The sequence below is a fragment of the Herbidospora galbida genome (assembly GCF_005233835.1).
GTDB classification, from domain to species: domain Bacteria; phylum Actinomycetota; class Actinomycetes; order Streptosporangiales; family Streptosporangiaceae; genus Herbidospora; species Herbidospora galbida.
Map to the genome: position 1 here is coordinate 56,370 of NZ_SZQA01000029.1, position 56,773 is coordinate 113,142.

54 protein-coding genes and 3 tRNA genes (1 of these 57 running past the window's edge) are annotated in these 56,773 nt (G+C 71.0%); 40 read left to right on the plus strand and 17 right to left on the minus strand.

Annotation, left to right across the window (positions count from 1 at the left end; all coding sequences use genetic code 11):
* Nucleotides 1-104: 104 nt before the first annotated feature.
* Both FDA94_RS26465 and FDA94_RS26470 read right to left on the minus strand, forming a co-directional pair.
* Nucleotides 105-176: transfer RNA gene (locus FDA94_RS26465), tRNA-Val, on the minus strand.
* A gap of 13 nt (nt 177-189) precedes the next feature.
* A tRNA-Gly gene (locus tag FDA94_RS26470) sits at nt 190-261 on the minus strand.
* Nucleotides 262-384: 123 nt separating this feature from the next.
* Here FDA94_RS26470 and hutH point away from each other — a divergent pair.
* Entirely contained in the window at nt 385-1,920 is a 1,536-nt protein-coding gene (gene hutH / locus FDA94_RS26475; protein ID WP_137249785.1) for a histidine ammonia-lyase, read from the plus strand.
* 32 nt (nt 1,921-1,952) lie between these two features.
* Here hutH and FDA94_RS40670 read toward each other — a convergent pair whose 3' ends face one another.
* Together FDA94_RS40670 and FDA94_RS26485 are read right to left on the minus strand one after the other, a co-directional pair.
* Entirely contained in the window at nt 1,953-2,342 is a 390-nt protein-coding gene (locus tag FDA94_RS40670) for a RidA family protein (RefSeq protein WP_137249786.1), read from the minus strand.
* Nucleotides 2,339-3,133, minus strand: coding sequence for an NAD(P)-dependent oxidoreductase (locus FDA94_RS26485; RefSeq protein WP_137249787.1), 795 nt, complete (start codon nt 3,131-3,133; stop codon nt 2,339-2,341). The genes FDA94_RS40670 and FDA94_RS26485 overlap by 4 nt, the downstream gene beginning before the upstream one ends.
* A 116-nt stretch (nt 3,134-3,249) precedes the next feature.
* Here FDA94_RS26485 and FDA94_RS26490 point away from each other — a divergent pair, with 116 nt between their 5' ends.
* The 4 genes from FDA94_RS26490 to FDA94_RS26505 are packed head-to-tail and all read left to right on the plus strand — an operon-like array spanning nt 3,250 to nt 6,607.
* On the plus strand, nt 3,250-4,191 hold the full coding sequence (locus tag FDA94_RS26490; protein ID WP_137249788.1) for a LysR family transcriptional regulator: 942 nt from the start codon (nt 3,250-3,252) through the stop codon (nt 4,189-4,191).
* Nucleotides 4,143-5,141, plus strand: a complete 999-nt coding sequence (locus FDA94_RS26495; protein WP_137249789.1) for a chorismate-binding protein — start codon at nt 4,143-4,145, stop codon at nt 5,139-5,141. The genes FDA94_RS26490 and FDA94_RS26495 overlap by 49 nt, the downstream gene beginning before the upstream one ends.
* Before the next feature lie 9 nt (nt 5,142-5,150).
* A complete protein-coding gene (locus FDA94_RS26500) occupies nt 5,151-5,984 on the plus strand; it encodes an aminotransferase class IV (protein WP_137249790.1) in 834 nt (277 codons plus the stop codon).
* Complete coding sequence (locus tag FDA94_RS26505; protein WP_137249791.1) at nt 5,981-6,607, plus strand: DUF305 domain-containing protein; 627 nt, start codon at nt 5,981-5,983, stop codon at nt 6,605-6,607. Before FDA94_RS26500 ends, FDA94_RS26505 begins: the two co-directional genes overlap by 4 nt.
* Here FDA94_RS26505 and FDA94_RS26510 read toward each other — a convergent pair.
* On the minus strand, nt 6,604-7,311 hold the full coding sequence (locus FDA94_RS26510) for an NUDIX hydrolase (protein ID WP_137249792.1): 708 nt from the start codon (nt 7,309-7,311) through the stop codon (nt 6,604-6,606). The two genes, FDA94_RS26505 and FDA94_RS26510, sit on opposite strands and share 4 nt — an antisense overlap.
* 81 nt (nt 7,312-7,392) lie before the next feature.
* Here FDA94_RS26510 and FDA94_RS26515 point away from each other — a divergent pair, with 81 nt between their 5' ends.
* A complete protein-coding gene (locus FDA94_RS26515; RefSeq protein WP_137249793.1) occupies nt 7,393-9,090 on the plus strand; it encodes a hypothetical protein in 1,698 nt (565 codons plus the stop codon).
* Nucleotides 9,087-9,917: a 5'-methylthioadenosine/S-adenosylhomocysteine nucleosidase family protein gene (locus FDA94_RS26520; RefSeq protein ID WP_137249794.1), complete on the plus strand. Its 831-nt coding sequence runs from the start codon at nt 9,087-9,089 to the stop codon at nt 9,915-9,917. The genes FDA94_RS26515 and FDA94_RS26520 overlap by 4 nt, the downstream gene beginning before the upstream one ends.
* 11 nt (nt 9,918-9,928) lie before the next feature.
* Here FDA94_RS26520 and FDA94_RS26525 read toward each other — a convergent pair whose 3' ends face one another.
* Complete coding sequence (locus FDA94_RS26525; RefSeq protein ID WP_246060169.1) at nt 9,929-10,618, minus strand: sulfotransferase family protein; 690 nt, start codon at nt 10,616-10,618, stop codon at nt 9,929-9,931.
* 91 nt (nt 10,619-10,709) lie between these two features.
* On the opposite strand from FDA94_RS26525, the gene FDA94_RS26530 reads away from it, so the two are divergent.
* The 7 genes from FDA94_RS26530 (at nt 10,710) to FDA94_RS26560 (ending at nt 19,054) form a co-directional block, all read left to right on the plus strand.
* Nucleotides 10,710-12,059: a class I adenylate-forming enzyme family protein gene (locus tag FDA94_RS26530; RefSeq protein ID WP_137249796.1), complete on the plus strand. Its 1,350-nt coding sequence runs from the start codon at nt 10,710-10,712 to the stop codon at nt 12,057-12,059.
* A 24-nt stretch (nt 12,060-12,083) separates the two neighbouring features.
* On the plus strand, nt 12,084-13,589 hold the full coding sequence (locus FDA94_RS26535) for an NAD(P)-binding domain-containing protein (RefSeq protein WP_137249797.1): 1,506 nt from the start codon (nt 12,084-12,086) through the stop codon (nt 13,587-13,589).
* Nucleotides 13,589-14,593: an alpha-hydroxy acid oxidase gene (locus FDA94_RS26540; protein ID WP_137249798.1), complete on the plus strand. Its 1,005-nt coding sequence runs from the start codon at nt 13,589-13,591 to the stop codon at nt 14,591-14,593. Before FDA94_RS26535 ends, FDA94_RS26540 begins: the two co-directional genes overlap by 1 nt.
* Nucleotides 14,587-15,846, plus strand: coding sequence for a cytochrome P450 (locus tag FDA94_RS26545; RefSeq protein ID WP_137249799.1), 1,260 nt, complete (start codon nt 14,587-14,589; stop codon nt 15,844-15,846). The genes FDA94_RS26540 and FDA94_RS26545 overlap by 7 nt, the downstream gene beginning before the upstream one ends.
* A 4-nt stretch (nt 15,847-15,850) precedes the next feature.
* Nucleotides 15,851-17,122 carry a cation:proton antiporter gene (locus FDA94_RS26550; RefSeq protein ID WP_137249800.1) on the plus strand — a complete coding sequence of 424 codons (1,272 nt, stop codon included), beginning with the start codon at nt 15,851-15,853 and terminating at the stop codon, nt 17,120-17,122.
* Between the two features lie 82 nt (nt 17,123-17,204).
* Nucleotides 17,205-17,864 (plus strand): response regulator transcription factor, encoded by a 660-nt coding sequence (locus FDA94_RS26555; RefSeq protein ID WP_212735528.1) that lies wholly within the window; start codon nt 17,205-17,207, stop codon nt 17,862-17,864.
* The gene (locus FDA94_RS26560) at nt 17,861-19,054 is read left to right on the plus strand and encodes a sensor histidine kinase (protein WP_137249801.1); all 1,194 of its coding nucleotides are present in this window, start codon (nt 17,861-17,863) and stop codon (nt 19,052-19,054) included. Before FDA94_RS26555 ends, FDA94_RS26560 begins: the two co-directional genes overlap by 4 nt.
* Here FDA94_RS26560 and FDA94_RS26565 read toward each other — a convergent pair.
* A complete protein-coding gene (locus tag FDA94_RS26565; RefSeq protein ID WP_137249802.1) occupies nt 18,990-19,691 on the minus strand; it encodes a sulfotransferase family protein in 702 nt (233 codons plus the stop codon). The two genes, FDA94_RS26560 and FDA94_RS26565, sit on opposite strands and share 65 nt — an antisense overlap.
* Nucleotides 19,692-20,315: 624 nt before the next feature.
* Here FDA94_RS26565 and FDA94_RS26570 point away from each other — a divergent pair.
* From FDA94_RS26570 to FDA94_RS26645, 16 genes are all read left to right on the plus strand, one after another.
* Complete coding sequence (locus tag FDA94_RS26570) at nt 20,316-22,640, plus strand: vWA domain-containing protein (RefSeq protein ID WP_170991134.1); 2,325 nt, start codon at nt 20,316-20,318, stop codon at nt 22,638-22,640.
* Between the two features lie 22 nt (nt 22,641-22,662).
* Nucleotides 22,663-25,794: a tubulin-like doman-containing protein gene (locus FDA94_RS26575; RefSeq protein WP_137249804.1), complete on the plus strand. Its 3,132-nt coding sequence runs from the start codon at nt 22,663-22,665 to the stop codon at nt 25,792-25,794.
* Nucleotides 25,791-27,935 (plus strand): hypothetical protein, encoded by a 2,145-nt coding sequence (locus FDA94_RS26580; protein WP_137249805.1) that lies wholly within the window; start codon nt 25,791-25,793, stop codon nt 27,933-27,935. Before FDA94_RS26575 ends, FDA94_RS26580 begins: the two co-directional genes overlap by 4 nt.
* Nucleotides 27,932-28,909, plus strand: coding sequence for a protein kinase domain-containing protein (locus FDA94_RS26585; protein WP_137249806.1), 978 nt, complete (start codon nt 27,932-27,934; stop codon nt 28,907-28,909). The genes FDA94_RS26580 and FDA94_RS26585 overlap by 4 nt, the downstream gene beginning before the upstream one ends.
* Nucleotides 28,906-30,018 (plus strand): hypothetical protein, encoded by a 1,113-nt coding sequence (locus tag FDA94_RS26590; RefSeq protein WP_137249807.1) that lies wholly within the window; start codon nt 28,906-28,908, stop codon nt 30,016-30,018. Before FDA94_RS26585 ends, FDA94_RS26590 begins: the two co-directional genes overlap by 4 nt.
* Nucleotides 30,019-30,095: 77 nt before the next feature.
* Nucleotides 30,096-31,658 carry a hypothetical protein gene (locus FDA94_RS26595; RefSeq protein WP_137249808.1) on the plus strand — a complete coding sequence of 521 codons (1,563 nt, stop codon included), beginning with the start codon at nt 30,096-30,098 and terminating at the stop codon, nt 31,656-31,658.
* Between the two features lie 5 nt (nt 31,659-31,663).
* Nucleotides 31,664-32,386 carry a hypothetical protein gene (locus FDA94_RS26600; protein WP_137249809.1) on the plus strand — a complete coding sequence of 241 codons (723 nt, stop codon included), beginning with the start codon at nt 31,664-31,666 and terminating at the stop codon, nt 32,384-32,386.
* On the plus strand, nt 32,383-34,491 hold the full coding sequence (locus FDA94_RS26605; protein WP_137249810.1) for a hypothetical protein: 2,109 nt from the start codon (nt 32,383-32,385) through the stop codon (nt 34,489-34,491). Before FDA94_RS26600 ends, FDA94_RS26605 begins: the two co-directional genes overlap by 4 nt.
* 17 nt (nt 34,492-34,508) lie before the next feature.
* A complete protein-coding gene (locus FDA94_RS26610; RefSeq protein WP_137249811.1) occupies nt 34,509-35,663 on the plus strand; it encodes a hypothetical protein in 1,155 nt (384 codons plus the stop codon).
* Nucleotides 35,663-36,517: a protein phosphatase 2C domain-containing protein gene (locus FDA94_RS26615; protein WP_137249812.1), complete on the plus strand. Its 855-nt coding sequence runs from the start codon at nt 35,663-35,665 to the stop codon at nt 36,515-36,517. The genes FDA94_RS26610 and FDA94_RS26615 overlap by 1 nt, the downstream gene beginning before the upstream one ends.
* Complete coding sequence (locus FDA94_RS26620) at nt 36,514-37,632, plus strand: hypothetical protein (protein WP_137249813.1); 1,119 nt, start codon at nt 36,514-36,516, stop codon at nt 37,630-37,632. Before FDA94_RS26615 ends, FDA94_RS26620 begins: the two co-directional genes overlap by 4 nt.
* A 10-nt stretch (nt 37,633-37,642) precedes the next feature.
* Nucleotides 37,643-38,332, plus strand: a complete 690-nt coding sequence (locus tag FDA94_RS26625) for a vWA domain-containing protein (protein WP_137249814.1) — start codon at nt 37,643-37,645, stop codon at nt 38,330-38,332.
* Nucleotides 38,332-39,588, plus strand: a complete 1,257-nt coding sequence (locus FDA94_RS26630; protein ID WP_137249815.1) for a tetratricopeptide repeat protein — start codon at nt 38,332-38,334, stop codon at nt 39,586-39,588. The genes FDA94_RS26625 and FDA94_RS26630 overlap by 1 nt, the downstream gene beginning before the upstream one ends.
* A gap of 14 nt (nt 39,589-39,602) precedes the next feature.
* The gene (locus FDA94_RS26635; protein WP_137249816.1) at nt 39,603-40,295 is read left to right on the plus strand and encodes a Crp/Fnr family transcriptional regulator; all 693 of its coding nucleotides are present in this window, start codon (nt 39,603-39,605) and stop codon (nt 40,293-40,295) included.
* A 52-nt stretch (nt 40,296-40,347) separates the two neighbouring features.
* Nucleotides 40,348-40,734: a hypothetical protein gene (locus tag FDA94_RS26640; protein ID WP_137249817.1), complete on the plus strand. Its 387-nt coding sequence runs from the start codon at nt 40,348-40,350 to the stop codon at nt 40,732-40,734.
* Between the two features lie 135 nt (nt 40,735-40,869).
* Complete coding sequence (locus FDA94_RS26645) at nt 40,870-41,961, plus strand: tetratricopeptide repeat protein (RefSeq protein ID WP_170991135.1); 1,092 nt, start codon at nt 40,870-40,872, stop codon at nt 41,959-41,961.
* Here the strand turns inward: FDA94_RS26645 and FDA94_RS26650 are convergent.
* From FDA94_RS26650 to FDA94_RS26665, 4 genes are all read right to left on the minus strand, one after another.
* On the minus strand, nt 41,933-42,946 hold the full coding sequence (locus tag FDA94_RS26650) for a hypothetical protein (protein WP_137249819.1): 1,014 nt from the start codon (nt 42,944-42,946) through the stop codon (nt 41,933-41,935). The genes FDA94_RS26645 and FDA94_RS26650 overlap by 29 nt on opposite strands.
* Nucleotides 42,947-42,971: 25 nt before the next feature.
* Nucleotides 42,972-43,481, minus strand: coding sequence for a hypothetical protein (locus FDA94_RS26655; RefSeq protein WP_137249820.1), 510 nt, complete (start codon nt 43,479-43,481; stop codon nt 42,972-42,974).
* Nucleotides 43,482-43,698: 217 nt separating this feature from the next.
* A complete protein-coding gene (locus tag FDA94_RS26660; protein WP_212735529.1) occupies nt 43,699-43,956 on the minus strand; it encodes a hypothetical protein in 258 nt (85 codons plus the stop codon).
* Between the two features lie 463 nt (nt 43,957-44,419).
* Nucleotides 44,420-44,491: transfer RNA gene (locus tag FDA94_RS26665), tRNA-Val, on the minus strand.
* 457 nt (nt 44,492-44,948) lie between these two features.
* Between FDA94_RS26665 and FDA94_RS26670 the strand changes: the two genes are divergently transcribed.
* The 3 genes from FDA94_RS26670 to FDA94_RS26680 all read left to right on the plus strand — a co-directional run bounded on the left by FDA94_RS26670 (nt 44,949) and on the right by FDA94_RS26680 (nt 47,303).
* Nucleotides 44,949-45,365 carry an SsgA family sporulation/cell division regulator gene (locus FDA94_RS26670; protein ID WP_061295511.1) on the plus strand — a complete coding sequence of 139 codons (417 nt, stop codon included), beginning with the start codon at nt 44,949-44,951 and terminating at the stop codon, nt 45,363-45,365.
* Between the two features lie 53 nt (nt 45,366-45,418).
* Entirely contained in the window at nt 45,419-46,813 is a 1,395-nt protein-coding gene (locus tag FDA94_RS26675) for an LVIVD repeat-containing protein (protein WP_137249821.1), read from the plus strand.
* Between the two features lie 301 nt (nt 46,814-47,114).
* The gene (locus FDA94_RS26680) at nt 47,115-47,303 is read left to right on the plus strand and encodes a hypothetical protein (RefSeq protein WP_137249822.1); all 189 of its coding nucleotides are present in this window, start codon (nt 47,115-47,117) and stop codon (nt 47,301-47,303) included.
* Nucleotides 47,304-47,460: 157 nt separating this feature from the next.
* Here the strand turns inward: FDA94_RS26680 and FDA94_RS26685 are convergent, their stop codons facing one another.
* Together FDA94_RS26685 and sigJ are read right to left on the minus strand one after the other, a co-directional pair.
* Nucleotides 47,461-47,829, minus strand: coding sequence for a hypothetical protein (locus FDA94_RS26685; RefSeq protein WP_137249823.1), 369 nt, complete (start codon nt 47,827-47,829; stop codon nt 47,461-47,463).
* Complete coding sequence (gene sigJ, locus FDA94_RS26690; protein ID WP_212735530.1) at nt 47,823-48,665, minus strand: RNA polymerase sigma factor SigJ; 843 nt, start codon at nt 48,663-48,665, stop codon at nt 47,823-47,825. The genes FDA94_RS26685 and sigJ overlap by 7 nt, the downstream gene beginning before the upstream one ends.
* An 84-nt stretch (nt 48,666-48,749) precedes the next feature.
* On the opposite strand from sigJ, the gene FDA94_RS26695 reads away from it, so the two are divergent.
* Nucleotides 48,750-49,235, plus strand: a complete 486-nt coding sequence (locus tag FDA94_RS26695; protein ID WP_137249824.1) for a carboxymuconolactone decarboxylase family protein — start codon at nt 48,750-48,752, stop codon at nt 49,233-49,235.
* On the opposite strand, the gene FDA94_RS26700 is transcribed toward FDA94_RS26695, so the two are convergent.
* The 3 genes from FDA94_RS26700 to FDA94_RS26710 all read right to left on the minus strand — a co-directional run bounded on the left by FDA94_RS26700 (nt 49,222) and on the right by FDA94_RS26710 (nt 51,905).
* Nucleotides 49,222-49,527, minus strand: a complete 306-nt coding sequence (locus FDA94_RS26700; protein WP_137249825.1) for a hypothetical protein — start codon at nt 49,525-49,527, stop codon at nt 49,222-49,224. The two genes, FDA94_RS26695 and FDA94_RS26700, sit on opposite strands and share 14 nt — an antisense overlap.
* A gap of 9 nt (nt 49,528-49,536) precedes the next feature.
* Complete coding sequence (locus tag FDA94_RS39455) at nt 49,537-51,618, minus strand: hypothetical protein (protein WP_170991136.1); 2,082 nt, start codon at nt 51,616-51,618, stop codon at nt 49,537-49,539.
* A gap of 86 nt (nt 51,619-51,704) precedes the next feature.
* Nucleotides 51,705-51,905, minus strand: a complete 201-nt coding sequence (locus FDA94_RS26710) for a hypothetical protein (protein ID WP_137249826.1) — start codon at nt 51,903-51,905, stop codon at nt 51,705-51,707.
* A gap of 23 nt (nt 51,906-51,928) precedes the next feature.
* Here FDA94_RS26710 and FDA94_RS26715 point away from each other — a divergent pair, with 23 nt between their 5' ends.
* The 5 genes from FDA94_RS26715 (at nt 51,929) to FDA94_RS26735 (ending at nt 55,343) form a co-directional block, all read left to right on the plus strand.
* Nucleotides 51,929-52,189 (plus strand): hypothetical protein, encoded by a 261-nt coding sequence (locus FDA94_RS26715; RefSeq protein ID WP_137249827.1) that lies wholly within the window; start codon nt 51,929-51,931, stop codon nt 52,187-52,189.
* A 142-nt stretch (nt 52,190-52,331) separates the two neighbouring features.
* The gene (locus FDA94_RS26720) at nt 52,332-52,871 is read left to right on the plus strand and encodes a hypothetical protein (protein WP_137249828.1); all 540 of its coding nucleotides are present in this window, start codon (nt 52,332-52,334) and stop codon (nt 52,869-52,871) included.
* Nucleotides 52,868-54,073 (plus strand): hypothetical protein, encoded by a 1,206-nt coding sequence (locus FDA94_RS26725; protein WP_137249829.1) that lies wholly within the window; start codon nt 52,868-52,870, stop codon nt 54,071-54,073. The genes FDA94_RS26720 and FDA94_RS26725 overlap by 4 nt, the downstream gene beginning before the upstream one ends.
* Before the next feature lie 19 nt (nt 54,074-54,092).
* Nucleotides 54,093-54,968 (plus strand): DNA-3-methyladenine glycosylase family protein, encoded by an 876-nt coding sequence (locus FDA94_RS26730; protein WP_137249830.1) that lies wholly within the window; start codon nt 54,093-54,095, stop codon nt 54,966-54,968.
* A 36-nt stretch (nt 54,969-55,004) separates the two neighbouring features.
* Entirely contained in the window at nt 55,005-55,343 is a 339-nt protein-coding gene (locus FDA94_RS26735) for a DUF5713 family protein (protein WP_137249848.1), read from the plus strand.
* Here FDA94_RS26735 and FDA94_RS26740 read toward each other — a convergent pair.
* The gene (locus tag FDA94_RS26740; RefSeq protein WP_170991137.1) at nt 55,327-56,301 is read right to left on the minus strand and encodes a hypothetical protein; all 975 of its coding nucleotides are present in this window, start codon (nt 56,299-56,301) and stop codon (nt 55,327-55,329) included. The two genes, FDA94_RS26735 and FDA94_RS26740, sit on opposite strands and share 17 nt — an antisense overlap.
* Before the next feature lie 389 nt (nt 56,302-56,690).
* Between FDA94_RS26740 and FDA94_RS26745 the strand changes: the two genes are divergently transcribed.
* Nucleotides 56,691-56,773 carry the start of a methyltransferase domain-containing protein gene (locus tag FDA94_RS26745; RefSeq protein ID WP_170991138.1) on the plus strand. The gene runs 616 nt beyond the window's last position, so the window shows 83 of its 699 coding nt (coding positions 1-83); the start codon lies at nt 56,691-56,693; the stop codon falls past the right edge of the window.

Below are 56,773 nucleotides of genomic sequence, written 5' to 3' on the forward strand. Positions count from 1 at the left end.
GGGCGAAGCCCTCTGACATCGGGGGGTTCGGGGGGTCGTCCCCCCGGATAAACGAAGGAGACCCGCGAAAGGCGCCAAAGGCGCCGCCCACGGGTCTCCGAAGGTGGACGATACAGGGATTGAACCTGTGACCTCTTCCGTGTCAGGGAAGCGCTCTCCCGCTGAGCTAATCGTCCAAGCGATGTTCCGAGCGGAAGACGGGATTCGAACCCGCGACCCTCACCTTGGCAAGGTGATGCTCTACCCCTGAGCCACTTCCGCGTGTGCTCCCCGGTTCCCCGGGCTCACGCAGAGAACACTAGCGAATCTTCGCCCGACCCCCAAATCGATAGACGGGGTAAGGAGCTAACATGCTCCACGATAGTTACATCCTGAGGGAGCACCATGAGTGAAGCCGTGCGGATCGGAGACCTGACCTTCGAGGACGTCGTCCACGTAGCCCGCCGAGGCGGCCAGGTCACCCTGACAGAAGACGCGATAGCCGAGATGTCAGCCTCACGAGGCCGCATCGAGGAACTGGCAGAGGGAGACACCCCGGCCTACGGCGTCTCGACAGGCTTCGGCGCCCTGGCGACGAGGCACATCGACCCCGAACTCCGCGCCCAGCTCCAGCGCAGCCTGATCCGCTCGCACGCCGCCGGCAACGGCCCCGAGGTCGAGACCGAGGTGGTCAGAGCCCTCATGCTGCTCAGGCTCCGCACCCTCGCCACCGGCCACACCGGAGTCCGCCCCGAGACGGCCAAAGTCCTCAGAGACCTCCTCAACGCCAAGATCACCCCGGTCGTCCTCGAATACGGCTCGCTGGGCTGCTCCGGCGATCTCGCCCCGCTCTCCCACGTCGCCCTCACGATCATGGGCGAAGGCCAGGTCAGAGACGGAAACGGCGTCCTGCGGCCGACAGGGGAAGCCCTCAAGGAAGCAGGCATCGAGCCGATCGAGCTCGCCGCCAAAGAGGGCCTCGCGCTCATCAACGGCACCGACGGCATGCTCGGCATGCTCATCCTCGCCCTCGCCGACCTCCGCAACCTGCTCAAGACCGCAGACATCTCCGCCGCGATGTCCGTCGAGGCGCTGCTGGGCACCGACGCCGTCTTCGCCGACGACCTGCAGAAGCTCCGACCCCACCCGGGCCAGCGGGCCTCCGCCGCCAACCTCCGGGCACTGCTCAAGGATTCGGGCATCATGGCGTCGCACCGCGACGGCTCCTGCACCCGCGTCCAGGACGCCTACTCGCTCCGCTGCGCCCCCCAGGTCGCCGGCGCCGCGCGGGACACCGCCGACCATGCCGCGCTCGTCGCCGGCAGGGAGCTCCAGTCGGCCATCGACAACCCGGTCGTCCTGCACGACGGCCGGGTCGAGTCGAACGGGAACTTCCACGGCGCGCCCGTCGGCTACGTCCTCGACTTCCTCGCCATCGCGGTGGCCGACGTCGCGTCGATGGCCGAGCGGCGGACCGACCGGATGCTCGACGTCGCGCGCAGCCACGGCCTGCCCGCGTTCCTCGCGCACGACCCGGGGGTCGACTCGGGGCACATGATCGCCCAGTACACCCAGGCGGCCATCGTCTCCGAGCTCAAGCGGCTGGCCGTGCCGGCGAGCGTCGACTCGATCCCGTCGTCGGCGATGCAGGAGGACCACGTCTCCATGGGCTGGTCGGCCGCGCGGAAGCTGCGCACGGCGATCGACGGGCTCACCCGGGTGCTCGCCATCGAGACGCTCACGGCCGCCCGCGCGCTCGACCTGCGGGCGCCGCACCGGCCCGCGCCGGGGACCGGCGCGGCGCTGGCGCTGCTGCGGGAGTCGGTGGCCGGGCCCGGTCCCGACCGGTTCCTCGCGCCCGAGATCGAGTCGGTCGTGCGCCTGGTCGCCTCGGGCGCGCTGGTCGAGGCGGTGGAGAAGGTCACAGGCGAACTCGCCTAGTCACGGCCCCGCCGCTCACGGCGAAAAGGCGCTCACCGGCCGCTTCCGGCCAGGTCGGCGACGAGTTCCACCTCGACCACGAGGCCCGGCATGAACAGCCGCGACACCTCGACGGTCGTGCTGGCGGGCGGGGGAGACGGCATGTACCGCTGCCGCACCGCCGCGTGGTCGAGCAAGCCGTCCATGTCGGTGAGGAAGGTCCGGATGTGGACGACGTCCTCGAAGGTGCCCCCTTGATCTTCGAGGATGAGCCGGAGGTGTTCGTACACGACCTCGGACTGCCGGGTCATGTCGCCGGGCCCGACGACCTCGCCGGAGGCGTCGACGGCGACCTGGCCCGAGACGAACAGCAGGTCGCCGGTCCGGGCCGCGTGGGAGTAGCGCCCGTTCGTGGCCGGGACGGTGGCCGGGTTCAGTTTCACGGCAGTTCCAGCAGGGCGGGCACGATGCCCGTGACGTCGGCCTCGCCGTGTCCGGCGGCGGCGGCCTGGGCGAAGCGGTCGCGGGCGGCGGCGGTCAGGGTCTGCACCTCGCCGGGGCCCTCGGTCGCGAGGGTCAGGTCTTTGGCCGCGAGGGCCAGCTTGAACCGGGTCTCGGGCACGCCGTTCTCCACCACCGGGCGCAGCCGTTCGCCGGCCGTGCCGAGCAGGGTCGCGTCGAGCAGGTCGAAGTAGTCGTCGGCCGACAGGCCGAGCCGCCGCACGTAGGCGAGGTTCTCGGCCAGCAGCACCTGCACCGACAACTGTCCCGCCATCACGGCCAGCTTCATCTTCGCGCCGGAGCCCGGTCCGCCGTAGTGGTGGACGGTTCCGAACACCCCGAGCACGTCTCTGACCTGGTCGACGTCGGCGGCGTCCCCACCCGCGATCACGCGCAGCTTGCCCTCGGTGGCGGGGCCGACCGTGCCGAGCACGGGCGCGTCGACCAGCCGGACGTCGTCGGGCAACTGGGCGCGCACCTCGGCCACGGCGTCGGGTCCGATGGTGGACATCTCCACCCAGATCGTCCCGGCCGACAGGCCCGGCTTGGCCGCCTCGACGACCTCCGCCACGGCGGCGGGGTTCGACAGCATCGAGATGACGATCGGCGCCCCCGACACCGCCTCGGCGGGCGAGCCGGCCACGGCGGCGCCGTCGAGCTCCTTGCGCGTGCGGTTCCACACGGTCACCTTCTGGCCCGCGGCGACGAGGCGGCGGGCCATGGGGGAACCCATGTTCCCCAATCCCAGAAAAGCGATCACATTTCGACCCTAGCCCTGCTCAAGGCATTCCACCAGCGCGTACATTTCATGGAAGGCATGCGGTCACGGAATGCCAAAAAGGAGTTCTGGTGTTCGACACCGACGCCCTGCGCCTGATCGACGCGGTGGCCCGGCTGGGGTCCTTCACGGCGGCGGCCGTGGAGCTGCAGTACACGCAGTCGGCCGTGTCCCGGCGCGTCGCGGCGCTGGAGTCGCGCGCGGGCGGGCCGCTCTTCGAGCGGCTGCCCCGGGGGGTCCGCCTCACTCCCGCCGGCGCGACCCTCCACCGGCACACCCGTGAGGTGCTCGAACGCCTTCAGCGGGCCGAGGAGGAACTGGCCGCCGTCCACCTGGGGACCGGCGGGCGGCTGCGCGTGGGCGCCTTCGCGACGGCGAACGCCGCGCTGGTCCCGGCGGCGCTGAAGGACTACCGCGCCGCCTTCCCCGACGTCGACACCACCCTCATCGAGGGGATGACCGGCCACCTGGTCGAGCGGCTCGACCAGGGCGCCATCGACGTGGCCGTGGTCAGCGACTACCCGGCCGGGCTCGACGCGCCGCCCTCGATCGCCCTTCAGCCGCTGCTGGAGGAGGAGTTCCTCGTCGGCCTGCCCGCGGGCCACCGGCTCACCGGCCGGGCCGAGATCGACCTGCGCGACCTGCGCGACGACAACTGGATCGAGGGCGCCCGCCCGGGTCAGGGCCTCATGCTGGCCGCCGTGTGCGCCGCCGCCGGGTTCACCCCGAGGGTCGGCATGCGGGTGGGGGAGTGGACGGCCAAGCTCGGCTTCGTCGCGGCCGGGCTGGGCGTGACGCTCGTCCCGGCCCTCGCCACCCAGGGCATGCGGCCCGACCTGGTGCTGCGCCCGATCGCCGCGAACGCCCCGCGCCGGACCGTGTTCGCGGCGCTGCCGCGCGTGGCGCTGCCCGCAGCGCGGGAGCTGACGCGAGTGCTCGCGGAGGCCGCTGGGAGAATGGCCGGATGCACGACGCCTTCGCCCACGTCGCGGGCCGTCTGGCCACCGGCCTGAGCGACGTCGCCACCGACTTGGCCGCCCTCGACGAGGGCGGCTGGTGGGCGGTCGTGGTGGAGTTCGAGGGCAAGGTCACCCTGGCCCGTTTCGACGACGTCCGCCCCGCCCCGCTGCCCGCTCCCAGCGGCCCCTGGATCGGCCCGCGCCGCTCCGAGTGGCGCTCCTCGCTCGACCGGGCCGGCTACGAGGCGGGGGTCCGGGCCATCCGCGACCACATCGAGCGGGGCGAGGTCTACCAGGCCAACCTGTGCCGGGTGCTGTCTGCGCCGCTCACCCACCGGAGCGATCCGCTGGCGCTGGCCGCGCTGCTGGCCGAGGGGAACCCGGCGCCCCACTCGGCGGTCATCCACGTGCCGGGGCTGACCGTGGTGTCGGCCTCGCCGGAGCTCTACCTGGGGCGCAGCGGCCCGGTGATCACCTCGCGGCCGATCAAGGGGACCGGGGAGACGTACGACGACCTGCTGGAGAAGGACTACGCCGAGAACGTGATGATCGTCGATCTGGTCCGCAACGACCTCGGGATCGTCGCCGACGTCGGCTCCGTGACGGTTCCCGAGCTGCTGGCCGTGGAGGAGCATCCGGGGCTGGTGCACCTCGTGTCGACCGTCCAGGCGACCACCCGGAGGTCGTGGCCGGAAATCTTTGCCGCGACGTTCCCGCCCGGTTCCGTCACGGGTGCGCCGAAATCGTCCGCGCTGAGCATCATCAATGCGCTCGAACCAGCGCCGCGGGGGCCATACTGTGGGGCGGTGGGCTGGGTCGACGCCGATCGGCGCGAGGCCGCCCTGGCGGTGGGCATCCGCACCTTCTGGATCACCGGTGAGGAGATCCGCTTCGGCACCGGTGCCGGCATCACATGGGGCTCCGACCCCGGGCACGAATGGCGCGAGACGGAGCTGAAGGCGTCCCGGCTCATCGCGCTCGCATCCCGCTCAGACGAAGGGTAGAAGGCTCACATGGCGGTTCCCATCTGGGTCAACGGCGACCTGATCGCTCCCGAGAAGGCGGTCGTGTCCGTCTTCGACCACGGGCTCATGGTCGGCGACGGCGTCTTCGAGACGATCAAGGTGACGAACGGTGAGGTCTTCGCCCTCACCCGCCACCTCGACCGCCTGGCCCTGTCGGCCAAGCGCATGGACCTCCCCGAACCCGACACCGCCGCCATCGCCGACGGCGTCCGCGCGACGGTCGCCGCCGCGCCGAAGTGGCCGCTGGGCCGCATCCGCGTCACCTACACGAGCGGTCCGGGCCCGCTGGGCAGCGACCGGGGTTCCGAGGGCACCAACACGATCATCATCGTCGGCGAGCAGAAGCCGTTCCCGGTCACCGCCGACGTGGTCGTCGTCCCGTGGCCCCGCAACGAGCGGGGCGCGCTGACCGGCGTGAAGTCGACCTCCTACGGCGACAACGCCAAGGCCCTGGCCTACGCGAAGGAGCGCGGCGGCGGCGAGGCGATCTTCGAGAACCTGGCCGGCAACCTCTGCGAGGGCACCGGCAGCAACATCTTCATCGTCACCGGGGGCCGCCTGGTCACCCCGACCCTCTCGTCGGGCTGCCTGGCCGGCGTCACCCGCGCCCTGGCCCTGGAGTGGTACCCCGACGCCGTCGAGGAAGACGTCCCGCTGGCGGCCCTCTACGACGCCGAAGAGGCCTTCCTGACCTCGACGACCCGCGACATCCAGCCGATCGGCCTCGTCGACGGCAAGGCCCTGCCGGTCGGCCCCGGCCCGGTCACCCGCGCGGCGATGGAGGCCTTCGCGGCCCGCTCGGCCGACGACCTCGACCCGTGAGACGTGCCGTCTTAGCGGCCATCGCCCTGACGGCGGTGGCCGCCTGCACCCCCGGCGCGGACGACCCGCGCCCGGTGGTGGCGGGTTCGGGCCCGCCGGTGGTCCTGCCCGGCGCCCCCGGCGAGAGCGGCACCGTCGCGACCCCCGGCCAGACCCTCGGCACCTACGCGCCCGACGTGTCCGCGGCCGACGTGCGCTTCGCCGAAGGCATGATCGGCCACCACCGGCAGGCCCTGGAGATGACCGGCCTGGTCGCCGACCGCGCCGCGAACGAGCAGGTGAAGGCCCTGGCCGGCCGCATCACGGCGGCCCAGCAGCCCGAGATCGGCGTCCTGGGTGGCTGGCTGAACCGCCTGGGCCGCGAGATCCCCGCTGGTCACGCCCACACCACCGGCTACGGCATGGCCTCGCCGGCGGAGATGAACGACCTGCGGGCGGCGCGCGGGGAGGCCTTCGACCGGCTGTTCCTGACGCTGATGATCCGCCACCACGAAGGGGCGGTGACGATGGCGGGGGAGCAGCTGAAGGGCGGCCGCGACCAGCTGATGCGGACGCTGGCGCTCGACATCGTGACGGGCCAGCAGATCGAGATCGGCCGCATGCGCTCGATGCTGGCGGGCTAGGGCTCGTCGGTGGTCGTCCGCAGCAATGGCGGGATCAGCAGAGTCGCCGGCCCCCGCGTGTAGAGGGCTGCCGGACGTCCCACGTCGGGGAATCGCCGCTCACCCGTCGGCACGATGAATCCCGCGGTGTTCGTCACCTTGCGGCGGAAGTTGCTCGGGTCGAGTCTCTGACCCCACACGGCCTCATAGACATGCCGAAGGTCGGCGACGGTGAAGGGTTCCTTGCAGAAGGTGGCCGCCGCGGTCGTGTGCTCCAGGCGCGCCCGCGCCGATTCGAGACAGTCACGCAGGATCTCCTCGTGGTCGAAGGCCAGCTCTGTGGCCAATGCCTGCTCGACCGGTATCCATCGCGCGGCCGCCGCGTCGGTCCCCGCGACCGGGAGCGGCAGCTCCGGGCCGAGCGCGAGGTAGGCGATCGTGATGACCCGTCCACGAGGGTCCCGCCCGGGCTCGCTGTAGGCCCGAAGCTGCTCGAGGGTGATGTCACCGGCCAGCAGACCGGTCTCCTCGGCGAGTTCCCGGTACGCCGCGCCCTCGAGGGTCTCGCCGTCGCGAACGAATCCACCCGGGAGCGCGGGGCGGCCCAGGTATGGCGGGTTGCCCCGGTCTATCAGCAGGACGTGCAGCTCGCCTGAGCGAACGGTAAGGATCACCAGATCGGCGGTCACCCGGATGGACGGCCGGGGCAGGCGGGTCACGGTCATCGCCACACAGTACAGGTAATGGTCAACTTGACCCAAAGTAGGCCCTTCCTTTATGGTCGACTTGACCTAAAGGAGGTCGGAATGCGCACCCTCCGCTTGGACGCCGCGACCCGCCACCTTTGCGCGGGGGTCTACCTCGACCGGATATTCCGCATCAAAGTCCTGCACAAGGTGCACAACGACACCCGGCACATGATCGCGCCCTCCTACGGGTTCGACCTCGTGCCTGTCATCCGGCATGCCTGGCGTGCCTGGATCCTGGAACACGCGCAGCATGTCGCTGTCGTGCTGGTGCTCTCGGTGGGCTTCGCGGCCAATCCGCCGGCCGTGGCCGGCGTCGGATGCGTGTTGTGCGTGGTGACGGTGGTCCGGTTGGCCGCGCGTAAGGGGAGCGAGCTGGCACGCCGGCAGGCGAAAGCGGCCGCTGACTCCTTCCTCCACCGCGTCACCTGGCGGAGTGACACCGAGGCGCTGCGGCAGGGGCGGCGCATCGTCCGCCTTGGCGCGTGGGCCGTGCTCGGCCTGCTGACTGTGCCCTTCTTGCTGGCGAGCATGCAGGGAGTGCACCCGGAAGCGATGGTGCGGACCACGCTGCTGCTGCTCGGGCTCCTCGCCGGTGTCGTCGCCGTACGGGCGGCGGTCACTCAGCGGTGCATGAACGTCATGCACAACGCCGATCCGCTCTATAACACGCCCACCACTGCGCGCCTGGCCGGCATCGCCGCGCAGCAGCACCACCCCGTGGTCATCTACCGGCGACCCGAGCCGCCCGCCTCGGATGAGGATGACGAGTTCCGGCTGCCCAGGCTCCGCCTCGACGAAGAGGAAGAGGAGTTCTTCGTCGGAGCCGGGTTGCTCGTGCACCGCTGGATGCCACCACTTGCCATCCAGCTTCGCGCCGAGGGTGATGGCGAGGAGAAGGATGAGTTCGCGCGACCCCCCTTCAGGGCCTCCGAACTCGTCGCCTACCTGCGCGGCGCCATGGCTCCCATTGGTGACGCCGACGACCCGACGTCCCTCCCCGGCTTTCAGATCCGCGATCGCCTCTACGCCCCGGAAGACGACGTGGTCGACCGGCCCGCTTGGTTGTGGAAAGGGCTCGACCAGTCCGAGATCGACGCCGCCGTCGACAGTCCCTACGGCGCGCTGCACCACTTTCTGGAGATCAGGACCAGCGCAACCGGCGAGATCGTCACCACGGTCTTCCTACGCGTCACCGTCAAGGGCCGTACCCTCAGCCTCGACTTCGCGGCGACCGCGCTCACCCGTACACCCAGGGAGTTCCAGATCCTCGAAGGTCATGCCGAGTCCGGTGGCGGAGCGGTCGTCCGCGCCGTGCTGCGGGCGCTGGCCGGGCTCCCGGGGCAGGTCAGTGCGGCGTACTGGCTGGTGCTCGCGCCGTGGACCCTGTTGGGGGCCTGCCTGGCCGGGCGGAACGGGTTGGTCCGGCCGCGTCGGGGCCGCACGGTTGGTCCGGTGGTCAGCATCCGGGCCGAGCGGGCGACCGACTGGGAGAACAAGTCGGCGTTCGACGAGGTCACCATTCAGGACCATGTGAAGTTGATCGAGCTTCGACTCCTGAACTGCACCGAGACCTTTCTGCGGGGGCGTGGTGTGGACGTGTCGGGCTTCAGCAAACGCGCGGCCAGCATCATCAACGCCGGAATCCTCAACATGGGCGGACGGGTCGACGTCAAGGACTCCGCCGTCGGACCCAACTCGCAGTACCGCAACGACGTCCGCGACGACAGCAAGGCCGAAGAGGGAGCGCACGGATGAACAGCGGCATCGCCAACCATGGCGGCACGGTGAACGTGAACCACAGCGCCGTCGGTCCCAACGCCACCTACCACGCGAGCGGCCGATCCTCCCGACCGGAGCGGCTCGCCGCCCTCGGGATCATCACCATGAAACCGCTGGAGACCCAGGCCGTCCGCGACGAGCTCGGGCTGGTCCCGACGCGTGCCGCCGGGCTGCACTTCCACGAGGGAACGGTCGATGGCATGCGCGTCGCCGCGCTCCAAACCCTTGCGCAGGGCAACCGGTCGGTCATCATGGCCTGCCAGAACCTGCAGCGGATATTCAACCCGCCCGTAATCGTCCTCACCGGCATCGCCGGGGGCATCCACAAGGACGTCGAGCTCGACGACGTCGTCATCGCCACCAGTGTCATCTACTACGACCTGCGCAAACTGACTCCCGACGGGACCCGGCACAGGTCGGACGAAAAGCCGTCGGCCGCGCACGTCGTCAACGCCGTCAACCACTTCTTCGTCGATAAGGGCGAACCGGCGGCGATCTCCGGGTTCCGCGTTCATGGGAGCCCGATCGGTTCCGGGGAGGCGGTGATCGCCGAGGAGGAGTCGGAGATCGTCCGGCATCTTCAGGCCTACAACGACAAGGTCCTGGCCGTCGACATGGAGGCGGGCGGGTTCACGCAGGCCTTCTACGAGCAGGCCGGTGACCATACGGCCCAGGGCTGGGTGGTCGTGCGTGGCATCTCCGACCATGCGGGGGCCGACCGGCACTACGGACACCACGAACCGGCCGCCAGGAACGCGGCCGTGGCCGTGCGGAAGCTTATGCCCTACCTCCAGCTCGATTGATCGTTGAGGCCTCAGCGGCCCCGCAGGATCAGCCGCAGGGCCCGCCCCGGCCGCTTCCCGTGGAACGCCGCCCGCTCGTTGGCCTGCGGAAACGGCACGTCCGGGACCGGCACCCCCAGGAACCGGCACAGCGGCTCCCAGCCCTCCCGGCACTCGAACACCAGCAGCCGGTCGGCAGGGAAGGCCTCTTTCACCTCCTCGACGTGCCGCCGGAACACCGCGACGCAGTGGTCGCGGTCGGCCACCCGGCCGTCGAACACGCGGTCGAAGATCGTCGCCCGCGCCATCCGCGGGTAGAGCGCGAAGTCAGGCGACCGCCACGCGATCAGCCGGGTCACCAGCCGCCGCCGCCACGGCTTCGGCTGCCCGGCCTCGATCTGGCGGCGGAAGATGGTCTCGCTCGCGCTGTCGTACCAGCGGCCGGGGTCGCGGACGGTCAGGACGACCTTCGCCGCCGGGTAGTGGGCGGCGAGTTCGCGCCAGTACGAGGCCGCCGGGAAGTCGACCGCCGACCGGTGGCCCGCGAAGATCGCGTCCCAGTCGGCCGACCGGCCCTCGCCCACGTCGAGCCACTGCCTGACCCGGTGGGGCTCGGCGATCACGCCGGCCATGTGGTAGCAGGGGCCGAATCCGAGCAGTTCGAGGGCGGCCTTCAGCGACCTGGTGCCGGTCCGGCCGAATCCCGCGCCGATGACGTCCACGAGCGGCCTCCCGGGGGTCTGATCGGACTCTGATCTCACGGTGGTTGTATCGCGTCCGTCGCCGCTTTCCCAGGCCCGAAGGAGACGCGTCATGGTCTTTCCCGCACCGCTGCTGGCCCTGCTGAGCGAGGAACCGCACCGGCCGGTCTTCGAGCACGGCTCGCGCGTCGTCACCCGCGCCGAGCTCCTCGCCATGATCGGCGGGATGGCGGGCACCCTCGACGCCCAGGGGCTGCGCGGGAAGGCCGTCGCGTTCCGGACCTCGGTCACGCCCGAGGCGTTCGCCGCCCAGATGGCCGCGCACGTCCTGGGCTGCCGGGTGGTCGGCGTCCGGCCGGGCTACTCCAAGGCGCAACTGGCCCACGTCCTGGCCATGGACGTCGACCACGTCGTCGACGACGCGACCCTGCCCGAGGTGGGGGACGCCACCTGCCCGACCCCGCTGGGCCGTCCCGGCGACGTCGCGATGCTGGCCTTCACCAGTGGCAGCACCGGCCGCCCGAAGGGGTGCGCCCTCACCTACGGCGCGCTCGACCGGCACTGGGCCTGGCAGCCGGGCGTGTGGTCGCCGGTCGCCAGGGAGATGGCCGCCGGGTTCGAGCGGTATCTGCTGTTCGGCACGCTGGCGAGCATGGTCGTCTTCGAGTTCCTCGGCCTGGCGGTGCTCGGCGGGGGCACCGTCGTGATCCCGGTGGAGCCGGAGTTCCCCCGCGTCTACCGCGACCTGCGCATCACCGGCTCGATCTTCACCGTCCCACGGCTGACCCAGATCATCGACACCGGCACCGAGCTGCCCGACATGCGGGCCATGATGGTCGGCGGTTCGCCCATCTCCGCGTCGCGGCTGGAGCAGGCGGTGAAGCTGCTCGGGCCGGTCGTCTACCAGGGCTACGGCGCGACCGAGGCCGGTTCGATCTCCATGCTCACCCCCCGCGAGCTGCCCGCGAAGGCCGACACCGTCGGCCGCCCCCATCCGATGGTGCGGGTGCGGGCGCACGAGGGCGAGCTGCTGGTCAGCAGTCCCTATCTGATGAGCGGCTACTGGAACGGCGAGGAAAACCCGGTCGCCGACGGCTGGCTGCGCACCGGCGACCTCGGGCACGTCGACGACGAGGGCTACATCCACATCGTCGGGCGGGCGCGCGAGGCCGTCATGGTGAACGCCATGGTCGTCTACCTCGGGCCGATCGAGCGCGCCCTGGAGAGCCATCCCGACGTCGAGGAGGCCTACGTCGTCGGCGCCCCCGACCGGGCCACCGGCGAGGCGGCCCACGCGTTCGTCGTCGCGAAGGATCCTGACATCGGGGAGCTGAAGGGTCACGTCCAGGAGGAGCTGGGCGCCGACCACGTGCCCGCCACGATCACGGTCATCGACGAGGTGCCGCTGGCGGCGTCGGGCAAGCCTGACAAGAAGGCCTTACTGGCTCTGATCGTTCTCTGAGAATCGCCCGCCAACACTAAGGGCATGCTGGATTACCTGGTGATCGGCGCCGGACCTGCCGGTCTGCAGATGGGATGGTTCCTGAGGGCGGCCGGGAGGTCGTACACGATCATGGAGGCGGGCCCGGCGCCGGGCACGTTCTTCGCGACCTTCCCCCGCCATCGAACCCTCATCTCCATCAACAAGAAGTACAACGGCACCGACGACCCCGAACTGAACCTCCGCATGGACTGGAACAGCCTCCTGTCCGACGACCCGGAGCTGCTGTTCACCCGCTTCAGTGACCGCTACTTCCCGCACGCCGACGACATGGTGCGCTACCTGGCCAGATTCGCCGAGGGCCTCGACGTCGTGTACGGCTCCCGCGCCCGCCAGGTCACCAGGACGAGCGACGGTTTCGCGGTCACCGACGACCACGGCACCGTGCGCACCGCCCGGCGGCTGATCATCGCCACCGGCGTGAGCAGGGAGAACGTCCCGGCCATCCCCGGAATCGAGCAGGCCGAACAGTACGGCGAGGTCTCCGTCGACCCCCAGGACTTCGTCGACAAGCGGGTCCTCATCATCGGCAAGGGCAACTCGGCCTTCGAGACCGCCGACAACCTGGTCGAGACCGCCGCCGTCGTCCACGTGGCCGGGCCGCGCTCGCTCAAGATGGCCTGGCGCACCCACTACGTCGGCCACCTGCGCGCGGTCAACAACAACTTCCTGGACACCTACCAGCTCAAGTCCCAGAACGCCGTCCTGGACGGCGACGTGCGCCACATCGAACGCCTCGACGACGGCACCTACCGGGTGACGGTCGCCTTCGTCCGGGCCGACGAGGTCACCAAGGACATCCCCTACGACCGCGTCATCGTCTGCGCGGGCTTCGCGTTCGACCGGTCGATCTTCGACGACACCTGCCGCCCCGCGCTGCACGCCAGCGGCCGGTTCCCGGCCCTCACGCCGGCCTACGAGTCGGCCGACGTGCCGGGCCTGTACTTCGCCGGCACCATCACCCAGTCGCGCGACTTCAAGCGCGGGACCAGCGGCTTCATCCACGGCTTCCGGTACGGCGCCCGCGCCCTCCACCGCATCCTGGAGGAGCGGCACCACGACGTCCCGTGGCCGGCCAAGGAGGTCGGCGCCGACCCGAAGGCGATGGCGCAGGCGGTCCTCGACCGGGTCAACCGCAGTTCGGCCCTGTGGCAGCAGTTCGGCGTGATCGCCGACGTGATCACCCACGACGGCCACTACCTGGAGGAACGCCCGGTCGACCTGCCGATCGACGGCCCCCACTACACGATCACGCTGGAGTACGGCCCCGGCCACGACCAGGTCGACCCGTTCGACGTGACCGTGGGCCGGATCAGCCAGAGCGACGCCGACCGCGCCGACGAGGGCCACTACCTCCACCCGGTCGTCCGCCACCACCGCCCCGGCGAGGAACCGGCCGTCCACCACGTCACCGAGAACCTGGAGAACGACTGGACCTCCCCTGACGTCCACCTGGAACCCCTGCGGGCCTTCTTCGCCCGGCGGGCGTGATGCCCTCGTACGAGGCCATCGCGCGGCAGCGCCTCCCGAAGGCCCACTACGACTACTTCGCCGGTGGGGCCGGCGACGAGAGCGCCGTCCACGAGAACGAGGCGGCGTTCGCGCGGCTGCGGCTGGCCCCCCGCGTGCTCGGCGGCGTGGCACCCGACCTGGCGGTGACCCTGCCCGGCGGCCGTGCCTCCCTGCCCGTGCTGGTCGCCCCGACCGCCTTCCACCGGCTCGCGCACCCCGACGGCGAACTCGCGACGGCGCGGGCCGCCGCCGCCGAGGACACCGTCATGATCGTCAGCATGGCCTCGACCATCCCGATCGAGGCCATCGCCGAGACGGGCGCGACCCTCTGGTTCCAGCTCTACGTGCAGCCCGACATGGCCTTCACCGAGCGCGTCGTCGGCCGGGCCGAGAAGGCGGGCTGCCGGGCCCTCGTCGTCACCGCCGACTCACCGGTGTTCGGCATCCGGCCGCGCGACCTGCACAACGGCTTCCGCGACCTGCCCGAGGGCCTGGCCTGCGAGAACCTCCGCGAGGGCGACGTGGTCAGGCCGATCGAGTTCTCCCCGGAGATCTCCTGGGCCCATCTCGACCGGCTGCGCGAGGTCACCGACATGCCGCTGGTCGTGAAGGGCGTCACCCACCCGGACGACGCCCGGACCGCCGTCGGCCACGGGGCCGCGATGGTCATGGTCTCCAACCACGGCGGCCGCCAGCTCGATCGGGTCGCCGCCGCGATCGACCTGCTGCCCGAGATCGCGGACGCGGTCGGCGCGGCCGTGCCGGTGACGGTCGACGGCGGGGTGCGGCGCGGCACCGACGTCGTGACCGCGCTCGCCCTGGGCGCCCGCGCGGTGCTGGTCGGGCGGCCGATCATCTGGGGCCTGGCCGCCGAGGGGGAGCGGGGCGTGCGGGAGGTGCTGCGCCGGTTCCGTGCCGAGACCGAGGTCGCGATGGCGCTGGTCGGCGCGCCGCTCGACCGGAGCGTGGTGCGGCGATGCTGATCCTGAGCCTGGCGGCGGTCTTCGTGCTGAGCCTGCCGTGGTGGCTGCCCGGCCGGGTCGTCGCCCTGCGGCTGCTGGTGTTCGAGCGGGTCAACGGCGAGGAGACGGTCGCGGTGCCGGTCGAACGGTTCCGCGAGGTCTACTCGCATCCGGCCGCCTCGGGACGCAGCCGGGGCGCGGCCCTGTCCGACCTGTTCTGGTACTGGCTGTCCCCGGGCGCCGACCTGCACCAGGAGCACCTGGAGCCGGGGGAGCGCTACGACGCCGTGGCCGCCGCGACGCGGGGGTTCCTGGCGGTGTCGAAGACCGAGATCGAGGAACTGGCCGTCCGGTGCGCGCGCCGGGCCGGGCCGGCGTACCGGCTGCGCGACCTGGCCATGCCGGTCTGGGCGGAGTTCTCCTACGGACTCGTCTTCGGCGAGGAGTGCCCGCCCGAGGCCCGCGCCCTGATCACGGCCAACGCCGACGACGTCGTGACCGCGCTGAAGTGCACGGGCCTGCGGCACATGGACCGCCGCGACCGGCTCACCGCCTACCTGGAGACCCGGCTCGACGACGTCCGGCAGCCGCTGCCCGGCGGCCTGACCCGGCGCGAGCAGGCCCTCTACCTGCAGGGTGTCTTCTTCAACACGGCCGTGGTCCAGATGGCCGAGGCGACCGCGCACCTCGGGATGGTGCTGGCCCACCACAAGGGGGTCCAGGCGCGGGCCCGTACCGGAGACGACCGCTTCCTCGACCAGGTCATCAACGAGACCTTCCGGCTCTATCCGCTGTTCGGCGTCGCGCACCGCATCACCCGGGGCGACATGCGGGACATCCCGGAAGGGTCGGTGCTCTGCTTCAACTACCCCGACTTCCACCGCGCCGGATTCCCCGACCCCGACCGCTTCGACCCGGCCCGGTTCGAGCACGGCGTCCGCGACCTCAACCACATCCCGTTCGGCATCGCCGCCAACCGGCCCTGCCCGGCCTGGCGGCTGGCGCCGATCGCGCTGCGCGCGGCGTGCCGGGAGCTTCTGCGCCGATGGGAGTTCTCGTCGTCGGCCCGGCACACCCGTTCCCTGCCCAACCGGGGCCCCTGCCTGCTCACCCCCGCCGGCTCGCCGCCGCCCGCCTGGAGACTCCGGGTCATGGCGGTGCGCGACCGCTGGGAGGACGTCTGGCGCAGCCTCGTCCAGCTCGTGCTCGGCGGCTACATGGTGTGGGACGCCCGCCGCCAGGCCCTCTGCGCCCGCCACTTCGGAGACAGGTGATCACATGGACGCCAATCTCGAACTCGTCCTGAAGGTGCTGCCCGCCCTGGTCGTCATCCTCGTCGTCGCCGCGCTCTGCGGGCAGCTCGCGCTGCTGGCCCGCCAGCCGCGCGTGCTGGGGGAGATGGTCGCGGGCGTGCTGCTCGGACCGACCCTGTTCGGCTGGCTGTTCCCGGCCGCGCAGAAGTCGCTGTTCCCGCCCGAGATCAAACCGATCCTGTACGTCCTGAGCACCATCGGCCTGACCCTCTACATGTTCCTCGTCGGAGCCGGCCTCGACCACAAGGCGAGCAGCCCCGCGCAGGTCAGAAGGGCCGGCGTGCTGGCCGTCTCGGGCTTCCTGCCGTCGCTGGCCCTCGGCTTCGGCGCCGGCCTGCTCCTGTACGGAACCCTGTCGGCCGGCGAGAGCGCCCGGTGGGAGTTCGCCCTCTTCCTCGGCGGCGCGCTCTCGCTGACCGCCTTCCCCATGCTCGCCCGCATCCTCTACGAACGCGGCCTGCAGAACTCCCCGATCGGCCGCCTCACCCTGCTCGCCGCCTCGGTCGACGACGCCGTGGCGTGGTGCCTGCTGGCCCTGCTGACCGCCCTCCACCTCGACACCGGCGGCGCCGGCGCGCTCCGCACCATCGCGCTGACCGCCGTGTTCGCCGTGGTCATGCTGAAACTGGTGGCCCCGCTGCTGCGCCCGCTCGGCACCCGCTTCGCCGCCACGGGAACCTTCACCCCGACGATGATGTACGTCGTCGTGCTCGTCCCGCTGACCGCCGGCTGGCTGACCGACTGGATCGGCGTCTACGCCGTGTTCGGCGGCTTCCTCGCGGGCCTGGCCATGCCCCGCGACCCCAGGTTCCGCGAGGCCCTGCACGGCCGCATGATGGAGGTCGTCTCCACCCTGCTGCTGCCGGTGTTCTTCACCTTCTCCGGCCTCAACACCCACCTCGACGGCATCGCGGGCGGCGCGATGCTGCTGGCCTTCCTGCTGATCCTGGCGGTCGGCTTCGTCGGCAAGTACTTCGGCTGCGCCGTGTCGATGCGCGCGATGGGCTTCTCGTGGCGCGAGTCGTACGCCGTCGGCGCCCTGATGAACGCCCGGGGCCTGATGATCCTCATCTTCATCAACATCGGCCTGGCCCACGGGATGATCGGCCAGGAGGTCTTCGCGATGCTGGTCCTGGTCGCCGTCATCACCACGGCCGGCGCGGTGCCCCTCTACCAGCTCGCCCTGCCCGCCCGCCTGGAGGCCAGGCAGCCCGATCGGGAGGACGAGTTGGTGTAACTTTCACCTATTTTCGGGTGGAACCGCAGGTCGCGTTTTCCGGGCTCTGGCGCTTCGGTGACAGGAGTGACAGTTTGATTCCGTGGCACGTCGGCTGCTGCTCATCGAAGACGACCGAGAACTCGGCGCGCTCCTCGTCGAGATCCTCACCGACCACGGCTACGAGGTCGACCACGCCGTGGAAGGACAACGCGGCCTCCACCTGGCGCTCAGCCGGACCTACGACGTCATGGTCGTCGACCGGGGCCTGCCCGCCCTCGACGGCCTCGACCTGATCCGCCGCCTCCGGCGCCGGGCCGTCACCGTCCCGGCGCTCTTCCTCACCGCTTTCGGCACCGTGCACGACCGGGTGACGGGCCTCGACGCCGGCGCCGAGGACTACCTGGTCAAGCCCTTCGAGATCGACGAACTCCTGGCCCGCGTGCGCGCGCTCACCCGCCGCCACACCGACCACGCCGAACTGCTCCCGCTCGGCCGCGCCTGGCTCGATCTGGGCGCCCAGGCGGTGTGGCTGCCCGACGGCGCGCAGGTGCCGCTGTCGGGCCAGGAGTGCCGCCTGCTCCGCGCCCTGGCCGTGCGTCCCCGGCACGTCCACACGAGGGCGTCGCTGCGGCGCGGCGTTTTCGACGGCGCGACCACGGAGTCGATCGTCGACACCTACGTCTACTACCTGCGCGGCAAACTCGGCTCGGGCGTGGTCCGCACCGTCCGCGGCATCGGCTACCGGCTGGGCAGCCTGTGAACGCGCTGCTGACCCGCGCCCGCCGCCGGGTGACCCTGCGCACCGCCGGAACGATCTCCGTCCTGCTGCTCATCATGGGCGGCCTGGTCTACGGCGTGATGGCCGGCCAGCAGGACGCCGCCGCCCGCCGGGAGGCCCGGGTGGCCGTCGAACGCGCCTCCATCACCAGCCCCCCGCCCTGCCTGTGGCTGACGGAGGTCGAGGGCGACATCCTGCGCCGGTCTCCGGGCGCGCCGGAGGCCCTCCCGTGGCGGGCCGGGATCAGAGGCGTCGAGCGCGACGGCCGGACCCGCGTCGACCGCGTGGAACTCGGCGGCCTGGAGTATCTCGTCCACACCGAACGGCGCGGCGCCGTCATCCGCCAGGCCGCGCTCGACCTGCGCTACCAGATCTCCGAACGCCGGCGCCTGCTGGACACGCTGATCATCGCCGGGATCGTGTCGCTGCTGGCCGCCGTCCTGATCGGCCACCTGATCGCCCGCCGCGCCATCGCCCCGCTCGGCGAGGCCCTGGCCCGCGAGCGCCGGTTCACCGAAGACGTCAGCCACGAACTCCGCACCCCTCTGGCCCGCCTGCACACCAGAGCGCAGCTCGTCTCGGTCCGCCTCCGGCGCGGCGAACTCCCCGTCGAGGACGTCGACCGCCTGGTCACCGGCACCCGCGAACTCGGCGAGGTCGTCGACGACCTGCTGCTCAGCGACCGCCTCCGCCACCCGGTCGACCTGGCCCTGCTGGCCCAGGACCTCGCCGAGGCGGAGTCGCCCCGCGCCGAGTCCCGAGGCGTCACCATCGAGGTCCACCGCGACGACGGCCCGGCGGTCGTCAGCGGCGCGGCTCCCGCCCTGCGCCGCGTCCTGTCGGCCCTGGTCGACAACGCCCTCACCCACACCGCCCCCGGCGGCCGCATCACCATCACCCTGGCCTCGGCCGCCGACCGCGTCAGCCTGACGGTCGCCGACGACGGCGCGGGCCTGGCTCCGGGAGACCCGGCCCGCCTGTTCACCCGCCACGTGACCGAGAGCAGCGGCTACGGCCTGGGCCTGGCCCTGGTGAAGGAGGTCGTCGACGGCCACGACGGGATCCTGACCGTGGCCGGCGCCCCCGGAGAAGGAGCGGCCTTCACCGTCACGCTCCCCGCCGACGACCTAGGACGAACCGCCTCAGTTCCCGCCAGGGTTGCCGGCGGTTGAACTCCATCCGGTCGTTGACGTGCGGAAAGGGCACGTCGGGCACCGGCGCCCCGAGGAACCGGCACAGCGGCTCCCACCCCTGGCGGCACTCGAACACGAGCAGCCGACCGGCCGGGATCGTCGCCCGGACCTCCTCGTTGTGCCGCCGGAAGACCTCGATGCAGTGCTCCCGGTCGTCCAGCCGCCCCCCGAACACCCGATCGGCCACCGTCGCCTCAGCCATTCTGGGGAACAGAGCCAGCTCGGGCACCCGCCACAGCATCAGCCGGTGCAGCACCCGCCGCCACCGGGAACCGGGCTCTTCGGGCTCGACCGCGCGGTGGAAGATCGTGTCCTGGGCGCTCTCGTACCAGCGGTCGGGGTCGCGGACGGTCAGCACGACGTTGGCCTCGGGGTAGTGGTCGGTCAGCTCCCGCCAGTAGGAGACGGCGGGGAAGTCGACGGCCGACCTGAAGCCCCGGAAGATCGCGTCCCAGTCGGTGGTCTTGCCGTCGCCCACGTCCAGCCACTGGCGGATCTTGCGGGGATCTTCGACGACGTCGGCCATGTGGTAGCAGGGGCCGAACCCCAGGATTTCGAGCGCCGCTTTGAGCGACAGGGTGCAGGTCCGCCCGAAACCGGCGCCGATGACGTCCATGAGCAGCCCTCCACAGTGGATTTCTCAAGATCGTCACCTATTTCCCGAAGGCTCTCGGGTTGACACGCCGCTGTCGGAATTCTGGTCGTCCGTGTGGATGGGCAATTGCCGGATGATTGCGCACCACCGACTGCGCCGATGTGTGAGTTGCCGCAATAACAGTAAATGACCGATTTTTATGTGATTTGTCGGGCGGGCTGCGACTCCAGCCCCACGGGTCACAAAACGGACTTTCGGGAATCTTTGGGTTCGCTGCCTGTTCGGTCGATCGCCCTATATCCGTACTACTGCGGTTTGTCGCTCCCGTACGTGCTGCAACATGCACAAACGGCGCATTCGATCGGGCCGCCCCGTGGGGTTTCCAGGAAACTCGGACATTTATCGGAATGGTCCATCAATGCCCCTAATTGAGATTAGTAACGTTAAAGTAACTATTTACTAGTGTGTCGCCCATGTTCGGCCACGATGGAAACACATAGCAACCGGTGGCCTCATCCGTACATCAAGAGAGCGGGCAGAACCCTTGACTGAAGACCGTGGAATTCGCCTATTGCGAACTGTTGAAGGGCTGCTGGAATGAAACGCCGTACCCGGCGCCGTGCGCCTTTCACGAGCATCGTCGTCGTGACGTCGCTGGCGTTTCCCCTCTTCGGGGCCTCACCGGCGGCCGCCGCCGCGGAGCAGGAGACGCTTCCCCTCGACGTGGTGATCCTCGTCGACGAGTCGGGCAGCCTCCGCGAGGGTGACGTGATCGAGGAGCGGCGGGCCGCCACCACGATCGCGCGGACCGCCTTCAACCCGCGCAGCCGCGTCACCGTGCTCGGATTCGGCAGCCAGAACGAGGTGGGGCAGAACGCCGTCGACGAGGTCTGCCGGCCCACCGTCGTCGACTCCGACGCGAACCTGCAGTACCTGTCCACGTGCGTGCGTGAGCTGAAGCGGCGGACCGACGCCGAGGGCAACGACACCGACCACGTCGCCGCGCTCACCGACGCCCTGTCGGTGCTGCAGAGCGGCTCGCCCGACCGCGCCCAGAAGGTCATCTTCCTGCTGACCGACGGCGAGCTCGACGTCCCCCGCAGCGAGGCCTACGGCACCGGCGACGAGAGCGACCCGGTGACGTGGGCGCGCCGGAACAAGGCGGCCGGTCAGCAATTGGAGGCCCAGATCGGCCGGTTGCAGGACGCGGGGGTGCAGATCTGGCCGCTGGGCTTCGGCCCGAACGTCACCCAGGGCAACCTCGACAGGTTCGCCGCCGGCGGTTCCCGCGACAGCTGCGACGGCCGGACGCAGACCCAGCCGGTCGCCCGCATCGTCCGCGACCCCGAAGACGTCGGCAACGCGCTGGTGACGGCGTACGCGTCGGCCACCTGCTCGAAGAGCATCCCCAAGCCGCCCGTGGTGGTGCCCGGCGGTGAGACCCGCGAGATCACCATCGACATCCCGATGATCGCCACCGACGGGACGATGGTCGTCAACAAGGGCCACTCCGACGTGCTGGTCAAGTTCATCGACCCCGAGGGCAAGGAGGTGGCCGGGACGGGGCAGGCCGACGGCTCCACGTTCAACCGCAGTGGTGAGAACACCACCACGGAGGTCCTGCGCATCGTCGACCCGAAGAGCGGCCCCTGGAAGATCCAGCTGCGCGCGCCCGACTCGCTCGCCGAGCAGGTGGTGAGCGCCACCGCGCTCTGGCACGGCGCCGTGCAGGCCGCCATCGTCGCCGAGCCGTCCAACGCCCGGACCGGTCAGGACGTGCGCCTGTGGCTCTCCCTGGTCACCCGTGACGGGGCCATCACCGACGAGAGCGCGCTGAGCACGCTCGACTTCTCCATCACCGCCAGCGGGGCCGGGCTCGCCGGGGCGCAGCGCGTCGCCGTCACCGACGAGGGCGTCGCGCCCGACGACAAGGCGCACGACGGCCGCTACGCCGGCACCTTCACCGCGCCGCAGACGGCAGGGCAGATCGACCTCGTCGGCGAGGTCGTCGGGGACGGGATCCGGGCCGAACGGGTGCCGGTCAGGCTCCGCGTCAGCCCGCCCGAGACGATCATCCAGGGCACCGTGAAGTTCGAGCACGACGGCGTCGTCACCCAGGGCCAGACGGTGCCCGGCCGCCTGAGCATGCGCAACGACACCGGCACGCCCCGGAGCGTCCGGCTCCAGGTCGAGGGCGCCGCCAAGGCGACGCTCACGCCCGGCACGACCTTCGACCTGCCCGCCGGTGACTTCGAGCAGGACTTCACGGTCGCCTTCCCCGCCGACGCGCCGCTCGGCGGAACCGCGGTCACGGTGCGGCTGGTGGCCGAGGACGACCCGTCGATGACCTTCGCCGAGGGCCTGCTCACGGTCACGGTCGAACGGCCGCCCACGACATGGGAGCGCATCCGGGCGTACGTGTTCACCGCGCTGGCCGTCCTGGCCCTGATCGCGTTCGCGCTCTGGCAGTGGCGGCTGGCCTGGAAGCGGCGGGTGGCCGTCAAGGGCCTCAAGGTCAGCCTTCTCCTGGAGGGCGAGCCGCTCGGCACGGAGCTGGTCGCGCCCTCCCGCTGGTCGGATGTGTTCCGGTTCACCGTACGGGACGTCGGCGCCGACCACCCTCTGCTGGCCGGATACGACGCCGCCCAGGGCGACGAGCTCTACACGGCCGTTCGCGACGGCGACGGCGCCGTCCAGCTTCAGGTGCCCGGCGAGGAGAGGCGACTCCTGCCCTTCGGCGAGGAGAGCCGGCCCATCCCGGGCGGCTACCGGCTCTCCTTCCGCGACACCGGGAAGCGGCGCCGGTCCCTGTTCCGGCGAAACCCCAAGGCGGCCAGACCCGGCGTCACCCCGCCGTATGAGGAACCCGGCCCGCGTGACCCGTTCGACGACACCCACGAGTGGGCCCCGAGCGGCCACGGCTCCAGTCACGCCACCACCTCCACCGATTACGACGACCCTTGGTCCTGAACCGGGACAGTGAGGCAGTTATATGAAGCTCTACCAGCCCTTTCTGTTCGTCGGGCTAGGCGGCACCGGCTGCGCCGTGGGCGCGGAACTGGAGCGTCAGGTCCGAGAGGAGATCTGCGGTCCGGACGGCAGCCTCTTCCAGCGCCTGCGCCCCGACGCCCAGCGCTACCAGCTCCCCGCCTGCCTGCAGTTCGTGTACGCCGACGTCAACCAGGCCGACCTCAACCGCATGGCCACCAGCGTCGTACCGGGCGCGCAGCACGCCTCGGTCGTGTCGGCCAACGCCCACTACGTCCGTGACCTGGTGCCGCAGGTCTCGTCCTATCCGCAGGTCGCGCTGAACCTGCGGCTGGCCCTGGAGGCCGCCGACCGCGCCTGGCTGCCGCCCGAGCACGGGGAGCCCCAGGTGATGCCGCTGTCGCGGGGGGCCGGACAACTGCCCACCGTGGGCCGGGCGGCGCTGTTCGAGACGTTCCGGTCGGGTGTCGCCCCGGCGGTCCGCGACCTCGACCGGGCCATCGGCAACCTGTCGGGCCAGCAGGCCGCACGCGACCTGCGGCGGCTGGCGGGCACCAGCAGCATGATCAACCGCCGGGCGGTCGACGTCTTCGTCGCGTTCTCCGTCGCGGGCGGCACCGGCGCGGGCATCTTCTACGACTACCTGCACCTGATCAGCCGCCAGTTCCAGGGCACCGACCTGCAGCTGAAGATCTTCCCGCTGGTGCTCATGCCCTCCGCCTTCGACGAGGGCAAGGGCGGCGGCCGGGCGGCCGAGCTGAACGCCGGCCGGGCCCTGCTCGACCTGTTCCAGCTGATCGACTACCAGAACGCGCCCCGGGCCGTCCAGCACCTGTCGGGCCTGTACGCCGAGCAGACCGACCCCGAAGAGGTGGCGGTCCGCTACCCGCAGGAGGGCCGCATCGCCATGCGGCACGGCCTGGCCCAGACGGCGTTCCTGTTCTCCCGGCCCGCCGGGGTGAGCGCCGGCGACCTGCGCCGGTCGGTCGTCTCGCTGGTCATGTCCCTGGTCGGCACCGAACTGGGCGAGCAGCGCCGAGGCGAGGGCGAGCAGCACCAGTCCTTCGCCGACAGCTTCATCAACTCGGCCACCACCCGCCAGACCATGGCCGCCAACGGCGTCGGGAACCGGGGCGTGTCCACGGCCCTGGTGACCTCCCTGACCACGCCGGTCGACGAACTGGCCGACGTGGTCGCCGGACGGCTGCTGCGGCTGGCCGTGGAGGGGCTGCGCGAGCCCGACACGGCCAACGAGTCGAACGCCAAGCTCATCGAGGACTTCTTCACCACCGCCGGGATCCACCCGATCTTCGCCCGTCCCCGTCCGCAGTTCACCGAGCCCGAGCCGGCCACCGGCGCGCGCGACATCGCCAGCGCGCTCACCGACCGGGTCCAGTTCATGCGGCAGGGCCTCGGGGAGCAGCGGGCGCGGCTGGAGGGCGAAGTGCCCGCCATGGTGACCCGGTTCGACCCGGGCGGCGCGGCGGCCGGCATGCTCGCCCAGTACGACCCGTTCCGGGTGCGACGGGTGATGTTCGGGCACGCCGCGCTCAGCGAGGGGCCCGACAAGGTCGGCGCGGCGGGGGTCATGCAGCGCCGTCGGCAGCCTCCCACCGGGCCCGACGGCGGGCGTGACGCCCCGCCCGCCATTCCGCAGCTGCGCGACCGTTCCCTCGGGGTCGTCCGGATGAAGTGGAACGACGACATCCCGACCGGGGTGCGGCAGCAGCAGGACAAGTGGTTCCGCTACCGCAACCAGGTCCAGTGGGCCGACGCCTGGAGCGCGCAGGCCCAGCACTGGGAGCGCACCCTGAAGGTCGTCGAGGAGAACCTGCGCGCGCTGGGCGAGGCGCTCACCGACACGGCCCGGCAGGAGCCCGACCGCTTCAGGGAGCGCGCCGACCATCTCTACCGGCCCCGCGACGGCGTGGCCTACCACCTGCCGTCCACCACGCTGGAGCAGTTCTGCCGCAACGCCATCGCCCGCATCCGCGAGCGCCTCCAGCTGCCGCCGGGCGTGCAGGACGCGGTCGTGCTGGAGCGGCTCCTCGGGGAGGACGGCTGGCGGCCCCTGTACAGGCAGGCCTCCGAGACCACCCCTGTGCGCGCCGTCGACGAGCTGCGCGACCGGATCAAGATCGCGGTCAAGACGTACCTGCAGGAGGAGGCCCCCGGCCTCACCACGCTGCTGCCCAGGCTGCGCGACCTGCTCGACCAGGCCGTCGGCCTCACGTCGAGCCGGCCCAAGTTCGGCGAGACCGAACTGGAGGAGTTCAACGGACGGCTGGCCGGGCTCATGCCGGCCAACTTCACCCCGCAGGGCGCCGGACCGCTCAAGGTCCTGGTCACCTATCCGGGCGGTGTGAACCAGGGCATCGCCGACTACCTCAAGGACACGCTTCGCCTGCCGGCCGACCCGGGCATCACCTACGAGTTCAGCAACACCACCGCCGAGTCGATCTCGGTCGTGCTGTTCCGGTCGCAGATGGGCATCACCGACGTCCAGGAGGTCCGCGAGGTCCTGCGCACCTGGGCCGACGCCATCCACCGGCCCCGCAGCGACGACTTCCTGGCCTGGCGGCAGCGCACCGGCTACGACTTCGGCTACCTCGCCACCCGCGAGGAGCACCGCACCCGGATCCTGCACCGGCTTCTCGTCGCCATGTGGAACGGGGACGTGCAGGTCATGGGCGACCGCCAGTCGCCGGCCCGGGTGCAGATCACCTTGAACGACGTCCACATGGCCCTCGACCTCAAGGCGATGGAGGAGGCCTCCTCGTGGGCGAGCCTGCTCCAGGCGTACGAGCTGTGGGCGCTGGCCGACGACAACGAGACCGCGCGGGTGTTCTGCGGGAAGCTGATGCAGCTCATCCCCAACCGGCTCGACGAGGGCGGCAGCCCGCCCGGGAAGCTGTTCGAGCTGGTCGTCGGCATGGCCGACAGCCAGATTCGGGCCATCGACACCATGCTGACCGGGATCGGCCAGGCCGGCCGGGCCCGCGCCCGGCTGATGCGCAAGTTCTGGGCGGAGACGCTGCCCGGGGCGCTTGAGCAGCACTTCGACAGCGCCGCGCCCCGGGAGAACCTCGAGCAGCTGTACCAGTCGTACCTGCGCAGGCGGGGGGACGTCGCGTGAGCCGACGAGTGGTCCGGTTCGACCTGCGGGGCAGTGGCGGGAACGAGGCCGCGGCCCGGGCCCGCGCGTTCCTGGCCGACGACACCCAGTCCGACCTGAGCCTGCTGCTGATCCTCGACGAGGCGTCGGCGCTGCGCCGGCACCGGCAGGCGTACGAGGCGCTGGTCTCCTCCAACTACACCGACGGGATGCTGTGCGTGGCCACGGGGCCGATCGACGGCGACCCGCCGCTGCTCGAGCTGCCCGGCAGCCTCACCCAGGCCGCGGGCGTGATCTGGGTGCCCGACCCCGCCGGCATCACCTGGCGGACCAATCCGCCGGGACCGGCCATCCGCCGCGACCGGCGGGACGCGGACACCGGCCTGCGCCTGCTGCTGGACGTCCTGTCGCAGGCCGACGTGTTCCGGGAGACGCTCCGCCGGCTCCAGGCTCCCGGCCTGGTGGTCAACCCGGGGCTGCGCCTGGCCGGCGTCGGCGAGGGCCAGAACGACTTCGACCAGGCCCTGGCCGCCGCGGCGACCCGCCTGCTGGCGCCCGGCGCGGGCAAGGCCCCGGCGCTCACCTCCCGCTATGAGGAGACGCGCGCCCAGCGCGCCGCCGTCCGGCTGCGTCGCGACGGGCCGCTGGACAACGACGTCGCCGCGGCGAGGACCGCCGTGGAGGAGGCCGCGGAGGCCGCCGGCGACCTGCCCCGCCCGATGGCCATGTTCACCGGGACGCAGGAGGCGCGGGCCGCCATGTCGCGGGCGAGCGAGCGCCTGCTCGCGCTCCGCGACCGGCTGGAGCGGCTGTTCTCGGCCGCGCACAGCAGCGTCGGATTGGAGCCCGAGCACCTCGACGCGATCGAACGCGAAGGGGTGACCCTGCCGTCGGTGCCGGATTTCGACGCGACCGAGACCGCCTCGACCATCCGCGACTACATCAGGGACGGCCTGGACAACCGGGTGGCGCTCCCCGTGCTCACCGAGGGGCTGAACCGGTGGCAGCGACGGCTGATGCCGCTGGGCAGCCGGGCCCGCATCCCCGACCTCCGGCGGGCCTGCCCCGACGAGGTGATCACCCGGCTGCGCCATGCCGAACCGATGCCCGGCTCTCAGTGGTGGCTGCCGCTGGCGGGCTTGACGAGCACGGCGCTGGCCGCCGTCGGCCCGCTCGGCGTGGTCAGCGGCCCCGTGATGGCGCTGCTGTGGACGCTGCTCGTGACCTTCACCCTGGGACGAGACCAGCCGCTCGCCCGCCGGGTGGGCGCGGTGACCGGAAACGCGGTCGCCGCCGTCGCCGGGGTGGTGGGCGCGGTCGCCGCCGCCGACTTCCTGCTGGCCGACCCGTTGCCCGATGTGGTCTGGGCGGGGCTGCTGGTCCTCTCCCTGGTGGTGGCGCTCGGGGCCGTGCTGGTGTCCTGGCGCGCCCGGGCCCAGCGCTGGGTCGAGAGGTGCGGCCTGGCCCAGGCGGGGGAGGCGGTGGAGGCCCTGCTGGGCGTGGCCGGATCGGTCAGCGGCGAATGGGCCAGGGCCGGTTCCAAGATCGCCGCCGCGGACGCGGTGTCCCGGATGTCGGTGGCGCTCGACCAGGTCGGGGTGGCGGTCCGGGAGCGGGCCTTCCGCCCGCCGGCCGAGGAGTCGGCCGCCGAACCCGACCCCCGGGTCACGCACTACCTGTCCGACCTGGTCATGGAGGCGATGGCGCCGAGGCTCCGGGTGCTGGTGTCGGGCACCACGGCGGTCCACGGCGAGCAGGTGAGGCACAAGGCCGCCGAGTTGTTCGAGGTGTGGGAGGACCACGTGAGCGGGCGCAGCCCGTATGACACCCCGCCGTTCGGGCGCGAACGGCAGCTCACGCCCGAACGGCGGCTGAACGAGGACCTGCCCGAACTGCTGGCCGCCGCCGGGGCCGACCCGCGCGGCGAGATGCGCCAGTTCTGCTCGGCGGGCGAGATTCCGCTGCTGGATCTCGGCGCGGAGCCCATGACGGTGCGGTTCGCCTCCCAGCGCGACCGCGCGGCCTTGGCCGACTCGCTGCCCACCGGCGTGACGTGGATCCCGTCCACCCAGTTCGCCGGCACGCTGCGCCTGCTCCCGCTCCGGGGCGGCGTCGCCCGGCAGAGCTGGGCCGCGGAGCCCGAGCAGGAGGCGGCCAGGTGACGTTGAAGCAGGGGGATTCACTCACCTTCTTCGAACCCGGCGGCCGCCGGACGGAGGCCGTGCTCGAAGCGGCCGAGGAGATCGCCTGGAGCGGCTCTCCGCTCCAGGCCCACCGGGTCATCCTGAGCTGCGCCGACGGCACGGTTCGCCAGTACCGCCACCTCAGCCCGCTGACCTCCGCGCACGAGGCGTACCAGGCGCTCGACAACGAGATCCTGGCCGGCCTGCGGATGCACCGCCTGTGCGGCGACCGTCTCTATCCGGCGTCGGTGTCCAGGCTCGCCGGATACGAGGCCAACGGGAAGGAGCCGTTCGCCCTCGTCGAGCACTACCGGGGAAGCCCCATCGGCAGCACCAGCGGCCGGATCGTCCCCGGTGAAGGCGTCCGCTTCCAGTCGACCCTCCTGACGGGGGCCCGCTGGCTCAACGCCGCGGGGATCGCGCACCGATCGATCTCCCCGGCCAACGTCCACTGGGACGGCATGACGGCGCAGATCACCGACTTCTCCACCGCCACCATCGTCGGCGCCCCCCGCGAGGAGATCGGCCGCCCGCCCTGGCAGGCGCCCGAGCAGCGGCCGGGCCAGGTGGAGGGATGGGTGTCCCAGAAGGAGGACGTCTGGTCGGTCGGGCGGCTGATCTACTACGTCGCCACCGGGCGTGAGCTGATCCGGAGCGAACAGGCCAAGGAAGAACCCGAACTGGCCCATCTGCTCAACGGCATCTTCGGGCCGATCGAGGGCCGGCCGACGCCCCGCATGCTGCTCACCCGGCTCAACCTGCACGACCCGGTGCCCCAGCAGATCCAGCCGGACGCCGCTCTGGAACAGGGGAGAGCCGACTTCCACGTCCACCGCATGCGCAAGCACCCCGGCCTGAGAACCGTGAACGGATCGATGCCCCGGCCCGCGACGCAGTCGCCGCCGCCCCCGCCGCCAGAGCCCGACACCCGGAAAGGATGGTGGCGCCGATGACCACCGACGGCCGCCACGCGGCCCCGACGTCGGCGCCCAACGCGATCCCCATGCATCCGGCACCTCCGCCACCCCCGAAACGGCCCCCCGGACAGACGATCACCTGTCCCATCTGCGCCTCCACGCTCGACTGGGAGAGCCTGCCCCTCTACCGCTGGGACCAGGGGGCGGCCAAATACGTCGACCTGAAGCTGGGCGCCGGCATCAGCGCCACCCAGAAGGCGCAGTCGCTCCGGACCGCGTCCATCCGCTGCGCCGACCCCGAGCAGCCCAACGCCTACCACTACCTGCCGTACTCGTACGGCAGGTACGGCAGACCCAGCGTGTACGGCTTCGTGGGAGCCACGAACTCGGGCAAGACACACCTGCTGACCGCGATGATCGGCCAGCTGGAGAAGTACGGCCTCGGACCGGGGCTGCGGCACCGGCCGATCACCCTGGCCGGGCACCAATATCTGAAGAACCACCAGATCGGCCCGTTCCTCAACGACTCCAAGGTCATCGAGCACACCCGCCTGAACTCCATCGGGCTGGTGGACATCCTGGCCGTCCGCGAAGGCGACGGCACCGAACGCCCGATCGCCCTCTTCGACGTGGCAGGCGGAGACCTGCTGGAGATCGACGCGGCCCGCAAGTTCCTGGACGTCGCCGACGGCCTCTTCTTCGTCGTCAACAGCGACGAACTGGGCGGCGACGAACTGGGCGACCAGACCTTCAGCACCGTCCTCGAACTTCTCGAAGCCTCAGGACGGCTCAGCGAGGTGAGCGCGGCGATCATCCTCGGCAAGGCCGACCTGCTCCGGTTCGACGACCCCGTCACCCGGTGGATGCGGCAGCCCGACCAGACCCTCGACGCCAAGGCCTCACTGGAAGAGAGCGCCGACGTGTACGCGTACCTGCAGGTCAGGAACGCCCATGCCTGGACCCGGCCCTACCGCGACTGCCGGAAGGCGACGCTGCACGTCGCCTCGGCGACGGGAACCGGCGCGGTCGAGAACGGCAGGTTCGTCCGGGGAGTGCGGCCCGTTCGGGTGCTCAACCCGTTGATCGCCCTCATGGCGATGACCGGAGTCATCACCTCTGAAGAGGCCAAGCAGATCGGAATGTGATGTCAGTAGAGCAAATCGAGTTGCGCTGGCGGCACGGCAGGGACTTCGGACCGATCGCGGGGTCGGACCCCACCTCCATGGACCGGATCGGGACCATGTTGTCGGGCCTCGGGGCGCCCCCGCCAGGAGCGAACCTGGGTCACCGCAGCGTGGTCTACATCCAGATGCCGGATTACGGGATGGCCGCCGTGATCGAGCGCCTGTACAAGCCGAACGCCTCGCCGCTGCGGGACATGAGAGGTCACGCGGGGGGTTACACCGACAGAGCGCCCTACGGGGGCCGTGAGCAGCAGGTGGCCCGGGCGCTCGTCGGGCCGGCGGCCGAGGTGACCTGGGAGCTGGCCCTCGCCTGTCATGACCGGGGCTTGACGGACATTCCCGGACTGGGACTCGAGGCGGGCGACGTCGACTACGACGATCGGCTCAACCCGCTGCACGCCGAGACGCTGCGGGATTTCACGAAGACCTGGCTGAGGCACGTCGACGACCGGCGGAGCGGCCCGAACCTCGATCGGCTGATCGCGGCGGCGCTCAGAAACCCCGCTCAGCCGATTTCCGCGCTCCTGCCGCCCGAGCGGCTCAGCGGGGACGGCGCCCTGCAGAGCGCCTACCTGCTCGGCCTCTGGGGCACGGTCAGCTTCCTGCTGCTCTCCGGCATGAAATCCGGCTGGCGGGGGTCGTTCTCCACGTTCGAACCGCCCCCGGGAAACACCATCCACAACCTGCCCCATCTGGTGTTCCGCGATTTCACCCGATCGGCTCACGGCGACGCGCCGCCCACCCAGACGCGGGACGAGAACACCGTCCACCTGTACGCAGGGGCGCCGCCCGCGCCCGACGACGAATGCCTGCGTCTCGGGTCGATGCTCGCCAGGGCGTACGAGGAGCTGGGCTACAACAAGCTCGTCCCCCTGCTGAAACAGGTCGCCGCCTATCGCACCATGCCGGAGCGCTTCCACATGCTCATGACGATGCCCGACCTGGCCAGGTTCGACGATGGCAAGACGGTCCTGGCCCCGTTGCCCGCCGCGCCGCGGAGTCCCGCCGAGGGCCGCAGGCACCATCACGAGCCCGACGCGGCGCCCGAGGACGCGCGTTCGTCGAACGGCGCCGAACTGGTGCAGGTCTACGAGATGCTGCAGTCCCGGGCGGGCACCCCCGCGTTCCTGGAGCTCGTGGAGTGGATCCACGCCGCTGCCGCCCAAGGGGTGACCGTAGGCCACCAGCAGGCGGAACGACTGGTCGCGGTGCTCGAAGACGTCGGCTGGTACGAGCGCGAACTCAAGACCGCCTACCGGGCCGGGGCCGCCGCCCGGCTGGCAGGCCTGCTGTACCCGTTGTTCGCCGGCCGCCTGAACGACCGGCGGACCCTGTCCTGGATGAGCGACAAGGTCACCAGGCCGGAGACCTCGCCGAACCTCGTGCGCGCCCTGATCTTCCTGTACTCCCGGGCGGACGGGGCCTCGGCGGGCTTGATGGCGGAGTTCGTCGCACCGTCACTGGTCAGGAGAGCCGCGGCGATGTCCGGCTCGTTGACCGAGGCCCCCTTCTGGAAGCGGACGTTCACCGCACCCGGATGGATGCTCGCCGCAGTGGTCGTCCTGGTCACCATCTCCGTCGTCCTCCAGCTGGCCTGGTGATGACCATGGACGTCTCCTACGCCCGGCGGCTGGTGCTCGCCGTCGAGCCGCACGAGTTCGGCTCCCGCCCGCTCAAGCTGCGGAAAGAGGTACTCAGACGCGGCCTTCGCACGGCGTTCCAGGACGCCGTGGAGCAGGCCGGGCTGGTCGCGCCCGAATGGCAGACCTCGCCCGACGGCGGCGGCACGGCGGTCTTCGCCGCCGACGTGCCGGAGGCGAAGATCCTCGACTCGTTCACGCACCAGTTGCACGGCGCGCTCATCCAGCACAACCGCCTGCACTCGGCGGACGGAGCGCTGCGGGTCCGCCTGGCCGTGCACCACGGCATGGTGAGCGGGAGCGCGGAGGACGGCTTCGACGGCCCCGCCGCCACTCAGGCCGGCGACCTGGCGCGCTGCGACGAAGCCGCCCACGCGCTCGACGCGACCACGGCCGTCCTGGTCGTGATCGTCTCCGACCCCGTCATGACCGACACCGTGGGCGGCAGCCTCAGCTGGCTGGAGGAGCGGGACATGCGCCGTGTCGAGGTCCGCGGCCGACCCGCCTGGCTGTGGCTGCTCGGCGCGGAACCCCCCGCGGAGAGCCGGCCGGACCCACCGACGCCGCCCTCGTCGCCACCGCCTCCGGCCGCGCCCGCCCAGAGCATCACGGGCCACTTCGCCTATGCCGACATCCATGCGCACCAGGTCGTCGCGGGCGACGTCATCAACCAGAGAGGCACCCAGTGAGCGAGACGCCGTCATCCGGTGCTGAGGAGCCGAAGAAGGAGTCCGAGCCCTCGGCCTCCTCCGGCGATGCGCCGGAACAGGGGGAACGCAAGCCCCGTGACCTCGGGCGCGAGATGTCCGAACGGGCCGCCAAGCCCGGCTCGACCCAGGAACGCCTGGGCACCGAGGCGGACGCCCGATCCTCGTTCGCCTCGGCGACCGTCCACGCCGGACAGGCGGCGGGCGGGAACATCATCAACTACCACTACGCCGACGCGAACGTCAAGATCGGCCTGGCGCCCATCCAGGAGGCGACGCGGGCCGAGGTCAATCACACCTTCGTGGAGCCCGACGGCTTCGCCGACCTGATGACGGCGATCACCGAGCGGCGGGTGCTGCTCCTGCGCGCAGACCCCGACCGGGGCAAGTTCTTCGCCGCCCAGCGCCTGCTGATGACCACGGGCACCCTGTTCCAGGTGGCCCCGGAGACCGAACTCGGCACGGTCACCGCCGAGTCGCTCACCAGGGGCGCCGGCTACATCCTGGCCGACCTGCCCGGCAAGGCCGCCAGGACGCTGACCGCCTTCGACGTCGAACGGCTCAGCTCGACCCTGGAGGAGATCGACGCCCGCCTGGTGATCACGCTGGTGCCGGGGCGGGTGCTCGCCTCGGAGGTGGCCGCGCTCGTCCGCGAGCTGGGCGAGATCAAGGACGCCGTCGAGGTCTTCCACCGGCATCTCGACCGCCTGCTCGACGACGACGCCGTCGACCAGGTCTACGAGGACGGCCGTCTCATGACCCTGGTCAAAGAACAGGTACGGGGCGAGCCCACGCCGAACCACGCCCGCCTCATCGCCCAGTACGTCGCCGAGGCGCACCGGGCGGGGGAGCCGCTGCGCGACACCGTCCACGACCGGCTCACCCAGCGGGGGGCCGCCGCGTTCGAGTCGTGGGCGGAGGGCCTGCCCGACCTGCCCACCCAGGCGATGGCGCTGGCGGTGGCCGTGCTCGGCGGCGAGCCGTACGAAACCGTGTCGGCCGTCGCGCTCAACCTCCAGCGCCGGCTGGAGCCGGAGAAGCCGCTGGCCACCGCCGAACGCGCCCGCACCGAGGCGCTCAAACCCGTCCGGGGGCCGATCCTGCGCGCTCTGCGGGCGCACGTGGTGCCGTCCACCGTGCAGACCTGGCACGGCAGCGCGCCCACCGAGGCCGTCCGCTATCGCGACAACAGCTACCAGACCAGCTACCTGACGTACTTCTGGAACGAGTACGACCAGGCCCGCCCGCACCTTCTGGCGTGGCTGCGCGCATGCGCCACCCACGAACTGGAGTCGGTGCGGGTCCGCGCCGCGGTGGCCACGGGGGTGCTCGCCTCCCGTTCGTTCGACCACGTCAGAGGCACCGTGATCGTGCCGTGGGCGAAGAGCGAGGAGCCCGAACTGTGGGATGCGGCCGCCCGCGCGCTGCTCTTCTGCGTCGAGAAGCCCGATCTGAAGGTGCCGGTCCAGAACCTGGTCCGGGCCTGGTCGGCCGACGACTCGGTGGAGCTGCGCGCGACCGCCGCGCGCTGCTGGCGGATCGAACAGGACGCCCTCGGCTGGGACGGCGCCCTGAAGGCGCTGGAGGAGCTGAGCGACACCGAAGACCTCGAGGTGACACTGGCGATCTGCGACAGCCTCGCCGAGATGTGGGAGATCGAAGGCGCCGGCCTCGAGGCGCCCGCGACGCTCCTCGGGTGGCTGCACGACCGGACCAGGCGGCCGGTCGCCCGGCTGGCCTTCCAGTACGCCGCCGCCGACCTGGTCCGCCGCCTCGACGAGGCGACCTGGCCGACGCTGCTGGTCATCGCCGAGCAGGACCCGGTCCGGCAGCGGGAGATCGCCGAGCTGTGGCGGGACGCGGTCACCGCGCCGGGCCTGCACCTCTCGGCCAAGGACATCCTCGCGGAGTGGGCGTACACGGTGGAGGACGTCCCGGTCGCCCGCAGGGCCTTCGCCCGCCTGATGCACGCCGTCAAGGAGAACCCGCGCAGCCGGAAGATCATCGATTTCGAGGCGGCCAAGTGGACGAAGGGCCCCAGGAAAGCGCCCCTCACCTCGGCCGCCGTTCTGAGCTCACGACCGTAACGAAGGATGACTGACGAATGAACGACCACGTCGCGCCGGGCCACGCGCACCCGCAGGCCCCGCCGCAGAACCCTGTCCAGCACATGCAGGCCGACCCCGCCACGGCCATGCCGGACCTCTCGATGGAGGCCCTGCAGGAACTTCAGGCGCGCTTGCCGATCCCGGACCAGTGGGGCCGTGGCCCGACGCCGCAGGTGCCGCTCATCCTCTCGGAGACGCCGGTGGCCCAGGACACCGGCCTGCCCATCCAGCCGGGTCGCGCGCTGCTGTACTCCACCGACACCGGCGAGATCGTCGCGCTGGCCAAGCCGCCGAAGATGTGGAAGAAGCGCAGCTACCACTGGCGCTACGAGGTGGACCTGTCCAGTCACTTCCACGCCATCCACCTGCAACTGCCGAGCCTGTCGCCGGCCACCCACTTCCGGTTGACCGTCGATGTGGGCTGGCGGGTCTTCGAGCCCGCCAAGATCGTTCAGTGGCGTGTCTCCGACGGTTACGCCATCGTGCGCTCCCGTATCGCCGAGACGCTCCAGCCGCTCTGCCGCAGGTTCACGATCACCCAGGACGGCGCGCTGGAGGCGTACCTGATCGAGCAGATCGGCCAGGGACGAACCCACCGATACGAGGAAGGCCTGGAGGTGTTCCGGTTCTCGGTCCAGGTGAGCCACGACCCGAACGCCGCGGGACGCATGGCCGAGGGCGTGGACGCCTCGCACAAGGCCGAGCTGGCCAGGGAGCAGATCGTCAAGTGGCGCTCGGCCATCCGTACCGAGGACGACCTGATCTACATGCTGATCGACAAGAAGCCCGACCGTGTCGGCGAGATCATCAATGACATCCGCCAGCGCCGGGAAGCCAGCATGGGCGCCAGGCTCGAACTGTTCAACAAGCTGGTGGACGGGGGCCTGGTCCAGGAAGCGGACATGGAGAACATCCGCGATCTGATCCTCCAGCCCATCGAGGGGCTCGTCCGGGCCGAGCCCACCGGGGCGTTCGGCATCGAGCAGCAGCCGCCGAAATACGTCCCCCCGGCCATCGCGCCGGCGCCCGCACGCCGGGAGGAGCCGGAGGACGTCCTCCCGGCCCAGATCGTCGAGGGTTCGGTCGACAACGTCGCCGAATGGACCCCGCCGCCGTGGTCGCGCACTGACGAGAACGGAGGCCGCCGCTGATGCTCCGGCAGGCCACGGGCGGCTTCGCCCGCCCCCTCGGCGCGGCGCCGGAGGCCGCCCGCCTGCCGTGGCGGCTCCCGGACGAGCCCGCGCTCGCCGGGATCTCCGCCGACGCCGTCACCGTCGGCGGCCTCATGGTCCGGGCCGTGTCGCTGGTCGGTCCCGCGCACCGCTGCGAGGAGCCCGCGGTGCCGCGCCAGGACGCCTTCCGCCTGGGCCGCGACACCGCGAAGAACCACCTCATCGTGGCGGTCGCCGACGGCATGTCGGACAGCAGGCGCGCCCATCTGGGGGCCAACGTCGCGGTCACCGCTCTGGTCGCCCGGATCCGGGCCGACCTCGACCAGGGGATGGCCCCCGACCCGGCCGAGGTGTTCCTGGACGCGGCCCGGCAGATGGCGGGCGCGGCCTGGCAGCAGGGCGGCACCGAGGACGACGTCCGCGCCGCCGCGCTCGCCGCCGTGATCCCGCTGCGCGCCGACCCCGCCGGGCGGCGCAGCGTCTGGCTGGCCGGCCTGGCCGACGTCGGCGCCTGGCTGCACGCCCCCGGCCGATGGAGCCGGTTGCTCGGCGCCCCCAAAACGGGCCTGGACGCCGGCCAGCTGACCGAGTTCCTCCCGTTCCACCCCGAGCGCGTCACTCCGGCCATCGTGGACGTGGCGCCCGGCGCCGTCCTCACCTTCGCCACCGACGGTCTGGGCGACGCCCTCGACGGGACGGGCGCACTGGCCGTCTGGTTCGCCGAACGCTGGGCCCGTCCGCCGCACATCCTCGACTACATCGGGGACGTCGGCTTCGACGCCCCCGGCCTCCTCGACGACCGCACCGCCGTGACCGTCTGGTGCACGCCGTGACCGGCCCGGCTCTGGGCCGCGCCACCTGGTCGGGCAGCCCGTTCGAGATCCTCACCCCGCTGGCCGAGGTCGCGGGCCGAGGCGAGGTCGTGGCCGAGCAGAACGGCGAGTCGGAGGTCATCTACGAGTCGGCCGCGCACCCCGGCTGGCTGGTCAAGCTCTATCTGCCGGGCCTGGAGACCGGGCCCCCGGAGGTGCTCGACCGGCTGATCGCGCTGCCCTCCCTGATGCGGGCCGCCGACCTGGAGGTCGTCGACCGGAGCATCTGCTGGCCGGTGTCGCGGGTCGTGGACGCCGACCGTACCGTGGGCGTCATCCTGGCGCGGGCGCCGGAGGTGTTCACCGTCCCCATGCGCATGATCGATGGGGCGCACGCCGCGCGCGCCCTGGACGTCGACCAACTCGTTCAGACCGACCCGGAGTTCTACACCCGCCGCGACTGGTCACCGCCCACCATGGCCGAACGGCTGGCCGTGGCCCGCGGCCTCGCCGCGGTGGGCGCCCTCCTCGAACGGCACGACGTCGTCTACGGCGACTGGTCCTACGCCAACGCCTTCTGGGCGCGCGGCAGCGGGCGCGTCTTCGTCCTCGACATGGACTCCTGCGGGCTGACCGACCGTCCGTGGGTCGAGTCGAAGAACTGGGACGACCCCCACGCCCCGCCGGGGTCCCGCCTGACGGTCGTGACCGACCGTTACAAGCTGGCGGTGCTCGTCCTGCGCGTCCTCACCGGGCTGCGCGGCCCCGACCTGCGGGCGGTGCATGCCGCGCTGCCCGCCAAGGTGCGCCAAGACCCCCTCGGCATGGCCCTGCTGACCGCGGTGACCTGCGGCGACCCGGCGGAACGTCCACCCCTGCCGGAACTGCACTCCCTGCTCATGGCGATCCGTGACCCCCGCCCCCGCCCCGTCCGGAACCAGGCCGTCTCCCGGCCTGTCGCGGCGCCTCCGGCGAAGCCCGCGCCGGTCCCGGAACGGAAGCCGTCCACGACCCCGTCCTGGCCGGGCCCGCCGCCGTGGGCGGGCGCCGACCGGCTGCTGCCGCTGCTGATCGGGATCTGCGTCCTGATCCTGCTGGTGGCGGCCGTGGCGGGCATGCTCGCCTCGATGTCCTGAAAGGACCAACGTGACCACTCAGAGCGCGGAAGCGCCCCGGGCGCAGGCGCTGCCCACCTACTTCGTCCTGGACGTCTCGGGCTCGATGCGGCCCTATGAGAAGTTGCTGAACCAGACGCTCGCCCAGATCATCAACACCCTCTACACAAGCCCCCGGATCTCCGAGTTCGTCCATCTGTCGATCTTCACCTTCGCCAACCGGCCGCGCCTGGTGCTGAAGATGACCGAGATCACCAAGCTCGCGCAGATGCCGGTCGTCGAATGCCGGGGCTCCACCTACTTCACCCCGCTCTTCGAGGCGCTCCGCGACCGGATCGAGTTCGACCTGGCCCAGCTGGTGTCCGACGGGATCCGTCCACTGCGGCCCCTGATCTTCCTGCTCACCGACGGCGCCCCCGCCGACCAGCCGCCCGACCGCTGGATCGAGGCCTTCGACGCCCTGACCAGCCGGGCCTGGCGGCCCCATCCGCACGTCATCACCTACGGGTTCGGCGAGGCCCCCGAGAGGCTGGTCAAGCGGATGGCCACCGTCCAGGCCTTCATCGCCGAACCGGGCATGGTGACCGACGCCCAGGCGATCACCGCAGCGCTGGACAACATGCTCAACTCGCTGGTCGCCACCGCGAAGGCCCGCACGCTCCAGGTCCCGGACCAGGTCGCCGGTTTCCGCACCCTCTCGTCGGATCTGTACGAGTCCTGATGAGGCCCGGCCAGACGATGGGACTGTGCCTGGTCGCCGGGGTCGGCGAAGCGCACGGCCACCTGCCCGAACGGATCCTGCGCCGGGCCGGCCTGACCCAAGTCGTCGAGGCGGCGTGCGCGCGCAGCGGATTGCGGCCCCCCGAATATCTGCCGGACGGCGTCTGCCTCACCGTCGCCGACCGCTCCGCCGCCGACGTCCGCGACCTGGTCCGCGACATATGCGGGGCCGTGAGGACGGAGATCCGGACCGGCGGCGGGTTCCGGCTGGCGCTCACCGCGGGCCTGATCCTCCCGCCCGGTGTGGCCGGTCAGGCCCTGGCCGAAGCCGTCCGCCTGCTGGACAGCCCCGAAGTCCGATCCGCCTCCCGCCGCCTGCCCCCGTCGCCCTTGACCGTCGTCGTCTCCGACACCCTGTTCCACGACGCCGCGGCCAGCCCCGCCGACTTCCACCGCGTCCGCCTCACCCGAGGCCACGCCGCCGTGGCCTGGCTCTACGCCCCCGACCTCCCGGAATCGGTCTCGGCGGCCACCTCGGCGGGAACCGGCAGAACGGCCCTGCCCCTGATCCGCCGGGCCCGGCGGATGATCGCGAAAGGCGACCAGGACGGCCCGGCGCTGCACCTCTTGGAACGGGCGTTGCGGCTGCTGCCCGCCCCTGACGGATCATCGGGGGAGACGGCCCTGCTGCTCCTGGGCGACTGCCATGCCCGGCTCGGCCAAGCGGAGGCCGCGGCGCAATCCTGGCGCTACCTGCTCCGGCACAGGTCCCTGTGCTGGCCCGCGTACCAGCGCCTCGGCCACCTGGAACTCGGTCGCGCCCGCCCCGACCTGGCCGTCGCCTACCTCTCGGCCGCCCTGCGCATCACCCGCGCCCACCCCGACGCCGTCACCGACGGCACCCAGTGCGCACTCCTGCTCGGCCTGTGCCGCGCATACGAGCAACTGGGCGACGACCGGGCGGCGGACGCCAGTCTGAACGACGCCGCCGACGCCGATCCGCCCAACCCGCTGCCGTTCGTCGCCCGCGCCTGTCGCGCCGCCGCCCACGGCGACGTCCAGGCGGTGCGGCAACTGCTCGCCACCGCCCTCCTCCGGGTGAGCCGCGAGCAGCGGACCGAATTCCTCCGAAAACACTTCCAAGGGGTCGGGTCGTGGAAAGGTGGTGACCTCATAGTGGGCGTCTTATCGGAGAATGGCTTCGACACGACAGCGCTGAATCAGCCGGCGAATATTCCGCGCCCACCGGCGGGGTAATCCGAGGTGACCTCATGAACGTTCAAGGGTGGCCCGACGACTGCTTTCTGGGGGCGCTGACTCCCGAAACCCGGGAAGAGCTGCTCAAACTCGGGCGCATGCGCGCCTGCGGCCGCGACGAGAATCTCGTCGTCCAGGGAGATCCGGGCGGCGTCGTCTATCTGCTGCTCCAGGGCCGCGTCAACGTGGTGGCCACGGTGGAGAACGGCAACGAGTCCCTGCTCGCCATCCGCCTCCCCGGCGACCTCCTCGGCGAGATGGCCGTCCTCGGTGACATGCCCCGCACGGCCACCCTCACCGTCCGCGTCCCCAGCACGGTCCTGCTGATCTCCGGCGAGGTCTTCAAACGCTTCGTCCACGATCACCCCGACGCGTGGGCCGCCGTGGCCGCCGTGGGCGCCGACCGCCTCCGGCAGGCCAACCTCTTCCGCGCCGACGTGGCCGGTTACGAGGTCGAGCAGCGCTTGGCCCGCACCCTCCTCTACCAGCCCCGCAGGAACATCCGCCGGGTCGGCGCCCACTGGGCCGCCGACCTCCTCCAGTCGGAGCTGGCCATGCTCATCGGCGCGAAGGAGGGCACCGTCCAGAAGGCCATGCGCGGCATGAAGGAACTGGTGGAGAGCCGCCGCGGCCGCATCATCTTCCTGGACGTCCCGGGCCTGGCGCGCCTGGCCGAGATGGATCCTCCGGACTACCTGGCCGGGTGAGGGCGGCCCGGGCGAGGGCGGCCTCGGAGGCCAGCGCCGCGGCGTCCGGGTGATGGGGGGAGACGTCGGCCCCGGCGTCGACGATCAGCTCGAGGCCGCGGCGGATCTCCCATTCGCGTCCGAGCAGCCGCCCACGCACCCGCCACGCCCGGCCGAGCGCGGCCAGGGCACGACGCCTCCACGGATCGGCGGCCGGCAGTTCGGCGATCTCCGATTCGAAAGCGGCGATCAGCCGATCGACCTGACCGCGATCGGGGCGAAGGTCCAATTCACCGAGCCGGGCTTCCAGAACGCGAAGTCGTGCGGCGTGCGGCGGCGTTTCCGCCTCGGCCCAGTTATAACCGAGTATGCGCTCCCCACCGGAAATCGGTTCGGATTCGGGATCGAATCGATCGATCGGCATCTGGATCCTTTGTTCAGCCCGTCCGGAGAAATATGAACCAATACGCTGGGGCGTTCCCCGTATCAGTCGGGGTTGGCGGTCACGGAAGCACGCCAGGATGTCGGCCAGGCAGAGCGAGCACGGGAAAACGAGGGGCACATGTCAAAACCGCGGCGAGTCCTCTGTGGGGGCGTGGACATCAAAGATTGGAGTTGGCGTGCGGTTCCCGAACAGATCCGGGCCCAGCAAAGCCTGATCAATGTGGTGTACGGCGCCTGCCGCGAGGCGGGATTACCGGAGCAGATCGTCCAGAGCAGCGGCGACGGCGTCCTGGTGATCCCGCCGGGCGACATCGACGAGTCGGCCGTGATCCCCGATCTGATCCGCGGCCTGACCATCTCCATCCGCCAGGAGAACCGCCTGCTGAGCGACCCCGCCAAGATCCGCCTGCGGCTGGCCCTGACCAGCGGCATGGTCTCCACCGGCCCGACCGGCTTCAGCGGCCCGGCGATCATCGACTGCTTCCGCCTCCTGGACAGCCCGCCACTGAAGAAGGTGCTGAGCGACTACCCGGCGGCCGACCTGGCCGTCATCGTCTCCAACTACCTCTACATGGACGTCATCCAGCACGGCTTCCGCGACCTGCGCCCCGAGGAGTTCTGGCACGTCCAGAGCGCCCTGCCCGAGCGCGACTACACCATCAACGCCTGGATGTGGGCCTCCGACCGCACGGGAGGCCCGTCGCCCGCCGCCGGCCCGGAACCGACGACGTCCGCGCCCGCCCACTCCGACGAGATCGTCACCGCCCGCGACCTCATCCGGAGCGGAAAGCTCCGGGAGGCCACCCGAATCCTGGACGCCATCACCCCCGAAGGCGACGGCGACCGGCTGGCCGTACTCGACGCGCGCGCCGACTGTCTGATCGCCACCGGCCACCACCAGCAGGCGATCGGCCACTTGGAGGAGATGCTCCGCATCCAACCGGATGCCCCCGCCGGGGTCTATCTGCGGCTCAGCCGCGGGCACCTGGAACTGGGCAACATCCACGCCGCCCGGCACACCCTCAAGCACCTGATCGGGCTCATCCCGGTGGAGCCGGAGGCCTACCTGGAACTGGGGCGGCTGGAACGGCTGGCGGGAGACCGCGGGTCGGCGCTGACCCATCTGGCGGAGGCGGCGAAACTGCTCGCGGCAGAGGGGATGGCGGGCCGGCTGATCGAGGAACTACTGGAACTGTCCGCAACTCAACCGGTGATCACACCCGGCCGAGCAGGGCAGGCTTGAGCTCGACCCAGGCCCGGAGCTCGTCGGAAGACGTGAGGAACGGCGCGCACGGCTCGATGGCGTGGATCTGGCTGCGAAGCCGGCGGGCCAGCCGGATGTCATCCGGATCGACGAGCCGTCGCGCACAGAGCCGGGCCGCCTCGGCCAGAGGCGGCGCCGCCGCCAGCCACCGCTCGACCGCCTCGTCCATCGAAGGCAGATCATCCGCCCGGACGCGACCCAGCGCGATGATCAGATTGACCGCCCCCTCGTCGGGGGTGTCGACCCCACGCTCGACCGCATGCCGGTCGAGCGCCATGCCCAGCCGTCGCCACCGGACCGTCTCCTCGGGCCTCCCACCGGTCTGCCGGGCGACGACGGCCCGGAGACCGGCCCACCAGTCGCCCCGGCCGGGCTCGGCCTCCGGTTCCCGTCTGTCGAGCCATCTCCGCAGATCCTGGTCGGACAGCGTGAGGATGTGCCGGGCGTAGCCAGCGAAGCGCTGGAGCCGGCCGGAGAAGACCGTCGGCCCGAGCACCTTGAGCACCGTTCCGGGAGGCTCGTCGTATGCACGGGCGTCCGACACCGCGAGGAACCCGATCCGCGACGTGGGCTCCCCATACTCGACACACCCGTCGTCGTGCGACGACCGCTCCCTCAGCGCGAACCCCCGCGCCCGCACGGCGGAGAGCAGTTCACCGGCGTCGAGGCGGGAGGGGAAAGCGCCGTAGCGCTCCACGAGGACGGATTCGATCCCGTGGTCGGCGGTGAGCTCCGGCAGCCGGTGAGCCTGCGCGCCGAAATAGGCGACCTCCCACGTACGCCGAGGCCCGCCGCGCGCCCACCCGAACTCGACCAGGCCGAAGTCCGAGATCACATCCCGCGGGACGTCGGCGGCGAACTCCCGCCCGAACACCGCCTCCACGTCGGGTCGTTCGCTCGTATGGTCCAGCCCGAGCACCGTGCCCGTGACGACCAGATCGGCGAAGAAGTCGAGACCGCCCACCGCGCCATCGTGCCCCACCGATGGGTCACGTGGTGATGCACATCGGATTTGTGGGCGCGTAGACATCGTCGAACAGCGGGACCTCCGGTTCGGTCGTGTTGCGGTAGCCCATGGTGGCGTAGCCCTGGACGTTGACCCCGCAGGGCAGACTGAAGGTCGGTCCGTAGCAGGCCGACTCTCCCCGCGGGCCCAGATGCGCCCAGTTGCACCAGGCGGAGGAGTCCGGCACCATGGCGCCCCGCGAATAGGCCCAGACACTGGCCTGAACCGACAGCCACCCGTCGGTGTGGCTGGTGACGACGCCGACCGCTTGGGCGAGGGTTCCGTTGATGACGGTGCAGGCGGCCATCGTCAGCCGCCAGTCCAGCATGAGCGTTTTGCAGTGCCACTTGTAGTCCTTGACAGGCCTCTGCCAGGACTGGGCGTGGGCGGCCTGCGGCGTGGCGAGGACAGACACCACGATGAGCGCGATGACGGCCGACAGCCGCCGCAATGACCTGCTGCGCCTCCGCATCTTGACGAGCTCGCCTGACATGGTCGTCTCCGATCGGTAAGAGCGGCCTAAGGCCTCGATTTTCAAGGGGGGTCCATGGCGGGGCAATGCACAGACGCGCCAGGTGCATTGCTCATCCGCGCCGCAGCGGTGTCGAGCGCGAAACGACTCAAGCGCAACCGCAGGTGGCGGCAGCGACGACGCCGACGTCGACATCGGCGGGAGCCGACGAGTCAGACGCCCACATCGGGAGAGACGTTCATCGACGTGCCGTCGGCCACGTCCAAGCGACCCGCGTGATGGCCAGCAGGAGCGCTATCTCGATCAGGGTCCCGGCGATGTAGTAGAGCCACTTCTCACCGATGAGCGAGGTCGCTGCGGTCACCACGTAGAACAGGCTGACCACGATGTCGGCGAACCGGTCGATCGCGAACCCGGTGCCGGACATCTCGCCGGCGAACACTCCGTTGATCACGTCGGCGCGGTAGAAGCCGAAGATGTCGACGTAGGCGAACACGAGCAGCGTGGTGACCTATAAGCCGCAGAGCACGACCTTGACGTCGATCGTGGTGTCGAGCAGTTCGCCTGCCTGATCTCTGTTCACGGGGCGGTCTCCTCATAGCGGTGGCCGATCCAGTGTCAGCCGTACCGGAGACCGGGTGCCCGAGTCCGGTGGCCGACCTGACCAACGGGCTCATCGCTCGCACCCTGCCTCTGCCAGCAGCCCTTCCGGCGAGACCCAATGCATGAGGCGAAGCGAGATCAATCCGAGCGACAGCGAGGCCTCTCCAGGGAGCGCGAGGGGCGGAGCCCTTCGCCAGGAGCGAAGCGACGCCAGGACGCGTAGCGGCCAGGGGGAGCGCGAGGGGGCGACAGCCCCTTCGCATCGGGGGGTTCGGGGGGTCGTCCCCCCGTGTAAACGACGAAGGAGACCCGCGGAAAGCGGCGAAGCCGCTGACCAAAGGTCTCCCTCTCCAGAGTGGGCGATACTGGGATCGAACCAGTGACCTCTTCGGTGTGAACGAAGCGCTCTCCCGCTGAGCTAATCGCCCGGGATGATCGTTCCCCTGCGGGGTCCGACAGCAAGAACCATACCGCACTCCGCCCCCTCCACGCGAAGCGAAGCCCGAGTCATGAGCCATCCGTCCCCTGGAGTCCCCGCAGTGTCTCGGGTCTGTCCCCGCATCGTCATCGAAAGGTTCTCCAGGAACGGGCGGCGTGGCGGTCTGTTGGCATAGCATCGTGATGCTCCACACTCGACCAATAAGCACCACCTGAAGCCCATCCACGTCTCGGAGGACACGCAAAACCATCGCAAACACCGGGTCGGTTATGGTGTTTGTGCAGGTAGATGCCAAAATGTCTGGCTGTGCTGTGCGTTACAGAACGGCCTGACGGCGGAATCTTCCCTGCAAGGTTTCTTCGTTCCGCGTCATAGCTCGGGACGTGGTCCGTCTGAGCAGTGAAAGCCCCGCAGGGGGTCCCGACGACGAAAAGGTTTGGCTGACGATGAACAGCACCACCGTCTCTGCCGAGCTGGGCCTTCGGCTTGTCGTCCCAGACCGCACGACCGTCCCGCTACTGGCGGGGTTGAGCTACACGGCTGAAGATCCTTACGCCATCCGCATGGCCTTCCATGTCGGGAACGACGAGCCGGTTGAATGGATCTTCGCGCGCGAGTTGCTGACCGTGGGAATCGTCCGGCGGGTGGGCGACGGTGACGTCCAGGTATGGCCGGCCCGGTCCGACGGGGAGCGCACTCTCCACATCAGCCTGACCTCGCCGTTCGGGCAGGCGCTGTTCGAGGTGCCGCTGGCGCCGCTGACCGAGTTCCTCCACCGGACCTACGAGCTGGTGCCGGCCGGGCGTGAGGTCGACTTCATGGATCTCGACGAAGAGCTGACCAACATGCTCTGGAGCTCGTGAAACCGTTACGCATTCCCCACGTAACCGGGCCATCCGTGCCATAGCGTTCCCCCATGAGGCGGATCTTCGGCGTCCTGGTGGTGGCCCTCTTAGCGGCCGGGTGTTCTCCCCGCGGCGGTGACACTCCTCCTCCCGAGGCGACCCCGCAGGCGGCGGCCTCTTCGGCGGCGCCTCGGCTGGCGGTCGACGCGATCGATCACAGCGACAACGTCAGGGTCGTCGCGAACGTCCCTCTTGAGGCTCCTTTCGACGGTGATGAGGCGTGGGGGACCGATCTCGCCTTTCAGGGCGATTACGCGTTCGTCGGAAACTATGCCGGGTTCACGATCGTCGACATCTCCGACCCGGAGAAACCCTCGGTTGTGTCCCGTACGGTCTGCGAAGGCGGCCAGAACGACATCTCGGTCACCGGGGATCTGCTGTTCCTTTCCGTCGACTTCCCCCGAGACAACGAATCGTGCGTTTCCAAAGAGGGTGAAGAGGGCGCGGCCGGGTCGTGGGAGGGCGTGCGCATCTTCGACGTCTCCGACAAGAAGCGGCCGAAATACGTGACCTCGATCCGTACCGAATGCGGATCGCACACCCACGCGGTGCTGCCGGGTGAGCAGACCGTGTACGTCTACGTCGCCTCCTCCGGGCCCGTCCCCGACTCCGCGACCTGCCCGCCGCCGCACTCCGCCATGGACGTCATCGAGGTGCCCGTGGACGCCCCCGAGACCGCCCGGGTGGCCGCCCGGCCGCCGGTGTTCGGGGAGCGGCCCGTCGAGGAGGGCTCGGAGTACGAGAACCCGCGCGGCTGCCACGACGTCACCGTCTATCCGGAGCGGAAACTCGCCGCGGGGGCCTGTTTCGGCGACGGCGTGCTGATGGACATCTCCAATCCTCTGCTGCCGCGGGTTCTCCAGGTCGTACAGGACCCGAATTTCGCCGTCTGGCATTCGGCCACCTTCAACAACGACGGCACGAAACTGGTGTTCAGCGACGAACTCGGCGGCGGGGTCTCGGCGACCTGCGACAAGTCGACCGGGGTGCAGGAAGGCGCGAACGCCATTTACGACCTGACGTCCGAGAACACCCTTGAGCGGCGCGGCTATTTCAAAATCCCCCGGGTGCAGACGGCCGACGAGAACTGCGTCGCGCACAACGGGTCGCTGATTCCGGTGAAGGGCAAGGACATCATGGTCCAGGGCTGGTACCAGGGCGGCGTCTCGGTGTGGGACTTCACCGATTCGGCCAACGCCCGGGAGATCGGCTATTTCGAGCGGGGGCCGCTGCGGCCGGGGCTCAGCCTGGGCGGGTCGTGGTCGGCCTACTACTACAACGGGTTCATCTATTCGAGCGACATCACCAAGGGGCTCGACATCCTGGAGATCAACGACCCGTTGACCGATCCGGCCAAGAGCGTCAAGATGACCGAACTCAACGTGCAGAGCCAGCGGAGTTACTGACGAGCCGGCGCGGACTGCCAGGTCCACGCCGGCGACACGGGCGGGACCGGAGGGTCCCGCATGGCCCGCACCATTCACCACGTCCCGCCGAAGCACAGCCGGACCGGGTCAGCCACTGGGTCTTCGCGCTGCGATCCCATCCGGCGCGGTCGAGGATCACGCGCAAGGTCATACGGCTGCGCGCTCGCGTCTACGGTGATCCAAGGGCGGAGTGGCCGCCCAGACGGCCGAGGCCGGTGCCGCGTCTTGAGACGCTGATCGCCACAGCCGGGCGCTGACCGTCCTCCGGAAGGAACCTGCGATGCCCCTTCTCGACAGCGGTGAAGACCTGATCGGGCTCGACGAGGGGATGTTCTACATCCAGGACGTTGACGGGTTCGACGGGTCGGACTTTCCCTCAGAGCGTGCGTGGCTGAACGTGATGGACGACTGCATCACCGTCTCGGCTTCCGACATGGCCTTGACCGCGTCAGTCCGGCTGGAGTGCTGAGACGAGACCCCCGACTGGCCCGACGGCTGGTGGGAGGCGGGCGCCGGTGCCGTGTTCTTCGCGTCGGCGGAGATCTGCGTGGGAAGCGTCTGCGGACTCGCATTCGTCGCCTACCTCCACCTGGGCCGGACGGAGAGCCGATGGAACTTCCGGGTGCTCAGGCCGGACGGTCCGGACGAGGCCTACCTGATCCAGTTCTGGCCCGGCTGAGCTGGACGAGGCTGAGGCCGAACATCAGGACCCCCAGCGGGATGTGGGCGACCGTCAGGCCCGCGATCCCCAGCGCCACCTGGATCAGCGTGAGGGCGAGGAAGAGGGCCGCGTACAGGATCGGCTTGGGGGAGGCTCCGCCCGGTCGCCACAGGACGACGGTCACGATCACGTGGAGCACCGCGACGGTGAACATCGTGTACGCCGACGCGCTGTGCAGGGCGAGCCCGCTGGGCGTGGTCAGCAGCAGGCCTGCGGTGATCGGCGCGAGGAACAGCACCAGGGTTCGCAGGGCGATCAGGGCGTGGGTCACCATGGCCGGAGCTTCTCCGGGTTGCGGACGGCCCAGATGCGGGTGATGCGCTCGTCGGCCACGTCGAAGGCCAGCACCGTCACCGTCACGCCGTCCTGGCGCATCACCAGGCCGGGCTGACCGTTCACGGTGCGCTCCACGAGGGTCAGGCCGGGCAGCTTTCCGGCGAGGTCGGCGGCGTAGCGCACGACCTCGTCGACGCCCTCGATCGGCCGCAGCAGCGCGTTGACCAGGCCGCCGCCGTCGGCGGTGACGGTCACGCCGGAGTCGAGCAGGGCGACGAGCGCCCGGATGTCCTGGGCCTCCCACGCCTGTTTGAAGGCCCTGACCACGTCGGCGCGTTCGGTCGCAGGGACCGTCGGCACGGCGGCGACGCGGCGGCGGGCCGAGGAGGCCAGCTGGCGGCAGGCCGCCGGGGTGCGGCCGACGATCTCCGCCACTTCGGCGAAGGAGTGGCAGAACACGTCGTGCAGGATGAACGCGACCCGTTCGGCCGGGGTCATCGATTCGAGCACGACGAGGAAGGCCATGCTGACCGACTCGTCCAAGGTGACCCGGTCGGCCGGGTCGTCGGTCTGGTCGGGCACCGGCTCCGGGATCCACTCGCCCACGTAACGCTCGCGCCGGACCCGCGCCGAGCCCAGCAGGTCGAGGCAGATGCGGCTGGCCACGGTCGTCAGCCACGCCCCCGGTGACGAGATGGCCCGCTGCCGGTCGGGCGGCAGCGCGTACCAGCGCGCATAGGTCTCCTGTACGACATCCTCCGCGTCCGCCAGGGAGCCGAGGAGCCGGTAGGAGAGGTTGATCAGGTGTCGTCGTTCGTTCAGTTCGACTGTCACGTTCGCCCCCTTCGCCTCACTCGACGAGACAGCCGCCCGGAATGTGAGGCCTCACATTCCGCGTCGTCACGTCGTCGGGTGACCATGACCGAACTTCAGTCTCGCCTGCCCGACCCGATGCGGTACTTCCCCGGTATGGGGGCGATCGCCGCCGGCATGTCGAAGGCCGTCCACAACGGCACGATCCCTGACAGCACCGTCTACCTGGTGCATCTCCGCGCCGGTCAGCTGGCCGGGAGCACCTACCACACCCTCCGCCAGACCGGGAATCTCCGCGACGCCGGGGAACCGGAGGAACGCATCACCGCCGTGGCGTCGTGGCGCGACGCGCCCTGCTTCACCGACGCCGAGCGGGTGGCGCTGGAACTCGTCGAGGCGGTGCTGGCGCCCGGCCCTCATGTGCCGGACGACCTGTTCGACCGGGCGGCCGCGCACTACGACGACCACGCCCTCTGGACGCTCACGGTCGCGATCGGCCAGATCTGCTTCTTCATCCCCGTCGCGCTGATCGCCCGGCCGATCCCCGGCCGGCCCGTCGGGCAGAACTACAGCCCGCTCAGCCCACGGTGAAGCTGACGTCGCCGTCGGAGAAGTACATGAAGTCGCCGTCGCCGCCGATGGACGCGTCCGACCAGTCCGAATGAACCGACCAGGGGCCGTCGTCGCCGCTGTTCCCCCCGCTATCGCCGTCGCCGCCGAAGGCGGCGGTCTGATCGGGGTCGGCGGCGACGAGCGCGGCGGCGCCCAGGCCGGCGGCGACGCCGACGGTGGCGGGGGTCCAGAACCGGGTCTCGCCCGGCTCTCCGGCATAGGTGGCGGAGAGCCGGCGGGCCCGGTCGAACTGGCTGGAGAACAGGCTCATCGGGGGTCCTCAGAAGTCGGCGAAGCGGGGGGTGGGCAGGGCGTCGCGGGTGCTGCGCAGGTGGTCGGCGATCTCTCCCCGGCGGAGCCGGATGCCCGGTCCCGACGGGTAGCGGCGCAGCACGTCCAGGGTGGCGAGGCGGCGGGCCACGCCCGGCAGGGCAGCGGTGTCGGCCAGGCGGCGGGCGGCCGACCAGCGCAGGGGGAAGACGTTCTCGGTGATGACGTACGACAGCACCGGCAACGAGCCGGAGACGAGGGAGTTCCAGCGGTCCAGGACGGTGGTCCAGCCGCGTTCCGACTGCGCGGTGACCTGGTTCTTGCGCTGGTCGCCCTGGCTGCGCGCCGAATAGGCCTGCGACAGCCCCGACACCGCGAACACCGGGTTGACCAGGGCCGCCGCGCCCAGTGACAGCGCGGCGCCCGCGTAGCTGACCTTCGGCAGGGCGTCGGGGTCCAGGTCGATCAGCCGGGAGACCTGGGCGGCGAGCTGGCCCGTCTCGGCGGCGGCGCGCTGGGTGGGGGCGAGGGCGGCGCGCAGGGCGGCTTCGCCTTGTTTGAGCCATTCGGGTTCGTCGGTCCCCGCGAGGAGAGCGTCGCGGTGGCGGATGAACGCGGGCAGGACGTACGCCACCTGGTCGAGGTGGCGCTGCAGCTCGACCAGGCCGATCTGCAGGACCGCGGCCAGCCGGGAGCGGCCCTCGGCGGCCTCGGGCAACGTCACGGGCGTCGCGAGGTCGTCGGACTCGCCCAGCAGGGCCGCGTGCAGCTCGTAGAAGGGGCCGAAGATCGTGTAGAGGAGGTAGTCCTCCTCCAGGCCGGCGGCGGCGCGGAGCATGTCGGGGATCTGGTCGGCGGTGGCGTCCAGGTGGCTCCAGGCGCGGATCTCGGTGTGCAGGGCCTGGATCAGTTCCGGCTGCGCGACGACGGTGAGGTCGGACCGTTCGGTCGTCAGGCGCAGGGTCGGGCGGGGCGCGGCGGGGTCGCCCTCGACGCCGCGAATCGAGGGGTAGGCGATGTGCAGGCCGACCTCCGGGCCGCGTACGCGCAGGCCGTCGGCCGCGAACGCGAAGGCCACCGGGCGGCCGTCGGACAGCTCGACCGGGAAGACGCCCGCCGTGAGGGTGCGTTCGGCGGCGGCGCGGAGCCGGTCGTGCCGGTGCAGGCGCCGGCCGAACGTCGTCGAGCCGCACGTCACCGCGACCGGGCCGTGGACGGGGCTGAAGACCACGAAGCGTTCGGCCGAACCGGCGACGCGCAGGTGGGGGTCGGCCAGGTCGAAGGCGGCGAGCACCTGGCGGCCGTCGGGCGACTGGAACTCCAGGGCGTCGTCGCTCAGGACGCAGTCGGCCTTCACCGGACTCCGGCCGCTCTTCAGGCCCCGGATCGTCACCGGGGCCGACGTGCCGACCGTACCGGGACCGGCGTGGGCTGCGGCCCGGACGACCTTGAGGAAGGCGTCGCGGACCGGCGGGGTCGCGAGGTGCAGGGTCGCGCCGCTGAGGAACCGGCCGCCGAGCAGGGCGCCGCCGTGGAGTTCGACGGCGCTCGGTCCGAGCGGGGTGACCCTGATGCGGTTGACGGGCCACTCCAGCGGGACCTCGCCCCGGTCGCGGAGCTGGAGCCGGCCGCCGGCGACGACGGTGTAGGCGGTGAACTCGGTGGCGGCCCCGCCGGGGTCGTCCTCGTAGTGCGGGGTGATCGAGATCGCGCAGGGGCTGATGAAGTCGGCGGTGGCGGCGTCCGGGAGGAGGCGGCCGTGCAGGCCCGTCAGGGCGGCGAGCGCGGGCGGGTCGAGCGGGCCCGAGGTGAGCGAGAGCGTCTGGCCGCGCAGCCGGACGTCGGCGACCAGGCGGGTGCTGGCGTCGACGAGCCTGATGGAGGCGTCGGGGTCGGCCGCCGGGTCGAGGACCGAGACGATCGGATTGCCGAGGCCGCCGGTGTCGTGCACGTACACCGCCGGCCAGTCGGTCACCAGCAGGGAGCGGGCGCCCGTCCAGGAGAAGCCGGTGGACTGCTGCTCACGGGACGAAGGGTGCACGCTGCTGTCGAAGACGACACGGCCCCGCACCGCTCCCCACGCGACCGCCATGGCTGCTCCTCTGGTACGCCGATCTCGGGTCGGGAGGAATTGTCCCGCCTCGGTGGCGCTCTGAACACGTACAAATACCTGAAGACTCAGCCCGTGCCCAGGGCGACGAACGACCAGCCGGTGATCCGCCGCAACGGGTCGGCGTAGTGGTCGCACCGCGCGTCGCGCAGGGCGGTCGCCAGCGGCGCGCCCTCCACCAAACGCCGGTGCAGCGTCCCGGTCAGCCCGAGGAGCTCGTCGGCGCCCGTGGGCGACGACACCGCCGACTGGCAGCTCGGCGGTCCCACGGCCGTGTTCGCGCGGGAGGCGGTTGAGCCGGAACCGGATCGACCTCTCTGCGGACGGTGGCGAGGTCGCCGGGCAGGGGGAGGCCGCGGACCCGTCCACCGCCGACGAAGACCAGACGGAGGGCGTCGCCGACCGCGATGATCTCCACGAGGGTGACGCCCGCGGCCAGGGTCTCCAGGAGGTCGCGGGCGGCGGCCCCGCTCCCGCCCTCGGCGCGCAGCGTCCGCGCCCGGATCGCCTCTTCCAGGCGGCGCTGTTCCTGGGGAGCGGAGCGGGCCGCTGAGCCTGCGGTTCGCGCTCTTCCACGGGGGCCGTCTACGTCACGGAGTGGCTCGCGGTCTGAGCGCCCCAGGGGGCCGTGGACCGGTGGTTTCCCCGAGTCGGTCCCGAGGCGCCGGTGCGGGGCCGTCCGCTTGAGTGAGCAGATGACACCCGAAGGACTCGCCCGCCTCGTGACGGTCGCGCTGGTCTCCCTGCCGGTTCTCGCGGGATGCGGCTACGAACGGATCGACCCTCCGGCCCCTCCCGCCGACCCGGTGACCTCGGCCCCTGCACCCCCGTCGCCGCCGGCGGCGGAGACCGCCGCCACGGGAGCGTTTCCCGCAGAGCTTCTCGGTACGTGGCAGAGCACCGGCGCGGGCGACGCGCTGCTCGTCTACCGCTTCGACGGCGACGGCACCTACGCGCACGCGGGCGTGCTCTCCCAGCAGCGCCCCTCGGGGGTGTTCAGTTACGAGGTCGGCGCGTCCGGCAGCGTCGACGTCGACGGGGAGCGCCTGGTGTTGCGCCCGGAGAGCGGCACGACGACGCTGACCGACCCCGACTCGCCCGGCTCCAGCTATCAGGACCGGCCGATGACCGACCTGAGTGCCGAGGAGTACACGTGGGCGCTGTCGGCCGACGGCGACCTCGCGCTGACGGAGGCCGCGTCGGGGCGGACGATCACGTACCGGAAGCAGTCATGAGCCGGTCGAACCTGCTGCAGGCGGCGGTGACCGTCCTGGTCGCGCTGCTGCTCGTCATCGCCGCCCTGCTGTACTCGCAGGCGAGCGGCGACTGGCAGACGGGCGTGCGTCAGCACCTGCAGCGATCGGCGGCCGTCCTCGAGCACGTCCGGCACGTCTACGCCGACGAGGCCCCGGCCGCGATGCAGGTGTCGGTGGCCGAGGCCCGCGCCCGGCACCTCGGGACGGCGGCCGGGTCGCAGGCCGCCGTCGAGGCCGAGGCGGAGAACCAGTTCGCCTGGCACCAGCGCCAGGCCCACGCGGGCGGCGCCACCCTCCTCGCCGGAGACCGCTACCGGCTCGACGGCCTCGGCTACGACGTGCCGCGCCGCCTCGGCGACCTGCGCGCGAGCGCCCCCCGCGTCGACCCGGAGGGCACCTTCTCCGACGGCGACGCGACGGGGCGGCTCGCCACCTGGATCAGCTTCCTGACGATCCCGCTCGTGGTCGTCTACCTGGTGGCGCAGCTGTTCCTCCGCCGCCGCGCGGACTCCTCTGACAGGGACGTCGGCCTCGCCCCCGAGCCCGACGTCACCCGGCGGTTCGGCGTCACCCTGGCGGTGGGCGTCTGGATCGTGCTCAACGTCGTGGCGCCCTTCTACGCCCACCAGCAGGCCCAGGAGCAGCGCGCCCAGGCGCTGGCGGCGATCCGGATCGACCGGATCGAGACGTCGATCCTGGCGGGCCAGACGCTGTCGGCCTTCCGCACGGAGGGGCGGCGCACGGTGCTGGCCCTGGAGTCCCGGGCGGCGGCCAGGCAGTACGCGGCCCTGGGCGCCGACGGGGAGGACTGGGCGCAGACGGAGATCGCCGCCGCCGACGCGGCGGCGGTCGGCACGGTCACCGACGTCGTCGCCCGCATGACCCGCTCGCCGGCCCAGGCCGACGGCGTCGACCCCGTGACGCGGGCCGCGCTGGCGGGCGCACCCGGAGACTGGCAGGCCCAGCTCGCCGGGCAACTGGCCGAGGTGGACCGGGCCGAACGCGCCGGTCAGTGGGCGAACGTGCTCGGCCTCGCGGGCCTGCTGGCGGGCCTGGCGGCCACGCTGGCAGCCCTCGCGGAGGCGACCGGCCAGGCGGGCCGGGCGGTCTGGATCCGCAGGGCGGCGATCGCCGTGCTGAGCGGGCTGGCGCCGCTGATCGTGCTCGGGCTCTTCTCCTGAGCGCCCTACGATTTCGCGCATGGCCTCCCACGGATTCACGCTCACCGCCCAGGGTCCCTTCGACTTCGCCGACGCGTTGCGGTTCGTCGAGCAGTGGCCGGCGACGAGCACGCTTCCGTCCGGCGGTCGCACCTTGCGGTTCGCCTACTGCGCCGAGCACGACTGGCTCCCGATCGGCGTCTCCGTCAGCGGCGTCCCCGGCGGCGTCGCCGTGGAGACCACCCGGCCCGCCGGTCCGGCGATCAGGCACGAGATCGCCAGGATCTTCTCGCTCGACGTCGACGGGCGGGGCTTCGAGCAGGTGGGGCGGGCCGATCCCGTACTGGAGGAGCTTCGGCTACGCAGCCCCGGGCTCCGGCCGGTCGGGTTCTGGACCCCGTGGGAGTCGGCCTGCTGGGCCGTCATCGTGCAGCGCTCGTCGATGCACATCGCGGCGAAGATCAAGCAGCGCATCGCGGAGAAGTTCGGCGCGCGGGTCGTCGTGGACGACGTCGAGTATCCGGTCTTCCCGCCGCCGGTGAGCCTCGCGGAGGCCGACGGGATGGGGCTCCCGGCGCAGAAGGAGGAGTGGATCCGGGGGCTGGCGCGGGCGGCCCTCGACGGCGTGCTGACGGCGGAGTACCTGCGGAGCGTCCCGCCCGAGGAGGCGCTGGCGGAGCTGCGGGGCCTCGCGGGCGTCGGGCCGTTCTCGGCCGGGCTGATCCTGATCAGGGGCGCGGGGGCGCCCGACGCGTTCCCGGGCGACGAGCCCCGGCTGTTCGGGATCCTGCGGGAGGCCTATGGCCTGCCGGAGGACGCCACGCCGCGCGACTACGCGAAGCTGGCCGACGGATGGCGGCCGTTCCGCTCGTGGGCGTCGTTCCTCTTCCGATCGTCCACCTATCAGGACCGGTGACGCGGGATTGTCGGTGGCGTGCGTCAGTATCCCCGCATGCCCGTGAACCCGAAGATCGCCGCGCATCCGTTCCTCGCCGGCATGTACCGCGACCCCTACTTCCCCGACGAGCTCGTCGACAAGGGGAAGGCCGTCCTGCTGCGACTGTGCGACCGCATCGAGGCCGAGCGGCCCGCCGACCTGGCCGCCCTCTACCCGCTCACCCACGCGGCGACCGACGAGTTCAACGCCCTCGACGAGGAGTTCCACGAAGCGGGCAGCGAGATCGAGACCGCCGCGAGGGAGTGGATCGCGGACGACTTCTGGTTCGTCGCCTCCGCCTACGGATTCGACGACGCCGAGATCGAGGAGCTCATCGCTACCCGCGACTGGTGACGGGCATGAGCCAGTCGCCCGACCGCGTGGGCCGGCCGAGTCTCCAGCCCTTGGGCGAGGCGATTCCGCCGAAGTAGACCTCTCGGTATCCCGAATAGTCCTTCGGGGAGGCCGAGGCGGTCACCGTGAACGGTTCGCCCTTCCGATCGATTCTGGTACGGATCACGGCACCGTCCACCAGAGTCGATGCTTCGATGGTGAACTCGCAGTAGTGCCGCCGCGTCTGGGCGTAGACCTGGAAGACGGCGCGTTCTCCTCGGTCCAGGGTGATGCTGCGTTTGCGGAAATACTGGCCGGTCATCTTCACATACCAGTCGGCGTCGGTGACCGGGTTGCCGAACTCGTCCTTGGCGATCGAGGCCGCTTCCGGATTGGGCCGGTCGAGGTCGAAGGCGATGGGGGAGAGCGGACTGTCGCCCGCGTTCGGGCTGGTCAACAGGGTGCCGGTAAGCGGTTCACGGCAGGTCGAGCGGGCCCGCATGCCGATGATCGTGACAGGTTCGGGGTGCGCGCCCCTGAGGACGATCTTGATCTGTTCGGAGTCGACGGCGACTCCGCTGTGGCCCCTGACCCATTCGTCACCCCGCTCGGCGTCGTCGAGCTCGGCGAGCTGCTTCTTCGTGAAACGGGCCGGTTCGGCCATCGCCCAGTGGAAGTCGTCGCCGCGCGGATCCAGCTGGACCAGTTCCACGACCAGCGGTGAGGGCGATGCGGAGGGCGATGCCGAGGGGGACGGCGCTTCGGAGGACGGCGTCTTCGAGGGCGTTGGGCGGTCGGCCGCCGCCTCGGCCGAGGGCGAGACGGGGCCGGATTCCTCCTTCACCGGAGGGCCGGGTGCCGCCTCGGTGGCGAACGGGACCGCTGCTGCGGCCAGGGCGAACGCGGTCACCGCGGACACGACCAGGGCCTGATTCCCCGCCCTGCGGGTGTTGCGCTGGGCGAAGACGACCATGGCCATGCCAGCGGCGACCATCGCGGCCGGAAGAATGCGTACATAACCGGGATATCCGGATATACCCGTCCAAAGGAATAAGGCGATCCCCATGCCGATCAGCGCCGAGCCGATAATGATTCGGCGCCGGTTCCATTTCTCCGCATTTCGCTGACGTGGCACCGTTCGAATCTATTGCTCCCGCGATTGTCTCGTCGCCCATCCCGCCAATATCGCCCCAGCCGTCGCGACCGCGACCGGGTGTTCGCGTGATGCACAGTTATCGATGTGTCCTTTTGAGCTAGGAATGCCTGACTGGAACGCTCCTTGCCGGTTGGTACCCCCGTTGTCACGCTCGACTCGTCAGCCGGATACAGCCACGGGGGCGCCACATGGCGGTGTTTCACGGTCAGGACATGCGCGACTATCTGGCCCGGGTCTCCCGGCACGCCATGGTCAGGACGATCCGGGAACAGGGCGTCGACCTGCTCAAGGTGGG

Coding starts and splice junctions, on each gene's coding strand:
- FDA94_RS26725 (WP_137249829.1), top strand. CDS start 52,868: ATGAGCCGGTCGAACCTGCTGCAGGCGGCGGTGACCGTCCTGGTCGCG.
- FDA94_RS39455 (WP_170991136.1), bottom strand. CDS start 51,618: ATGGCGGTCGCGTGGGGAGCGGTGCGGGGCCGTGTCGTCTTCGACAGC.
- FDA94_RS26590 (WP_137249807.1), top strand. CDS start 28,906: ATGACCACCGACGGCCGCCACGCGGCCCCGACGTCGGCGCCCAACGCG.
- FDA94_RS26510 (WP_137249792.1), bottom strand. CDS start 7,311: ATGACCGTGACCCGCCTGCCCCGGCCGTCCATCCGGGTGACCGCCGAT.
- FDA94_RS26675 (WP_137249821.1), top strand. CDS start 45,419: ATGAGGCGGATCTTCGGCGTCCTGGTGGTGGCCCTCTTAGCGGCCGGG.
- FDA94_RS26540 (WP_137249798.1), top strand. CDS start 13,589: ATGCCCTCGTACGAGGCCATCGCGCGGCAGCGCCTCCCGAAGGCCCAC.
- FDA94_RS26595 (WP_137249808.1), top strand. CDS start 30,096: ATGGACCGGATCGGGACCATGTTGTCGGGCCTCGGGGCGCCCCCGCCA.
- FDA94_RS26535 (WP_137249797.1), top strand. CDS start 12,084: ATGCTGGATTACCTGGTGATCGGCGCCGGACCTGCCGGTCTGCAGATG.
- FDA94_RS26515 (WP_137249793.1), top strand. CDS start 7,393: ATGCGCACCCTCCGCTTGGACGCCGCGACCCGCCACCTTTGCGCGGGG.
- FDA94_RS26740 (WP_170991137.1), bottom strand. CDS start 56,301: ATGGCCATGGTCGTCTTCGCCCAGCGCAACACCCGCAGGGCGGGGAAT.
- FDA94_RS26615 (WP_137249812.1), top strand. CDS start 35,663: ATGCTCCGGCAGGCCACGGGCGGCTTCGCCCGCCCCCTCGGCGCGGCG.
- FDA94_RS26730 (WP_137249830.1), top strand. CDS start 54,093: ATGGCCTCCCACGGATTCACGCTCACCGCCCAGGGTCCCTTCGACTTC.
- FDA94_RS26500 (WP_137249790.1), top strand. CDS start 5,151: ATGGCGGTTCCCATCTGGGTCAACGGCGACCTGATCGCTCCCGAGAAG.
- FDA94_RS26700 (WP_137249825.1), bottom strand. CDS start 49,527: ATGAGCCTGTTCTCCAGCCAGTTCGACCGGGCCCGCCGGCTCTCCGCC.
- FDA94_RS26565 (WP_137249802.1), bottom strand. CDS start 19,691: ATGGACGTCATCGGCGCCGGTTTCGGGCGGACCTGCACCCTGTCGCTC.
- FDA94_RS26575 (WP_137249804.1), top strand. CDS start 22,663: ATGAAGCTCTACCAGCCCTTTCTGTTCGTCGGGCTAGGCGGCACCGGC.
- FDA94_RS26655 (WP_137249820.1), bottom strand. CDS start 43,481: ATGTCAGGCGAGCTCGTCAAGATGCGGAGGCGCAGCAGGTCATTGCGG.
- FDA94_RS26735 (WP_137249848.1), top strand. CDS start 55,005: ATGCCCGTGAACCCGAAGATCGCCGCGCATCCGTTCCTCGCCGGCATG.
- FDA94_RS26545 (WP_137249799.1), top strand. CDS start 14,587: ATGCTGATCCTGAGCCTGGCGGCGGTCTTCGTGCTGAGCCTGCCGTGG.
- FDA94_RS26600 (WP_137249809.1), top strand. CDS start 31,664: ATGGACGTCTCCTACGCCCGGCGGCTGGTGCTCGCCGTCGAGCCGCAC.
- FDA94_RS26720 (WP_137249828.1), top strand. CDS start 52,332: ATGACACCCGAAGGACTCGCCCGCCTCGTGACGGTCGCGCTGGTCTCC.
- FDA94_RS26550 (WP_137249800.1), top strand. CDS start 15,851: ATGGACGCCAATCTCGAACTCGTCCTGAAGGTGCTGCCCGCCCTGGTC.
- FDA94_RS26530 (WP_137249796.1), top strand. CDS start 10,710: ATGGTCTTTCCCGCACCGCTGCTGGCCCTGCTGAGCGAGGAACCGCAC.
- FDA94_RS26640 (WP_137249817.1), top strand. CDS start 40,348: ATGGGGGGAGACGTCGGCCCCGGCGTCGACGATCAGCTCGAGGCCGCG.
- FDA94_RS26495 (WP_137249789.1), top strand. CDS start 4,143: ATGCACGACGCCTTCGCCCACGTCGCGGGCCGTCTGGCCACCGGCCTG.
- FDA94_RS26680 (WP_137249822.1), top strand. CDS start 47,115: ATGCCCCTTCTCGACAGCGGTGAAGACCTGATCGGGCTCGACGAGGGG.
- FDA94_RS26610 (WP_137249811.1), top strand. CDS start 34,509: ATGAACGACCACGTCGCGCCGGGCCACGCGCACCCGCAGGCCCCGCCG.
- FDA94_RS26635 (WP_137249816.1), top strand. CDS start 39,603: ATGAACGTTCAAGGGTGGCCCGACGACTGCTTTCTGGGGGCGCTGACT.
- hutH (WP_137249785.1), top strand. CDS start 385: ATGAGTGAAGCCGTGCGGATCGGAGACCTGACCTTCGAGGACGTCGTC.
- FDA94_RS26485 (WP_137249787.1), bottom strand. CDS start 3,133: ATGGGTTCCCCCATGGCCCGCCGCCTCGTCGCCGCGGGCCAGAAGGTG.
- FDA94_RS26695 (WP_137249824.1), top strand. CDS start 48,750: ATGACCGAACTTCAGTCTCGCCTGCCCGACCCGATGCGGTACTTCCCC.
- FDA94_RS26630 (WP_137249815.1), top strand. CDS start 38,332: ATGAGGCCCGGCCAGACGATGGGACTGTGCCTGGTCGCCGGGGTCGGC.
- FDA94_RS26520 (WP_137249794.1), top strand. CDS start 9,087: ATGAACAGCGGCATCGCCAACCATGGCGGCACGGTGAACGTGAACCAC.
- FDA94_RS26685 (WP_137249823.1), bottom strand. CDS start 47,829: ATGGTGACCCACGCCCTGATCGCCCTGCGAACCCTGGTGCTGTTCCTC.
- FDA94_RS26670 (WP_061295511.1), top strand. CDS start 44,949: ATGAACAGCACCACCGTCTCTGCCGAGCTGGGCCTTCGGCTTGTCGTC.